Genomic DNA, 46,521 nt, shown 5'->3' on the forward strand with positions numbered 1-46,521 from the left:
GGCGGCCAAGGGCGCCGGCGCTAAGGGCACTGAGGCGGCCAAGGACGCCGAGGGTGGCGAACGCGCTGGTGGTGAGTCCGGCAAGGAGACGCCCGCCAAGGAGCGGGCCGCCACCGTGAAGGTGATCTCCGGAACCCGCCGCTACCACGGCACCGACTGCCCGCTGATCAGGGGCGCCGGTGACAGCGGCGTGGAGACCATGACCCTCGCCCAGGCGGAGACGGCGGGCCTGACCAGTTGCTCGGTCTGCCAGAGCGACCGCGAAACGGCTGGCTGAGCCTTAACCTTCGACAGTCCCGAGCACCCGCCGCAGGAACGTCAGGACGTGTCTTAAGTCTCGCAGGACGTGCCGCAGGAGTCCTGGCGAGTGGTGATCAGATGGCAGGGGCGTGCTCCCCATGGGAGAGCACGCCCGTGCGAAAGGCCGTCAGGAGCGGCGGAGCTGGAAGGTCAGGCCGAGGTCCGGGTCGGTGTGGGAGGGCAGACCGGGCTCGGATCCCTCCGTGACCGACGTGGCCAGCACCTCCTCCGCCACCGGGCCCGTGCCGGAGCGCAGGGCTTCGGCGAGGTCGGGGCCGGCGGCGGTCCACCACAGGTCGATGCGGTCGGTGATGGACAGGCCCGTGGACTTACGGGCCTCCTGCACCAGGCGGATGACCTCGCGCAGCAGGCCGGCGCGGCGCAGTTCGTCGGTCAACTCCAGGTCGAGCGCGACCGTCTCGCCGGTGCCCGTGTCGACCGCGCCGGTCTCCACCGCCCAGCCCGAACGGGGCTGCTCGGTGACGATCACCTCGTCGGGGCCCAGCGAGACCGGCCCCAGCTCGCCCGCCTCCACGGTCACCGTGGCACCGGACCGCAGGGCGCGGGCCAGGGTGGTGGCGTCGGCGGCGGTCACCGCGGCGGCCACCAGCTTGGTCTGGGAGCCGAAGCGCTTGCCGAGGGCACGGAAGTTGGGCTTGACCGTGTAGGACACGAGATCGGCGCTGAAGCCGGACATGTCCTCCAGCGCCTGGACGTTGAGCTCGTCGGCGATGAGATCGCGCAGTTCGGCCGGGAGGGACGGCCAGCCGTGCGCTCCGACGAGCGCGCGGCCGAGCGGCTGGCGGGTCTTGACGCCGGAGGAGGCGCGAGCCGAGCGGCCCAGCTCCACCAGGCGGCGGACGAGCGCCATCTGCTCCGACAGCGCCGGATTGAGCAGGTCCTCCCGCACGGCCGGCCAGGAGGCCAGATGCACCGAGGACGGGGCGTCATCGGCACGCAGCACGTCCCACAGGTAGTCGGTGACGAACGGCGCGATGGGCGCCATCAGCCGGGTGACCGTCTCCAGGCACTCGTACAGGGTCGCGAACGCCTCCCGCGAGCCCTGCCAGAAGCGGCGGCGCGAGCGGCGGACGTACCAGTTGGACAGGTCGTCGAGGAACTCGGCGAGCCTGCGGCCGGCGCGCTGGGTGTCGTACTCGTCGAGCGAGGCCGTGACGTCGGCCACCGTGCGGTGCAGCTCGGCCAGCGCCCACCGGTCGAGCAACGGGCGCTCGGACGCGGGCGGCGCGTCCGCGAGCATCGCGGGCGACCACGACTCGGCGCCCGCGTAGAGGGTGAAGAAGGAGGCGGTGTTCCAGTAGGTCAGCAGGACCTTGCGGACGATCTCCTCAAGGGTGTTGTGGCCCACGCGCCGGGCCGCCCAAGGAGAGCCGGAGCAGGCCATGAACCAGCGCAGCGCGTCGGCGCCGTGCTCGTCCATCAGCGAGATGGGCTCCAGCACGTTGCCGAGGTGCTTGCTCATCTTGCGGCCGTCCTCGGCCAGGATGAGCCCGAGGCAGAGCACGTTCTCGTAGGAGGACTGGCCGAAGACCAGGGTGCCGACGGCCATCAGAGAGTAGAACCAGCCACGGGTCTGGTCGGTCGCCTCGCAGATGAACTGCGCCGGGTAGACGCCCTCGGGCTTGCCCCGGGCGCCCCACTGGGCGAAGGGCATGGAGCCGGAGTCGTACCAGGCGTCGATGACGTCGGGCACCCGGCGCGCCTCGGCGCCGCAGGTGGGGCAGGGGAGGGTCACGTCGTCGACGTAGGGGCGGTGCGGGTCGAGCGCCGACACGTCGCGGCCGGCCAGGGCGCCGAGCTCGTCCATCGAGCCCACGCACGTCACGTGGGACTCGTCGGCCGAGCACACCCACAACGGCAGCGGGGTGCCCCAGTAGCGCGAGCGCGACAGCGACCAGTCGACGTTGTTGCGCAGCCATTCGCCGAACCGGCCCCACTTGATCGTCTCGGGGTACCAGTTGGTCGTGGAGTTTTCGGCCAGCAGCTGGTCCTTGACCGCTGTGGTGCGGATGTACCAGGAGGGGAGCGCGTAGTAGAGCAGCGGGGTGTGGCAGCGCCAGCAGTGGGGGTAGCTGTGCTCGAAGTGGCCGCCGCGGAACAGCAGGCCCCGGTCCCGCAGGTCGTCGGTGAGCGCCTCGTCGGCGTCCTTGAAAAACTGCCCGCCGACCATCGGCACGTCGTCGAGGAAGCGTCCGTCGGGGCCGATCGGATTGACCACCGGCATGTCGTAGCGCTTGGTCACGGCCAGGTCGTCGGCGCCGAACGCCGGCGCCTGGTGGACCAGGCCGGTGCCGTCCTCGACGGTGACGTAGTCGCCGAGCACCACATAGTGGGAGCCCGGGATGTCGACCAGGTCGAAGGGCCGGGAGTAGGTGGTGCGCTCCAGCTCGCGGCCGGTGAGGCGGGCGACCTCGGTGACGCCCTCGCCGAGCACGCCCAGCAGCGGCTCGGCCACCACCAGCACCTCACCGCCGGGGGTGCGCGCGGCGACGTAGGTCACGTCGGGGTGCACGGCCACCGCCGTGTTGGACACCAGAGTCCACGGCGTGGTCGTCCAGACCAGCAGCGAGGCGTCCAGGTCGGCCAGCGGCCCGGAGGTCACCGGCATGCGGACGTAGACGGACGGGCTGGACACGGTCTCGTAGCCGCCCGGCTGGCCCAGCTCGTGGTCGGACAGGCCGGTGCCGCAGCGCGGGCAGTAGGGGGTGATGCGGAAGTCGCGGAACAGCAGGCCCTTGTCGAAGACGACCTTGAGCGACCACCACACCGACTCGATGTAGGACGGGTCCATGGTCCGGTAGGCCGTGGACAGGTCGATCCAGTAGCCCATCCGCTCGGTCATCTGCTCGAACGCGTCGACGTGGCGCAGCACCGACTCGCGGCACTTGGCGTTGAACTCGGCGATGCCGTAGTCCTCGATGTCCTTCTTGCCGGCGAGGCCGAGCTCCTTCTCCACGCCGACCTCGACCGGCAGGCCGTGGCAGTCCCAGCCGGCCTTGCGCGGCACGCTGAAGCCCCGCATCGACTTGTAACGGGGGAAGAGGTCCTTGAAGACGCGGGCCTCGACGTGGTGGACGCCGGGCAGGCCGTTGGCGGTGGGCGGGCCCTCGTAGAAGACCCAGGCCGGGTTGCCGTCGTTCTGCTCGACGGAACGCTCGAAGATCTTGCCGTCCCGCCACCGGTCGAGGACCTCACGCTCGAGCGCGGGCAGGTCGACCTGCGCGGGAAGAGAGCGGAACGTAGGGGAAGACATCTCGGGCGGGCCTCCACGCGATCACTGGTGACAGGGTTGCGTGAAGGGACGAAGCCGGCGTGCGGCCCCGCGGTACCACCCTTCTTGGCCTCGGAGAGACCCTCTTCGTTCGGGCTGCGGCCGGGTCTAGTGAGCTTCGGGGAAGCCGTTCTTCCGGCGGCTCCGGGGTGATGTCCCTCACATTCGGGGCCCCATCGACGCCTTGCAGCCTTCACACCATAACGCAGGTCGGAAGCAAAGGCTTCCTGGTTTGGCCGGTGACGATCCACTCTCCGGTACGGAAGTCGTAAACGCCGTCAAAGGTGAGGGAATGGACGCGGCGGAGGAGGAGTTGACAGCGCGGGGCGGGATAGTACGGGAGAGGTAAACGGCCCGGCGGGTCGTTTGTCCTTCCGTTATGGGGGCACCTAAGCTGCCCGCACCATTCACGGCCTTGATCAGCAATGGAGGCAGCCATGGCGGCAGTCACGCAGACCGCTACACCGTCGATGTGGTCCGAAGAGGAGCTGGCCGAGGTACGCGGCGCGCTGAAGACGGAGATCGACGAACTCAACGCCGACATCCTCCGGCACGAGTCGGAGATCGCCTCCGGCGATGTGACCCAGGGGGCCGGTGACGACCAGGCGGACGCCGGAGCCAAGACGTACGAGCGCGAACGCGAGATCGCCCTTACCCTGAATGCACGCGACCTGGTCGCGCAGAACGAACGTGCGATCGCCAGGATCGACGCAGGGACCTATGGAGTGTGCGAATCGTGCCACAAGCCGATCGGCAAGGAACGTCTGCAGGCGTTCCCGAGGGCGACGCTGTGCGTGGCCTGCAAGCAGAGGGAGGAACGCCGGTAGGCGGGCGGCGCGGCCGCCTCACCGCCGTCCTCGTCGGGCTGGCCGTCGTCATCTACGCGGCCGATCTGATCACCAAGACCCTCGTGCTGCGAGCCCTGGAGGGCAAGCCGCCGCTGGTCGTGATCGAGGACGTGCTGCAGTTCAGAGTGATCTTCAATTCCGGTGCCGCCTTCAGCATCGGCACCGGAATGACGATCGTCTTCACCTTCATCGCCGTGGGCGTGGTGGTCGCGATCATCCGCACCGCCCGTAAACTGGGCAGCGTCCCATGGGCGCTCACGCTGGGCCTGCTGCTCGGCGGGGCGCTCGGCAACCTGACCGACCGGCTCCTGCGCTACCCGTCGGGGATCGGCAGGGACACGCAGTTCCAGGGGCACGTGGTCGACTTCGTCGAGGTGCTGCCCGGCAGGTTCCCGGTCATCGACTACTTCCCGGTGTTCAACATCGCCGACTCGGCGATCGTCTGCGGGGGGATCCTGGCCGTGGTCCTGGCCTGGCGGGGCTACCAGATCGACGGCACGAGGGAGGGCAAGAGTGGCCGAGCAGCGTAGTCTGCCCGTGCCCGACGGGCTGGAGGGCGAGCGGCTCGACGCCGCGCTGTCCCGTCTGTTCGGGTTCTCCCGCACCCGCGCGGCCGAGCTGATCGTCGCCGGCGAGGTGCTGGTCGACGGGCGGCAGCCGGCCAAGTCCGACCGGGTGCACGCGGGCGCCTGGCTCGACGTGACGCTTCCGCCGCCGGTGGTGGCGCCGATGCCGGTCGCCGAGCCGGTGCCCGGCATGCGCGTCGTCCACGAGGACGACGACATCGTCGTGGTCAACAAGCCCATCGGGGTGGCCGCCCACCCGACCGTCGGCTGGACCGGCCCGACCGTGCTCGGCGGGCTGCTCGGCGCCGGTCACACGATCACCACCAGCGGCGCGGCCGAACGCCAGGGCATCGTGCACCGGCTCGACGCCAACACCACGGGCGCGATGGTGGTGGCCAAGAGTGAGCGCGCCTACTCCCACCTGAAGCGCGCCTTCAAGGAGCGTACGGTCGACAAGCGCTACCACGCGCTGGTCCAGGGGCATCCCGACCCGTTCCGGGGCACCGTGGACGCGCCCATCGACCGGCACCCGTCCGGCGACGGCAGGTTCGCGGTCGTCGCGGGCGGCAAGCCGTCGATCACCCACTACGACACGATCGAGGCGTTCCGGGCGGCGTCGCTGCTCGACATCAAGCTGGAGACCGGCCGCACCCACCAGATCCGGGTGCACATGTCGGCGCTGCGCCACCCGTGCGTGGGTGACCTGATGTACGGCGCCGACCCGACGATCGCGGCCCGGCTGGGCATCACCCGCCAGTGGCTGCACGCGGTGGCGCTCGGCTTCGAGCATCCCGGCAGCGGTGAGTGGATCTCCTTCGGCACCGACTACCCCGACGACCTGCAGAAGGCGCTCGACATCGTCCGCGCCGAGTCCTGAGCCCGCGGCTCAGTCGTCCTTCTTGGGTTTCTTCCCCTTTTTGGGCTTCTTGCCGGTGCGGCCGTTGCCGGAGGGGTCGACCTGTCCGGGTGTCGTCGAGGCGGGCTTGTCGTCGTCGGACGCCGACTTGGTGGGGTCCGGTTTCCTGGTGGGTTCGCGGTCGGGCTTGCGGGAGGTCTCCTGGCGGGGCCCGGACGACTCCGGCCGGCCCTCCGGCGAGCCGGACGGCGGCCCGCTGTTCCGCACCCGCCGATCTCCCGGAGTGGTGACCGTCCGCTCCGGCGGCGCGTCCGTGGGTGCCGGAGTCGGTCCCGAGCTGGAGGGCGTCGCGATAGGGCCGCTGACCGGCGGCGACGCGGGCGGGCGGGCACCGGAGTCGCGGTGCGACAACCACGCCATGCCGCCGGTCGTGAGCGCGACGACGAGCGCGCCGGCCGCGAGCACGGCCAGCGGCATCCGGCGGTTCGGGCCGGCCGGGCGCGTGGGGGCAGGCGGCGGCGCGTCCTGGGGCGCGGTCGGCTCGGGCGCGGCCCCGGTCATGATCGCGTGCAGCCGCCGCTCGGCCTCGTCCAGTGACAGCCGCTCGGCCGGGTTCTTGCGCAGCAGCCCCAGCACGACCGGTGCGAGGGCGCCCGCGCGGGCCATCGGATCGGGTTCGGAGTGCATGACCGCGCCCAGCGTGGCCAGGGCGTGCGGGCGCTGGAACGGGGAGCGGCCCTCGATCGCGACGTAGAGCGTCACGCCGACCGACCACAGGTCGGAGGCAGCGTGCGCCCGCCCGCCCGCCGCCCGCTCCGGCGCCATGAACGCGGGCGTGCCGACGAGGATGCCGGTCCTGGTGACGGGAGCCTCGTCCTCGGTGGTGGCGATTCCGAAATCGGTCAGCACCGCCCGGCCGGAGTCGGTCAGCAGCACGTTGTCCGGCTTGACGTCCCGGTGCAGGACACCCGCCGCGTGCGCCGCGCGCAGCGCCTCCAGCAGCTGGATGCCGACGGCCGCGGTCTCGGTGGGGGACAGGGGACCCTCGTCGCGTACCAGCTCGCCCAGGGTGCGGGAGGGGACCAGCTGCATGACGATCCAGGGGTGGCCGTGCTCCTCCAGCACGTCGTAGACGGCGGCGACGCCGGGATGCGCGACGCGTCCCGCCGCCCGGGCCTCGCGGAAGGTCCGGACGTTGAACTCGTCGCGTTCGGGACCGCTCAGCTCGTGGGGCGGGTGGATCTCCTTCAGGGCCACGTCTCTGCCGAGCACCTCGTCATGTGCCTGCCACACCGTGCCCATGCCGCCCGAGCCGATGGTCTTGACGAGTCGGTAGCGCCCACCGACAAGTCCCGCAGATTCGGACATGCGGGCCTGACTACCCGAGAAAGCTCCGGGCAAGCGCGGTAATCACGGCCGCCGTGGCCAGAACGACGAGAAAGGGCGCGCGAAGCAGCAGGGCGATCATGGCCGCGCCCAGCCCGGCCGTGCGGGCCAGGTCGAAACGCAGCTCGCCGTTCTCGCTGAACATCTGCACGGCGATCAGCGCGGCCAGCAGCGCCACCGGCACCAGCTCGGCGAAGCGGCTCACCACCGGATGGTCGAGGATCCGCCGGGGCGCCGCCAGCCCGGCCAGTTTGAGCGCGTAGCAGCCCAGGCAGACGGTGGCGATGGCCCACCACAGCGTCATCGCGCCATCACCACGAGCACGGCCGCGGCCGACAGCAGCACCGGGACGCCCGGCGGGAGGAACGGGGTGGCGGCGAGCGCGATCGCCGCTCCCCCGAGCGCCAGCCACCGCAGCTCGGCGCTCACGGCCAGCCGAGGCCACAGGATCGCCAGGAAGGTCGCGGGGCCGACCACGTCCAGACCCAGCACGGCCGGGTCGCCGAGGAACGAGGTGCCGAGCGCCCCGCCGAGGGTGGACAGGTTCCAGGTGATGTACAGGCTGGCGAACGTCGCGGTGAATCCGGCCCGCGCGGCGGCCGGGTTCGGCTGGGCGAGGGTGACGGCGGCGGTCTCGTCGATCACGCCGTGCGCGGCCAGCAGCCTGCGTGGGCCGCGTACCCGCAGCAGGTCGGCCATGCGCAGGCCGTACAGGGTGTTGCGGCCGCCGAGCAGCAGCGCGCCCGCGGACGCGGCGACCAGGTTGCCGCCTCCGCCGATCGCTCCGGCCAGCGCGAACTGGGAGGCGCCGGTGAACGTCAGCAGGCTCAGCACGCACGCCTGCGCCACGCTCAGGCCGGCGGTGATGGCCGCCGCGCCGAAGGCCAGTCCGGACAGCCCGACGGCCACGCCCACTCCCAGACCGTCCCGGATCGCGGCGGAACGATCGCCTATTGTGTCCATGTTAGACAGATTATGTGCTGTCCGAATTTGGAAGCGTTCGTCGGTCGACCGTCTGTGGGCGCCTCTTACGACGGCCTGAACGTCTGGACGAAGGTGTCGAAGTAGCCGCGGTCCCGCTCCCAGCGGGACTCGGTGGTCTCGAAGTAGATGGCGAACGGCCGGCCGCCGGCGGTGCGGAAACCGCGGTTGATCACATGGATCACGGTGCCGTCGCGCTGCCGGGTGAACTCCCAGTCGGCGGCCGGGCGGCCGAGGTAGGTCGTGGGATCGATGGCGATGCGCCGGTAGGCGGTGAACTCGCCCCGGTCGCGGATCACCTTCTCCAGGCTCTTCCAGTGGCGTGCGGGGTCGGTCCAGGGACGCTCGGGAACGGTCCACTCGACGATCAGGGTCGCCGGCGAGCCGGGCCGCGTCACGCTGACGCTGTCTCTCACGGGATGCTTCCTGGCCTGCCAGTCGCGGGGGACGGCGATCGAGAACCGGCCGTCGGTGTCGCGGTGGGCGCGCCAGCCGGCGGGCACCTCCTGGCCGGTCGCGGACGGGGTGGGCGCCGCGGAGGTCGCCGGCCCAGTGGGAGTCGGGCCGGTGGGTGTCAGGTCGGTGGGAGTCGGGCCGGTGGTGGGAGTCGGCCCGCTGGAAGCCGGAACGGGGTCGCCGGTGGAGGGACCGCTGGTCTGAGGGGTGGCGCTCGCCAGGGCGGTGGGGCCGGGGTCCGGCGCGCCCGCCCCGCGGATCGCCAGCACGGCGCCCGTGGCCAGCGCGGCCGTCGCGGCCAGGACGGAGACCACGACGACCGGGCGCGCGCCGCCCCGCCGGGGGCGCGGCCGGACCGGGACCGTGGAGCCGGCCTCGCCGAACGCCCTGCGCAGCAACACGGCGGCCTCGTCGGCGCTCATCCGGGCGCGGGGGTCGCGGGTGAGCAGCCCCATGATCACGGGGCGGAGCGCTCCCGCCCGCGTGGGCGGCCTGGGCTCGTCACGCAGCACCGCCGCGACCGTCGCCGCCCACGAGTCGCGTTCGTACGGCGGCACGCCCTCCACCGCCGTGTAGAGCGTCGCGCCGAGCGACCACAGGTCGGACTCGGGCCTCGCGGGCTCACCGTGGAGGCGTTCGGGCGGCATGTAGGCGGGCGTGCCGACCAGGCCGCCGGTGGCGGTCAGGCCCGCCTCGGCCTCCAGCGAGGCGATGCCGAAGTCGGTGAGCACCACCCGGCCGTCGTCGGCCAGCAGGACGTTGGCCGGCTTGACATCGCGGTGCAGCACGCCCGTCGCGTGGGCGGCCCGCAGCGCGTCGAGCACCCGGCCGCCGATCACCGCGGCCTGACCGACCGTCAGCGGCCCGCTCTCGCGGATCACCTCGGCCAGCGAACGCGACCTGACCAGCTGCATCACGATCCACGGCAGGCCGTCCTCCTCCACGACGTCGTGGATGACGACCACCGACGGGTGGTCGAGCCGGCCCGCCGCCCTGGCCTCCCTGATCGTCCTGCGGTTGAGGTCGGCCAGCTGGGCGTCGCCTACACCGGTGTAGCGGACCTCCTTGATCGCCACCGTACGGTCGAGCAGCTCGTCGTAGGCACGCCACACGACGCCCATCCCGCCCTCGCCGAGCGGCGCGATGAGCCGGTATCGGCCGCTGATCCGCCTTTCCACGCGGCGCAGCCTACTTGGCGGGTTTGAACGTCGCGGTGAACGTGTCGAAGAAGTGTTTGTCCTTCTTCCAGCGGCTGTTCAGGTTGTGCCAGTAGATGGCGTAGCCGCGGCCGTTCTCGGTGAGGAAGCCGCGATTGCGGACCCGGGTCTTGCCGGTGTTGGTGTTCCAGGTGAAGTCCCAGTCGGCGGCGGCCTTCATGTAGTCGACCTTGTGAATGTCGATCAGCTTGTAGCCGCCGAAGCGGCCCCTGGCGCCCGGCTCCTGCTGCTTCCAGTCCTTGTACGGGTCGGAGCCCGGATCGCTGGCCTCCTCGACCATCAGGAAGGCGTTGGACCCCGCCCCCGGGCCGCGGAAGAACACCTGGGAGCCGTTGCGGGTGTATTCCTTCCAGCCCTTCGGCAGGCCGATGGAGAAGCCCATCTTGTCCTTGTACATCTTCCAGCCGCTGGGCAGCGCGGCGGTCGTCGCGGTCGCCGTCGGGCTGGAGGAGGGCGTCGAGCTGGGCGTGGGCTCCGTGCTCGCCGACTCGCCGGGCGTGGGCTCCGGCGACGCGGGCCCGCTCGCCGGGGGAGAGCCCTCCGGCGACGCCGAGGACGCGGAGGTGTGGTTCCGGTCGGCGCCGGAGTCGGGGGCGGAGCTCAGGCCGAGGTAGCCGCCCACGCCGGCGACCAGGACGACCACGCAGGCCGCCGCGATGATCGGGCCGAGCCGCCGCCCGTCCGAGCCGCCGGACTCGACGGTGGCCCCGGTGGGCGGCCCGGACGCCGGGGGGAGCCGCGTGCCGGTCTCCGGCGGCGTGGACGGGGTCTGCCGGCCGGCCGGCGCGGCCGGGGGAACCAGGTCGGGGTCGGTAGGGGTGTCGTCCTCGGCCGGGCCCCGTTGCGCGGGGACCTGGTGGCCACGCGGGCCGGCCGCCGGCTGCGCGGGCATCCGCATGGTCGGTGGCGGGCTCGCCTGGGCGATGACCTCGCGCAGCAGCCGGCTCGTCTCCTCGTAGGAGGGACGCTGGACCGGCTCCTTGGCCAGCAGGCCGCTGATCACCTCGGCGAGCGGCCCCGCGTGCGGCGCGGGATCGGGCTCGTCGGTCAGCACCGCGTGCATGGTGGCCAGCGCCATCCCCCGCTCGTGCGGCGAGCGGCCCTCCACCGAGGTGTAGAGCGTCGCGCCGAGCGACCACAGGTCGGACTCGCGCCGCGCGGGCAGGCCCTTGAGGCGTTCGGGCGCGATGAACGCCGGAGTGCCCGCCAGCCCCGTCACCGTGAGCTGCGTCTCGGTCTCCAGGGTGGCGATGCCGAAGTCGGTGAGGACCACCCGGCCGTCGTCGGCCAGCAGGACGTTCTCCGGCTTGACGTCACGGTGCAGCACGCCCGACTCGTGCGCTCGGTGCAGCGCGTCGAGCACCGCGAGGCCGATCTCGGCCACCTTCTTGGGAGGCAGCGGCCCGTCCTGCTTGATCACCGCGCCCAGGGAGCGCGACGGGACCAGTTGCATGACGATCCACGGCCGGTCGTCCTCCTCGATCACGTCGTGCACGACGATCACGTTGGGGTGCTCGAACCTGGCCGCGGCCCTCGCCTCGCGCATCGTACGGCGGTTGAGCAGCTGCACCTCGTCGCCCAGGGCGGCGGCGTAACGGACCTCCTTGACCGCGACCACACGGTCGAGCAACTCGTCATGGGCTCGCCAGACGATGCCCATGCCACCCTTGCCAATGGGCTCCTGCAGCTGGTAACGGCCGGCGATGCGGCGTCCGTCACGCTTGCGATCCGACATCAACGGCCTCAAACCCTCCCTCTTGGCCAAGAAATACTCCCATAGCGAGGGATCAACGGCGACTCACCGCAGGGACAGTCCGCCATTTGAGAAGGAGAGTCCAGCAGGTGGATGACCGGTGTAAGGTTCTGACATGACTTGTCGCCACGCGTTTACCGAGCCGGCTCCGGGAGGGCCGGTCGTCCGCTAGCGACCACCTGGAGTCGGCAACAGGCAGAGACGCCTCGTCTCTGCCTTTTTGGTTTTCGGCCGGCTCCAGCGGGCCGGCCCGAGTGGGGAGCCGAGATGTCATCGACCTTGGAACGGCACGTCGTCACCGTGGGCGGGCTGCGCGTGGGCGCGGGACCGGCCGTCGTGATCGGCGGCCGGATGAGCCTGCGCGATCACCGCGGCCCGGCCGCGGAGACGCTGCGCGAGCGGGCCACGCTCGTGGAGCCGTCCGCCGCGGCCGACCTGCCGGTGATCGCGGCGCGGGCCGAGGCCGTGGTGGTGGGGGCTGCGTGGACGCGCGACGTCCCGCTGGTGCGCGCCGTGGCCGGGCTGGGACTGCCGGTGGTGGTGGAGCGCCGCCCCTCGGCGTCTCTGGAGGAGTGGCTCGCGCTGGCCGACTACTGCGCGGCCGAATGCGGCGACCAGGTGATCCTGTGCGAGAGGGGCCGGCTGGACCTCGGGCTGCTCCGGGCCGCCCGGGCGGCGTCCGGCCGCCCGGTGCTCGCCGACGTGTCGGCCGACGTGGGCCTGTCCGCGGCGGCGGTCGCGGCGGGCGCCGACGGGCTGGTCCTGGACCGCTCCCTGGCGACCGGCCCGCCGGTCTCCGGTACGGGCACGGGCCGGGACGCGGCGGCCTCCCGCGCCGGCGAGGAGGAGACGGCGGCCCGTACGGACGAGGAGACGGCACTGCGTGTGGCGGAGGAGGCCGCGACGCTGGTCGGGGCGCTGCTGCGGCCCGAGACGCCCGCCACGCTGCCGGAGTGCAGGGAGGCGATCGACCGGGTGGACGCGGCGCTGGCCACGCTGCTGGAGCGGCGGGCCGCGCTGGCCGGGATCGTGCAGACGCTCAAGCCCGTCGGCGGCTTCGCGGGCCGCGATCCGGGACGCGAGCGCGACCTCGTGGTCCGGATGGCGGCCCGCGCGCCCGAGCTGGGAGCGGAACGGCTGACGCCGGTCATGAACGCGGTCATCGAGGCGGGCCTGCACCTGGCCGAGGACCGCGCCCGCCGGTGAGGCGGACCGCGGGGGCCCCGGAACGTCGCGAGGCACCGCCGGTGAGCCCGGCGATCAGCCCGTGAGGCTCACTCGGCGGGATTCACCGCAGGGTCGGCGACGGGGTCGATCGCCGTGGCCGCGCGCCGCCTCCTGAGCGTCAGCCAGCCGAACGCGATCCCCGCGGCCAGCACCGGCAGCAGGTAGAAGGCCAGGCGCTGGTCCTCGTCCGCGAACGGCATCAGCAGCACCACCAGCGCCAGGAAGGCGAGCGTCAGCCAGTTCGTGTAGGGGGCGCCGGGCATGGGGAACGCCGAGCGGTGACCCGACCGGCGCAGCCGCAGCTGGCAGTAGACCAGGGTGCCCCAGGTGGTGATCACGCCCAGCGAGGCGACGGCGGTGGCGATGTTGAACGCTCGTTCGGGCAGGAAGTAGAACAGGACCAGACCGCCGAGGAACATCGCGGCCGTGAAGACGATGCCGCCGATCGGCACGTGCCGGGTGCTGAGGGTGCCGGTGAAGCGCGGGGCCTCCCCCTTGCGGGCCATCGAGCGCAGGATGCGTCCCGTGGCGTACAGGCCGGAGTTGCAGGAGGAGAGGGCGGCGGTGATCACGATGAGGTTCATCGCGTCGGCGGCCCACGGCACGCCCAGACCGTCGAAGACCGTCACGAACGGTGAGGTGCCGGCCCGGTAGGCGGTCCACGGCAGCACCATGGCCAGCAGCACGACCGAGCCCACGTAGAAGACCGCGATGCGCCACACCACGCCGTTGATCGCCTTCGGCATGACCTCGTGCGGTTTGGCCGTCTCGCCGGCGGTGATGCCGACCAGCTCGATCGAGGCGTACGCGAAGACCACGGACTGCAGGCTCATCAGCACCAGCGGGGCTCCGGTGGGGAAGAAGCCGCCGTGTGAGACGAGATTGCCGGGCGTCGCCTGGCCGACCGAGAACAGCACCAGCGCCAGGCCGACCACCAGGAAGGTGACGATGGCCAGCACCTTGAGCAGCGCGAACCAGAATTCCAGCTCGCCGAAGAGCCTGACCGACAGCAGGTTGACCACCAGCACGAACGTCAGCGCGATCAGCGCGGTGAGCCACCGCGGGAAACCCGGGGCCCAGTAGGAGATGTAGGCGGCGATGGCGACCAGCTCGGCGATGCCGGTGAAGGCCCAGTTGATCCAGTACATCCAGCCGCTGGCGAACGCCGCCCACGGGCCGATGAACTCGCCGGCGTACTCGACGAACGAGCCCGACACCGGCCGGTAGAGCACCAGCTCGCCGAGCGCCCGCATGACGAAGAAGGCGGCCAGCCCGGCGGCGGCGTAGGAGATCATCAGGGCGGGCCCGGTCGCGGCCAGCCGCCCGCCCGCGCCGAGGAACAGGCCGACGCCGATGGCACCGCCGATGGCGATCATCTGGACCTGACGGTTGCCCAGCGAATGCCGGTATCCCTCGTCACTTGCCGTATGCACAGGGTGTCCCTTTCATCACTCTCCGTAAAGATGACGATATCCGGGACACGAGCTCCGGCGGGTCCGGCACGCCGTCCCGTACGGCGGGCGAGATGTCGGTGGCGACCACTAGAGTCGGAGCGCACACCACAACAGACCGGGAGGCGCCGCTCCATGTCGTCCAGCGACTCGTTCGTCCATCTGCACGTGCACACCGAATACTCCATGCTCGACGGGGCCGCACGCCTCAAGCAGATGTTCAAGCAGGTCGGCGACCTGGGCATGCCCGCGATCGCGATCACCGACCACGGCAACATGCACGGCGCCTACGACTTCTACCGGCAGGCGACCGGGGCGGGCATCAAGCCGGTCATCGGCATCGAGGCCTACGTGGCGCCCGAGCTGCGCCACAACAAGAAGCCGGTGCTGTGGGGCGAGCCCCACCAGAAGCGCGACGACGTGTCAGCGGGCGGTTACTACACCCACATGACGATCTGGGCGCGTGACAAGGCCGGCCTGCACAACCTGATGAAGCTCAGCTCGCGGGCCTACACCGAGGGGTTCGTCCGCAAGTGGGCGCGGATGGACGCCGAGATCCTGGCCGAGCACGCCGAGGGCCTGATGGCGACCACCGGCTGCCCGTCGGGTGAGGTGCAGACCAGGCTCCGGCTCGGCCAGTACGACGAGGCGCTCAAGGCCGCGGCGAAGTTCCAGGACATCTTCGGCAAGGACGACTTCTTCCTGGAGATCATGGACCACGGGCTCGACATCGAGCGCCGGGTCCGCGACGGGCTGACCCGCATCAGCAAGGAGCTGTCCATCCCGCCGCTGGTCACCAACGACTCCCACTACACCTACGAGTCCGACGCGGCCTCCCACGACGCCCTGCTGTGCATCCAGACCGGCAAGCAGCTGTCCGACCCCGACCGGTTCCGCTTCGACGGCAGCGGCTACTACATCAAGACCGCCGAGGAGATGCGCGCGGTCGACGGCTCCGACCTGTGGGCCGAGGGCTGCCGCAACACCCTGCTGGTGGCGGAGAAGGTCGATCCGACCGGGTTCTTCGAGTTCAAGAACCTGATGCCGACCTACCCGGTCCCCGACGGCATGACCGAGCAGGAGTTCTTCCGCAAGACGGTCTGGGAGGGCATGGACCGCCGCTGGCCGGAGGGCTACGACGACGAGCACCGCCGGCAGGTCGACTACGAGGTCGGCATCATCGAGCAGATGGGCTTCCCGAGCTACTTCCTCGTGGTCGCCGACTTCATCATGTGGGCCAAGGAGAACGGCATCCGCGTCGGGCCGGGCCGAGGGTCGGCCGCGGGCTCGCTGGTGGCCTACGCGATGGGCATCACCGACCTCGACCCGCTGCCGCACGGCCTGATCTTCGAGCGGTTCCTCAACCCCGACCGCGTCTCCATGCCCGACGTCGACATCGACTTCGACGAGCGCAGGCGGGCCGACGTGATCCGCTACGTGACCGAGAAGTGGGGCGCCGACAAGGTCGCCATGATCGCCACGTTCGGCACCATCAAGGCGAAGGCCGCCATCAAGGACGCCGGTCGCGTCCTCGGCTATCCCTACGCGCTCGGCGACAAGGTGTCCAAGGCGTTCCCGCCCGCGGTGATGGGCAAGGACATCCCGCTGGCGGGCATCTTCGACAAGGACCATCCCCGCTACGACGAGGCGGGCGAGCTGCGCAGGCTCTACGAGGAGGACGTCGACGTCAAGGCGACGATGGACCTCGGCAAAGGGCTGGAGGGCCTGATCCGGCAGACCGGGGTGCACGCCGCCGGCGTGATCATGTCGGCCGAGGTGATCACCGACTACATCCCGATCATGCGCCGAGACTCCGACGGCGCCATCATCACGCAGTTCGACTACCCGACCTGCGAGACGCTCGGCCTGCTGAAGATGGACTTCCTGGGCCTGCGCAACCTCACGATCATCGACGACTGCCTCAAGATGATCGAGTCGACCACCGGCGAGTCGATCGACCTGCTCAAGCTGCCGCTCGACGACCGCAAGACCTACGAGCTGCTCGGCCGGGGCGACACGCTGGGCGTGTTCCAGCTCGACGGTGGCGGCATGCGCTCGCTGCTGCGGCTGATGAAGCCCGACAACTTCGAGGACATCTCCGCCGTCGGCGCCCTCTACCGGCCCGGCCCGATGGGCGCCAACTCCCACACCAACTACGCGCTGCGCAAGAACGGCCAGCAGGAGATCACCCCGATCCATCCGGAGTTCAAGGAGTCGCTGAGCGAGATCCTCGACACGACCTACGGCCTGATCGTCTACCAGGAGCAGGTCATGGCCATCGCGCAGAAGGTCGCCGGGTTCTCGCTCGGCAAGGCCGACCTGCTGCGCCGCGCGATGGGCAAGAAGAAGAAGGCCGAGCTGGACAAACAGTTCGAGTCCTTCGAGAGCGGGATGAAGGACAACGGCTACTCCGCCCAGGCGGTCAAGACGCTGTGGGACATCCTGCTGCCGTTCTCCGACTACGCCTTCAACAAGGCCCACTCGGCCGCCTACGGCCTGGTCTCCTACTGGACCGCCTATCTCAAGGCCAACCACCCGGCCGCCTACATGGCCGCGCTGCTGTCGAGTGTCAAGGACGACAAGGACAAGTCGGCCCTCTACCTCAACGAGTGCCGCCGCATGGGCATCAAGGTCTTCCCGCCCGACGTCAACGACTCCGACTTCGACTTCACGCCGCGCGGCACCGACATCCGCTTCGGCCTGTCGGCGGTGCGCAACGTGGGGGGCAACGTCGTCGACGGCATCATCTCCGCTCGCAGGGAGAAGGGCCGCTTCGCCGACTTCAAGGACTTCCTGCGCAAGGTCCCGGCGATCGTCTGCAACAAGCGGGTGATCGAGTCGCTGATCAAGGCCGGCGCGTTCGACGCGCTGGGCCACGTCCGCAAGGGCCTGGTCATGGTGCACGAGCAGGCCGTCGACGCGATCATCGACATCAAGAAGAACGAGGCCATCGGCCAGGACTCCCTGTTCGGCGCGATCGAGGACGGCGAGGACCAGACGTTCGACGTGCAGATCCCGGTGGGGGAGTGGGACAAGAACACCCTGCTGCAGTTCGAGCGGGAGATGCTCGGCCTGTACGTCTCCGACCACCCGCTGTTCGGGGTCGAGCACATCCTGGCCTCGGGAGCCGACTGCTCGATCGCCGCGGTCCAGGACGACAGCCGTCCCGACGGCCACATCGTCACCGTCGGCGGCATCCTGAGCGGGGTGCAGCGCAAGGTCACCAAGAAGGGCGACACCTGGGTGCTCACCCAGTTGGAGGACCTGGAGGGCGCCATCGAGGTGATGATCTTCCCCTCGTCCTACCAGCTGTGCTCGACGATCCTGGCCGAGGACGCGATCGTCTTCGTCAAGGGCCGCGTCGACAAGCGCGAGGACGTCGCCAAGATCATCGCGATGGAGGTGACCGCGCCCGACCTCACCCAGGAGGCGGGCGGACCACTGCTGGTGAGCCTGCCCCTCAACCGGTGCACGGCGCCGGTCGTCGGCCGCCTCAAGGAGATCCTCAGCACTCATCCGGGCACCTCTGAGGTCCACCTGCAGGTGCACAACGGCCCCAAGACGACCGTCATGCGGGTCGAGGACCGGCTCCGCGTGACGCCGTCGCCGGCGCTCATGGGCGACCTGAAGCAACTCCTCGGCCCTGCCTGCCTGGGCGCCTGACGCCGGCCCGTCCAGCGGCGCGTCAGCGGCCCATCAAGCGGCCCATCAAGCGGCCCATCAAGCGGCCCGTCAACCGGCTCGTCAGCGGCCTGACGGTGGCGGGGAGCGGGTCTCCTCACGACGATCCACCCCTTGGGTGGGCAAACCTCGCCATCGTCCGCCCCGGAGCGGGTGAGAGAGGATGGTCAGGTGAGCGAGCTTTGCTACCTGACCGCCGCCGAGATGGCCCGCCTCGTCAGGACCCGGCAGATCAGCGCCGTCGAGTTGCTGGAGGCCCATCTCGACCGGATCGAGCGGGTCAACCCCCGGGTCAACGCCATCGTGACGCTGGTCGCCGAGCAGGCGCTCGACGCGGCCAAGGCGGCCGACGCGCGCGAGCCCGAGGGGCCGCTGCACGGGGTGCCGGTGGCGCACAAGGACCTGGCCAGTACGGCCGGCATCCGCACCACGTACGGGTCGCCGCTCTACTCCGGCAACGTGCCCGACAAGGACGACCTGATCGTCGAGCGGCTCAGGCGCGCCGGGGCCATCACGGTGGGCAAGACCAACACGCCCGAGTTCGGCACCGGGTCGCACACGGTCAACGAGGTGTTCGGGGCCACGCGCAACCCCTACGACCTGTCCAGGTCCGCCGGAGGCAGCAGCGGCGGGGCGGCGGCGGCCCTGGCGGCCGGCATGGTGCCGCTGGCCGACGGCTCCGACATGGGCGGGTCGCTGCGCAATCCGGCGTCGTTCTGCAACGTGGCCGGGCTCCGGCCGACCCCCGGGCGGGTGCCCGCGCCGTCCGAGATCGCCGCCTGGTACACCCTGTCCGTGCCGGGGCCGATGGCGAGGACGGTCGAGGACCTCACCCTGATGCTGGAGGCCGTGGCCGGGTTCGACCCGCGGTCCCCCTACTCGATCACCGAGGGCTTCCGCCGCGACCCCGAGCAGGGCGTGGCGGGGCTGCGGGTGGCCTGGAGCCCCGATCTCGGCGGGTTGCCGGTGGATCCCGAGACGGCGGCCGTCACGGCGACCGCGCCGGGCGTGTTCGAGCGGCTGGGCGCGCGGGTCGAGCAGGTAGACCTCGACCTGTCCGACGCCGACGACGCCTTCCGCGTCTACCGCGCCTGGTTCTACGCCCTGTCCTTCGGCGAGCTGGACGGCCTCGGTCCCAACACCGCCTGGAACGTCGAGCAGGGCCGCCAGGTCACCGGCGCCGACCTGGCCCGCGCCGAGCGGCTGCGCAGCGGCCTCTACCAGCGGATGGCCGGCTTCTTCGACACCTACGACGTGCTGATCGCGCCGGTCAGCCAGGTGCCGCCGTTCCCGGTCGAGCAGCCGCACGTCAGCGAGATCAACGGGGTCCGGCTGCCCGACTACCTGTCGTGGATGCGCTCCGCCTACTGGATCAGCGTCCTGCACGCGCCCGCCGCCTCGGTGCCGGCCGGGTTCACGCCGTCGGGGCTGCCGGTCGGGGTGCAGATCGTCGGCCGGCCGTTCGCCGACGCCACGGTGCTGCGCGTGGCCCACGCCTTCGAGCAGGCCACCCGCCACGGCGAGCGCCGCCCGCCCCTCTAGACGATCAGACGATCCCGTATCGTCGCAAGCTCCTCAACTACGTATACGGCTTGCGCAGCGGCGACTCGCGGTAGCCGTGCATGCCCTCCAGCAGCCCGAAGACGCCGACGGCGCACAGCGGCCAGGCCACCCGCACGCCCAAGGCGGTCAGCCGCAGCGAGCCGGGGACGATCGTGGTCCCGGGCTGCGCGGCCGCCTCCACGGTGACCACGCCCAGCGTGAACGCCGAGCCCACCCAGAGCGTGATGTAGGCGGCGAGCAGCCCGCCCGCGCAGAGCCCCACCAGCACGGCCAGCTCGTGACCGCGCCGAAGACGCCAGCCCACCGCCCCGCAGACCAGCCCGAGCACTCCGGTGACCACCGCGAACCAGCCGTCGGCGGCGATCAGGGCCTGCGTGGAGGGGTCGGCCAGCACCTGCCCCTGGTCGGTGATCTGGTAGGGCGCGCGGGGCGACAGCCACGACCAGAGCAGCCCGGCGAGGACGGCCGTCGAGGCGAGGATGAGGACGGTCACCGCGAACGGCCGCACATGCCTCGCCACGCCACTTCCCTTCACCGCCCGCGTCAGGATCAGCTTGATGGTATCTCCCGGTTAGGCTCACTTCGTGATTCACGAAGAGGTCTGGCTGATCGAACCCTCCGGCCCGCTCAGGGGCGACGTCGAAGTACGCGGCTCCAAGAACGCCGTCTCCAAGCACATGGTGGCCGCGATGCTGGGCAGCGGTGAGAGCTGCATCCACAACGTCCCCGAGGTCGGCGAGGTCGGCATCACCGCGGCCATGCTGGAGGCCCTGGGCATCGACGTCGAGATCAGCAAGAACGAGATCCGCATCGCGCAGGGCCCGGAGATCCGGCCGCGCGTGCCCGACGCGTTCACCGGCCTGAACCGCATCCCCATCCTGATGCTCGGCCCGCTGCTGCACCTGGCGGGTGAGGCGTTCGTGCCGCTGGTCGGCGGCGACCCCATCGGGCGGCGGCCGGTGAACTTCCACGTCGAGGCGCTGCGCGCGATGGGCGCCGAGGTGGAGGTCGGCGACACCGGCATCTACGCCAAGGCCAAGCGGCTGAACGGTGTCCGGCTGGAGCTGCCCTACCCGAGCGTCGGCGCCACCGAGACGATCCTGATGTCGGCGGTGCTGGCCGAGGGCAAGACCGTGGTGAAGAACGCCGCGATGGAGCCCGAGGTGGTGGAGCTGGCGCTGTTCCTGCAGCGGATGGGCGCCCGGATCGAGCTGTCGCCCGACCGCCGGATCGTGATCGAGGGCGTCGAACGGCTGCACGGCGCCTCCATCTGGCTGGCGGGCGACCGCATCGAGGCGTTCTCGTACCTGGCCGCGGGCCTGGTCACCGGCGGCGAAGTGCGCGTGCACGGCTGCCCGCAGGACCGGCTGGTCACCGCGATCACCACGCTGGCCAGGATGGGCGCCGAGTTCGCCATCAACGACGAGTACCTGTGCGCCACGGCCCCGCCCGAGGGGTTGCGCGCGGCGGCGGTGCAGACCGACACCCACCCCGGCTTCATGACCGACTGGCAGACGCCGCTCATGGTGCTGTTCACGCAGAGCCAGGGCATGTCGGTGCTGCACGAGACGGTCTTCGAGAACCGCCTGGTGTACGTGCCCGCGCTGCAGAAGATGGGCTGCGAGATCGAGGTGTTCGACCAGTGCCTGGGCGGCCCGGCCTGCCGCTACCACGACACCAACGCCAAGCACTCGGCGGTGGTGCGCGGGGTCTCGCGGCTGAAGGGCGCCGACGTCACGCTGCCCGACATCAGGGCGGGGTTCTCGGCGGTGCTGGCCGCGGCGGTGGCCGACGACGTGTCCACGCTGCGCGGTGTGCACCACATCGAACGCGGCTATCACCGGCCGTTCGAGCAGTTCGCGTCGCTTGGTCTGAACATCCGTCGAGAACAGTAAAGGAGTCGGAAGTGGGCGTTTGCCGGTGATCTGTCGGTCGCAGATCACCTGAGTGAGTGTGCTCAGATCCATCGGCGGGCTCGGCGTGACGGGGGCCCTCTGCGGAGTGCTCGCGGCGGCGCTGGTGACACCGGCCGTGAGCGGGGCGGGCCTGGCCGCCAAGAGCGCCGCGAACGTCTTCGTGGACCTGCCGCCGCCGCCGCGTGAGGAACCGCTGGCCCAGGTCACGCGGCTGCTGGACCGCACCGGCAAGACGTTCGCCCAGTTCTACGAGGCCAACCGGACGACGGTACGGCTGTCGCGGGTGGCCCCCGTGATGCGCCAGGCGATCGTGGCCATCGAGGACGCCCGCTTCTACGAGCACGGCGGCCTCGACGTCCGGGGCACCTTCCGGGCGCTGCTCACCAACACCCAGGCCGGTGGCATCAAGCAGGGCGGCTCCTCGCTCACCCAGCAGCTGGTGAAGAACATCCTGGTCGAGAGCGCCCACACGGAGCAGGAACGGGACCGGGCGCGGGCGCCCAGCGTGGGCCGTAAGATCACCGAGCTGCGGCTGGCCCTGGCGCTGGAGAAGAAGTACACCAAGGACGAGCTCCTGGAGAAATACCTCAACATCGCCTACTTCGGCGCGGGCGCGTACGGCGTCGAGGCCGCCGCCCGGCGTTTCTTCTCCACCACGGCCGCCGAGCTGACCCTGACGCAGGCGGCCACGCTCGCCGGCGCCGTCCGCATGCCGTACTCCACCGATCCCTCGCTCGGCCGGGCCAGGCAGGCACGGTTGAAGGAGCGCCGGGACATCGTGCTCGACCGGATGGCCGGCCTGGGACAGATCACTCCCCGGCAGGCCGAGATCGCCAAGCGGAGCCGGCTCGCCATCCACCTCCGCCCGGAGCCCGGCGGGTGCGGGCAGAGCCGCTACCCCTACTTCTGCCTGTACGTGCAGCGGGAACTGCTCACCAACCAGGTCTTCGGCAACACGGCGGCCGAGCGGCGGACCAGGATGGCCAGGGGCGGGCTGGTGATCAGGACCAGTCTCGACCCGGTGGCGCAGCGGGCCGCCGAGGAGGCGATCCGCCGCCGGGTCAACCCCGAGGACACGGAGGTGGCCGCCGAGGCCATGATCACCCCGGACAGCGGGCGGATCAGGGCGATGGCGGCCAGCAAGGAGTTCGGCCGCAACCCGGGTGACCGCAAGAACGGGCGCAAGACGACGTTCAACCTGGCGGCGGACGTGGCGCACGGCGGCGGCATGGGCTTCCAGGCCGGGTCCACGTTCAAGGTGTTCACCCTGGCCACCGCGTTGCGGCAGGGCTGGAGGTTCGGCCAGGGGTTCCAGACGCCCGGCTCGCTGGTGCCGTCGCCGGGGTATCGCGACTGCGCCGGGCGGCCCGTCAACGACCCGCGGGCGACCATCTACAACGCCGGCGGCGAGGGCAGCGGCGGCGGCCCGCACAGCCTGTCGACCGGCACCTGGAAGTCGGTGAACATCTTCTACATGATGCTGGAGCGCAAGGTCGGCCTCTGCAACGTGGTCAAGACCGCCAGGGCGCTCGGCATCACCCGGGCCGACGGCAAACCGCTGCGTGAGGTGCCGACGTTCACGCTGGGGATCAACGAGATGGACCCGGTGACGGTGGCGGCGGCGTTCGCCACGTTCGCGGCCCGGGGCAGGTACTGCCGCCCGCTGGCCATCGTGGAGATCGTCGGCCGCGACGGCGTGCCCACCCGGGTGCCGCCCGCCTGCGAGCAGGTCATGGACCGGCAGGTCGCCGACGCCGTCAACTACATCCTGTCCGGGGTGTTCACCCAGGGCACCATGCGCGGCCAGAGCATCGGCCGCCCGGTGGCGGGCAAGACCGGCACCAACAACGGCTACACCTCGGCCTGGTTCGCCGGGTACACGCCGGACCTGGCGGCGGCCGTGAGCATGGGCGACATCCGGGGCTCCTACCGGTTCCCGTTGCAGAACGTGGAGATCGGCGGCCAGTACTACGGCTCGGTGCAGGGGGCGTCGCTGCCGGGCCCGATCTGGGTGGACTCCATGCAGGGGGCGTTGCGCGACACTCCGGCGCACGGGTTCCCCGGCCCCGACATGGGCCGCTTCGGCGGCGGGTTCACGCCGGGGCTGAAGGAGGCCGAGGAGGAGGAGAAGCGCAGGGAGGCACTCGGGCGCGCGGGCGAGCGCCCTCGCGACTGGTTCGGGCCGTGGCTGCGGGAACGCCAAGGCCACCACGCCCGCTGGCGCCCGTCGCGCCGCTTCCCTCGCTTCCCGGACGGCCGGCCGCCCTGGCGCGGCCGGCGCCACCACTGACGGCCGTGTCGCCGGCGGAGGCCGGCGGGTGCGAGGCGGGGCTAGCGTTTGCCGATGGGGGCGGTGACGGCCCGGGTGAGGGCGACGAGGTTGGCCGGGGCGGTCTCGATCTGCAGCCCGCGCTTGCCTGCCGAGAAGTAGATCGTGTCGAACTCCAGCGCCGACGAGTCGACCACGGTCGGCAGCGCCTTGCGCTGGCCGAGCGGGCTGATGCCGCCGACCACGTAGCCGGTCACCCGCTCCACCTTGGCCGCGTCGGCCATCGCGGCCCGCTTGCCGCCCAGCGCCGCGGCCAGCGCCTTGAGGTCGAGCTTGCCCGCCACCGGCACGACGGCCACCGCGAGCCCGCTCTCCACCTCGGCGACCAGCGTCTTGAAGATCCGCTCGTACGGCACGCCGAGCGCGTCGGCCGCCTCCTCGCCGTAGGCCTGGGCGGCGGCGTCGTGCTCGTAGGGGTGGAGCGTGAACGCCGCCTTGGCCCTGGTCAACGCCACCGTGGCCGGAGTGCCCCCCTGGGCCTTCGCCTTGCTCACGTCGTCGATCCCTTCCGGTGTCCGAGAACGGACAGTCTAGCGAATCTACAATGTAAAGGCCCTGCCCGGGGTGTACCCGAGAGCCCGCCGGAACACGTCGATGAACGCGCTGGCCGAGGCCCAGCCGCAGCGGTGCGCCACGGTCGTCACGGCGACGCCGTCGGCGAGCAGCAGCAGCGCGTGGTGCAGCCGCAGCTGCGTGCGCCACTGCGGGAAGCTCATGCCGAGCTCGGCGCGGCAGAGCCTGGCCAGTGTCCTGGCGCTGGCGCCCGCCGCCGTGCCCAGCTGGGCGAGTGTACGGCCGTCGGCCGGGTCGTCGTGCAGCATCGCGCAGACGGCCGCCAGCCGCGGATCGCGCGCCGTGGGCAGATGGAACGGCTGCTCGGGGGAGCGGCGGAGCTGGTCGAGCAGCACCGCCCGCAGCCGCCGCTCCTCGCCGGAGTCGAGGCGGTCGCCCGTGCAGGCGATGATCAGCTCCCGCAGCAGCGGGCCCACGGCCAGCACGGCGGGCCGGGCCAGGCCGAGGGGGTCGTCGGTGTCGGAGACCCCGACCAGGCGCAGGTCGGTGCGGCCGTGGGCGCGGTGCTCATGCACGGTCCCCGCCGGGATCCAGATCGCCCGGCTGGCCGGGGCGACCCAGGTGCCGGCGCCGGTGGTGACCGACAGCACCCCCCGGCAGGCGTAGATGATCTGGTGGGTGTCGTGCCGGTGGGCGTCGATGCCCGTGCCCGGCGCCAGGGGCCGCCTGCCCGTGGGAGCCTCCGGCAGATGGCGGATTTCCATCATGGATTGGCATTTTATCGGAAGCAGGCCAGCCGCTCGGCGGTGATGATCGAACCGTGAAGGTGAACAGGGTCGCCATGCTCGCCATCGGCCACGGGAGCGTGGACGTCTACCAGGGCGCGGTGCCCGCTCTCGTCCCGTTCCTGGTGATGGAGCGCGGTTACGGCTACGTGGCGGCGTCGGGCGTCGTGCTGGCGGCCACGCTGCTGTCGTCGGTCGTCCAGCCGGTGTTCGGCGCGCTGACCGACAGGTGGCGGATGCCGTGGCTGATCCCGGTCAGCATGACCACCGCCGGGCTGGGGATCGCGCTCAGCGGCGTCTCCGGCTCGTACACGCTGACCTGGCTGGCCGTGGCCCTGTCGGGGCTGGGGGTGGCGGCGTACCATCCGGAGGCGGCGCGCCTGGCGCGGATCGCCAGCGAGGGCAGCCACGTGCGGATGAGCTGGTTCGCCCTGGGCGGCACGCTCGGTTTCGCGAGCGCGCCCATCATCGTCACGCCGCTGCTGTCGCTGGGCGGGCTGGGCGCGTCGCCGCTCCTGGTGGTGCCGGCGCTGGCGGGCGCGCTGCTCACGCTGACCGTGATCCGCGCCGTGGCCGGGCGCGAGGCGGCGGGAGGCGTCGCCTCGCCCGTCTCGGGGCGGGATGACTGGGCGTCGTTCGCCCGCCTCACGCTGGTGGTCGTCTTCCGGTCCGTCGTGTACGTCGGGCTGAGCGCGTTCATCGCCCTCTACCTGAGGGGCGGCGCGGCGGGCGCGGTGGCGCTGTTCGTGCTGTTCGCGGGCGGCGCGCTGGGCACCGTGCTCGGCGGCCGGCTCGCGGCCCGCTGGGGCCGGGTGCGCACGATGCGGCTGGCATACGCGGCCAGTGTCCCGGCTCTCGCCGGGATCGTGCTCGTGCCCGGTCACGCGGCCTACGTCTTCGTCGCGGCCACCTCGATCTTCCTGTACGCGCCGTTCTCCCTGCACGTGACGCTGGGCCAGGACTACCTGCCGCGCCGGGTGGGCACGGCCGGCGGGGTGACGCTCGGCCTGGCGGTCAGCGCGGGCGGGCTGACCAGCCCGCTGCTCGGGGCGCTGGCGGAGGGCACCTCCCTGCGCCTCGCCCTGTCGGTGCTGGTGGTCTTTCCGGCCCTGGCCTGGCTGCTGTCGGGGACCCTGCGTGAGCCGGCCCCCTCGCTCGTCGCGGAAACGCCCTGACGGGCGAGGCCCGACGGGCGGCCTGGGTCAGGTCGCGGCGTGGAACCGGCGCTGCAGCTCCCGCACCTCGTCCGCGAGCCCGGGGACGGGCCCGGCCACCTCGACACCCGGCGCGATCTCGTTGATCGGCAGGGTCCGGACAGGCGGCGCCGGGACGCCCAGCTCGGCCAGCCAGCCGGCCAGCTGCTCGGAGGAGCTCACGTAGACGATGCGGCCGAGCCCGACCCAGCCGTGCGCGGCGGCGCACATCGGGCAGTGCTCGCCCGAGGTGTAGACGGTCGCGCCCGCCCGCTCCTCCGGGGTGAGGTTGGCCGCGGCCCAGCGGGCCAGCGCGAACTCCGGATGCCGGGTCCGGTCGCCGCCGGCCACGTGGTTGTGGTCCTCGGCGAGCACGGCGCCGTCGGCGGCCACCAGCACCGACCCGAACGGCTCGTCACCCGCGTGCAGCGCCTCGGCGGCCAGCTCCACGCAGCGGCGCAGATGCAGCAGGTCGTCGTCGGTCAGCATGGCGGCCTCCAGGATGCGATCTTCATCGCCATGCTAGCCCGGGGCCCCGGAGCTGCTGCGACTCGCGCGTCCGGATGGTGGACGGAACGGGATACACCCAGTGGACTCCGTAGACTGGTGGGGTGATTTCCCGTATCGACATGCGCGGTTCTCTGCCCGAGGACCTGCGCGACGTGCTGCCCCGCGCCGAGCTCGACGTCGAGGCCGCCCTGGAGAAGGTGCGGCCCATCTGCGAGGACGTGCGCCATCGTGGGGCGGCAGCCGTACGGGAGCTGACCGCCAGGTTCGACGGGGTCGAGATCGAGCGGGCCCGGGTGCCCGAGCAGGCCATCCGCGGGGCGCTCGACGAGCTGGCGCCCGAGGTCAGGGCGGCCCTTGAGGAGGCGATCCGGCGGGTCCGCCTGGTCCACCGCGACCAGCGCCGCGCCGACCACACGACCCAGGTCGTCCCGGGCGGCACCGTCACCGAGCGGTGGGTGCCGGTCGAGCGGGTCGGGCTCTACGTGCCGGGCGGCCGCGCCGTCTACCCCTCCAGCGTGGTCATGAACGTCGTGCCCGCCCAGGAGGCCGGGGTCGAGTCGCTGGCCGTGACGAGCCCGGCGCAGAAGGAGCACGGCGGGCTGCCGCACCCCACGATCCTGGCCGCGTGCGCGCTGCTGGGCGTCGACGAGGTCTACTCCGTCGGCGGCGCCCAGGCGGTGGCCATGTTCGCCTACGGCACCGAGGAGTGTCCGGCGGCCACCATGGTCACGGGGCCCGGCAACATCTGGGTGGCCGCGGCCAAGCGGCTGCTCAAGGGCCGCATCGGCATCGACTCCGAGGCGGGGCCGACGGAGATCGCGATCCTGGCCGACGAGACGGCCGATCCGGTGCACGTGGCGGCCGACCTGATCAGCCAGGCCGAGCACGACGTGATCGCCGCCGCCGTGCTGGTGACCGACAGCGTGGAGCTGGCCGAGGCGGTGGAGAAGGAGCTGCCCGGCCAGGTCGGCGCGACCCGGCACGCCGCCCGCGTCACCGAGGCGCTGAGCGGCCGCCAGTCCGGCATCGTGCTGGTCGACAGCATCGACGACGGGGTCAAGGTGGTCAACGCCTACGCGGCCGAGCACCTGGAGATCCACACCGCCGACGCGGCGGGGGTCGCCGCCCGGATTCGCAACGCCGGCGCGATCTTCGTGGGCCCCTACGCCCCGGTCTCGCTCGGCGACTACCTGGCGGGCTCCAACCACGTGCTGCCCACGGGCGGCTGTGCCTGCCACTCCAGTGGCCTGTCGGTGCAGTCGTTCCTGCGCGGCATCCACGTCGTCGACTACACCCGTGAGGCGCTGGCCGGCGCGGCGGCGCACGTGTCGGTGCTGGCCGACGCCGAGGACCTGCCCGCGCACGGCGCCGCGGTCAGGGCGCGCTTCGACTGGCAGGTGCCCTCGTGACCGTGCCGGGAGCGCCCGAACCCGCCGACGCGACGAAGTGGGAGCACATGGAGTTGCACGACCTGCCGATTCGTGACGACCTCAGGGGCCGGACACCGTACGGCGCGCCCCAGATCGACGTCCCGGTCCGGCTCAACACCAACGAGAATCCCTACCCGCCGTCCAAGGCGCTGGTCGACGACCTGGCCGAGGAGGTGCGGCGCGACGCGGCCGGGCTCAACCGCTATCCCGACAGGGAGGCCGAGGCGCTCCGCGCCGAGCTGGCCGATCACCTCGGCCACGGGCTGGGCGCCGGTCAGGTGTGGGCGGCCAACGGCTCCAATGAGGTGTTGCAGCAGATCCTGCAGGCCTTCGGCGGCTACGGCCGCACCGCGCTGGGGTTCGAGCCGTCCTACTCGATGCACCCGATCATCACCACCGGCACCAGCACCGAGTGGATCAGCGGCGTCCGCGAGGACGACTTCTCGCTCGACCCGGCCAAGGCGGCCGCGGCCGTCGAGGAGCACCGGCCCGACATCGTCTTCCTGACCTCTCCCAACAATCCGACCGGCACGGCCCTGCCGCTCGGCACCATCACCAGGGTGCTGGAGGCGGCCAGGGGCATGGTGGTGGTCGACGAGGCCTACTTCGAGTTCGCCCGGGGCGGCACACCGTCCGCGCTCTCGCTGCTGCCGGAGCATCCGAGGCTGATCGTCACCCGGACGATGTCCAAGGCGTTCGCGATGGCGGGCACCAGGGTGGGCTATCTGGCCGCGCATCCGGCCGTGATCGAGGCGCTGCTGCTGGTGCGGCTGCCCTACCACCTGTCGACGCTGACGCAGGCGGCGGCGCGGGTGGCGTTGCGGCATCGCGCGGAGCTGCTCGGTACGGTCGACGAGCTGCGGCGCGAGCGCGACGACACGGTGGCGTGGCTGCGTGCCAAGGGTTTGACGGTGGCCGACTCCGACGCCAACTTCGTGCTGTTCGGGCGCTTCCCCGAGCGGCGCGCGGTCTGGGAGGGTCTGCTGGCGAGGGGCGTGCTCATCCGTGAGGTCGGGCCGCCCGAATGGCTGCGAGTGTCGATCGGCACCGGCGAGGAGATGGCGGCGTTCCGCGCCGCGATGGAGGGAGTTCTGTGAGTCGCGTAGGCCGCGTCGAGCGCGCAACGAAGGAGACGTCGGTCCTGGTCGAGGTGGGTCTCGACGGCACCGGCCGGGTCGACGTGTCGACGGGGGTCGGTTTCTTCGACCACATGCTGGCGCAGCTGGGCAAGCACGGGCTGTTCGACCTGACCGTCAAGACCGAGGGCGACCTGCACATCGACTCCCACCACACGATCGAGGACACCGCGCTCGCGCTGGGGGCGGCGTTCCGCGAGGCGTTGGGCGACAAGTCGGGCATCAGGAGGTTCGGCAATGCGTCGTGCCCGCTCGACGAGTCGCTCGCCCAGGTGACCGTCGACCTGTCCGGCCGGCCCTACCTCGTGCACACCGAGCCCGAGGGCATGGCGCCGATGATCGGCCCCGAATACGACACGACCATGACGCGCCACATCCTCGAGTCGTTCGTCGCGCAGGCGGCGATCTGCCTGCACGTCAGCGTCCCCTACGGGCGCAACGCGCACCACATCGTCGAGGCCCAGTTCAAGGCACTGGCCAGGGCGCTGCGCGAGGCGTCCGAGCCCGACCCGCGCGCCACGGGCGTGCCGAGCACGAAGGGAGTCCTATGAGCGAGAACGCGATCGCCATCGCGATGGTCTTCATCGGTCTCTTCCTGATCGGCGGCATCTTCTCCCTGGCCAAGCAGGGGCTCAAGATCGGCGCTGTCATCTGCGCCATCGGCGCGGCGATGGCGATCATGGCGGGGGTGATGTGGTGGTGAAGCGGATCGTCGTCCTCGACTACGGATCCGGCAACCTGCGCTCGGCCGAGCGGGCCCTGGCCAGGGCGGGCGGCGACGTGACCGTGACCGCCGACGCCGACGCCGCGATGGAGGCCGACGGGCTGGTCGTGCCGGGCGTCGGCGCCTTCGAGGCGTGCATGTCGGGCCTGCGGGCGGTTCGCGGCGAGCGGATCATCGGCAGGCGGCTGGCCGGGGGCCGGCCGGTGCTGGGCATCTGCGTCGGCATGCAGATCCTGTTCGCCCGGGGCGTCGAGCACGGCGTCGAGACCGAGGGTTGCGGCGAGTGGCCGGGCACGGTCGAGCGGCTCGACGCTCCCGTGCTGCCGCACATGGGGTGGAACACCGTCAAGGCGCCCGCGGACAGCGTGCTGTTCGCCGGGCTCGACGCCGCGACGCGGTTCTACTTCGTCCACTCCTACGGCGTGCGCGACTGGGAGCTGCGGCCGGGCGACGGTTTCGCCGAGCCGCTGGTCACCTGGGCCGAGCACGGTGTGCCGTTCGTGGCCGCCGTCGAGAACGGCCCGCTCATGGCCACCCAGTTCCACCCCGAGAAGTCAGGCGACGCCGGCGCGGCGTTGCTGCGCAACTGGCTCGGCACCCTGTGAGCCGTTCCCGGTGTGAGCTTCGGTGAGCAAGGAGCGGGCGCGCCGCCGGGCCGAACGTGAGGCCGAGCGGGCGCGCGCGATGCGCCTCAACGAGCAGCGGCAAGCGCGCGCGGCCCGCCGGCGCGCCCGCCTCGCCCGGTTGGTCCCGCGCCCGGCGCGGGTGGCCCGCCAGGGGGGCCTGCTCGCCCGCCGCCGCCGGGCTCGCAACGTCGTGGTGCTGCTCGGATTCCTGCTCGTCCAGACGCTGGTGTGGCTGATCTGGGGATCGGCCTTCCTGAGCTTCGGCGTTTTCGTCTTCTCCCTGCTTCTGGCACCTGTCCTGGTGACTCTCGCTTTCGACCGGAGGATCTGATGTCGCTCGTATTGCTGCCCGCCATCGACGTGGTGGACGGCCAGGCCGTACGCCTCGTCCAGGGAGAGGCCGGCACCGAGACCGGCTACGGCGCGCCGCTGGCGGCCGCGCTGGCCTGGCAGGAGGCGGGGGCGGAGTGGATCCATCTGGTCGACCTCGACGCGGCCTTCGGCCGTGGCTCCAACCGGGAGCTGATCAGCGAGCTGATCGGCCGGGTCGACGTCAAGGTGGAGCTGTCGGGCGGCATCCGCGACGACGAGTCCCTGGCCGCCGCGCTCGGCACCGGCTGCCGCAGGGTGAACATCGGCACGGCGGCGCTGGAGAACCCCGAGTGGTGCCGGAAGATCATCGCCGAGCACGGTGACAAGATCGCGGTCGGCCTCGACGTGCGCGGCACCACGCTGGCCGCCCGGGGCTGGACCGAGGAGCGCGGCGACCTGTGGGAGGTGCTGGAGCGCCTGGAGGCCGACGGCTGCCCCCGCTACGTGGTCACCGACGTCACCAAGGACGGCACACTGCGCGGCCCCAACCTCGACCTGCTGCGGCAGGTCTGCGCCCGCACCGGCAAGCCCGTCGTCGCCAGCGGCGGCGTGTCCTCTCTCGACGACCTGCGCGCACTGGCTTCTCTCGTTCCGGACGGAGTGGAGGGAGCCATCGTGGGGAAGGCCCTCTACGCTCAAGCCTTCACGTTGCAGAGCGCGCTGGTCGCGGTGAGTTAAGGGAGGGGGACGTGATGGGCAACATGAGTATGGAAAGCGCCGGTTCCAGGGTCTTCTCGGGTGGCATCTGGGAGGAGAAGTACGGCTACGCCCGCGCCGTGGTCGTGGGCAACCGGGTCATCGTGTCGGGCTGCACCGCCACGGTCGACGGCGAGGTCAGGTTCGTCGGAGACCCCTACGGGCAGAGCGTTACCGCGATGGGCATCGCGCTGGAAGCCGTCGAGCGGGGCGGCCTCACCCGCGAGGACGTGGTCATGATCCGCTACTACGTGGTCGAGCACTGTCACTTCGACCTGGTCGGTAAGGCCATCGGCGAGGTGTTCGGGCACGTCCGGCCGGCGTGCACCGGCGTACAGGTGGCCGGGCTGGTGGATCCGAGAATGCTGGTCGAGATCGAGATCGAGGCACTACGCGCATGACGGTGGCGGTAAGGGTGATCCCGTGTCTTGACGTGGACGCGGGACGGGTGGTCAAGGGCGTCAACTTCGCCAACCTGCGCGACGCGGGCGATCCCGTCGAGCTGGCCAGGCGCTACGACGCCGAAGGGGCCGACGAGCTCACCTTCCTCGACATCACCGCGTCGTCGGGTGAGCGAGAGACCATGCTCGACGTGGTGCGCAGGACGGCCGAGCAGGTGTTCATCCCGCTCACGGTGGGCGGCGGCATCCGCTCGGTCGACGACGTCAACCGGCTGCTGCGGGCGGGCGCCGACAAGGTGTCGCTCAACACGGCCGCCATCGCGCGGCCCGAGCTGCTCACCGAGGCGTCACGGCGCTTCGGCGCGCAGTGCGTGGTGCTGTCGGTCGACGCGCGCCGGGCGCCGGGCACCGAGAGCGGCTTCGAGGTGACCACCCACGGCGGCCGGCGCGGCACCGGCATCGACGCGGTCGAGTGGGCGGCGCGCGGCGAGGAGCTGGGCGTCGGCGAGATCCTGCTCAACTCGATGGACGGTGACGGCACGCTCGACGGCTACGACCTGGAGATGATCCGCGCGGTGCGGGCCGCGGTGCGGGTGCCGGTGATCGCCAGCGGCGGGGCCGGACGGCTGGAGGACTTCCCGCCCGCGGTCGAGGCGGGCGCCGACGCCGTGCTGGCGGCGTCGGTGTTCCACTTCGGCACTCTGAAGATCGCCGAGGTCAAGGAGACACTGCGTCACGCGGGTCATCCGGTCCGCTAGGAGCCGGGACCGCCGTCGTTCCCCGTGGGCGGCGGCGGGTCACCCGCCGCGTCAGAAGACGCGCATGTGCTGGAAGCACTCGTAGGCGGCGTCCCGGGCCGAGAACGCGACGGCCTCCGACCGCTTGACGGCCAGGTAGGCGGAGCGCCGCAGCGGGCCGAGCGCCTCCATGAGCAGCTCGTCGGCCTCCAGCGCGTCGAGCGCCTCGTCCAGCGACGTGGGCAGCCGCGGGTAGCGGCCGGGCCGGGTGTCGGGGTCGATGCCGACCGCCTCGCCCGGGTCGAGCTTGCGGCGCAGGCCGTCGAGGCCGGCGTGGATGACCGCGCCCAACGACAGGTAGGGGTTGGCCGAGGAGTCAGACGGTTTCAGCTCCAGGTTGGGCTCGCCGCTCTCGCCCAGCGGGGAGCAGATCCGGATCGCCGCCTCCCGGTTGTCGGGGCCGTGCACGGCGTAGGCGCCGGCCCAGGAACGGGGCGACAACCGGCGGAAGCCGTTGACGCTGCCGCAGGTGAGCGCGGTGAGGGCGGGCAGGTGGGCGATCAGGCCGCCGATGAAGCACTCGAGCTCCCCGTCGCCGCCGGCGAACACGTTGCGTGTGTCCCGCCACAGCGACAGGTGCAGGTGGGCGCCGTTGCCGGCCTGGTCGGGCAGCGGCTTGGGAGCCAGCGTGGCCCACATCGACATGCGCATCGCCACGCCCCGCACGGTCTCGCGGTAGAGGACGTGGTTGTCGGCGGCCCGCAGCGCCGGCGCGTGCCGTACGGACAGCTCCTGCTGGCCGGCCCCGAGCTCGGGATGGTAGTGCTCGACCCGCAGCCCCTGGGTCTCCAGCGCGTGGATGAGCTTGATCGTGTAGTCGTGGGCCGTGTCGAAACCGGAGTTGGCGTAGCAGAGGCTGTCGTCGATCGGCAGCAGCCGGTCGGGGCCGCCGGAGGGGTCCGGCAGACGGCGGCCGAGCGTGAACTCCGGCTCGAACGCGGCCATCAGGGTGTAGCCGTCGCCCGCCAGAGCGCCGATCGCGTCCTTGAGGAAGGTGCGGGGGCACGCGTCCCAGGGGGAGCCGTCGATGGCGCGCAGGTCGGACAGCATCGCTGCCGCGCCGGGCGCGTGGGGGAGGGGGACGTAGGTGGAGGGGTCCGGGACGATGCGTACCTCGCCCACCGGACCCAGATGCTCGACCTCCTGCAACTGGTCGAGCATGTTCATCGCCATCATGGCCACCGTGTGCCCGATGCCCGTGTCGAGGCGCTCGGCCAGCCGTGACCGGGATGCCGCCTTGCCACGAATGACACCGCCGTGGTCGGCGTAGAGGAAGCGGATGAGCTCGATGCCTTCGAGCTCCGCCCGCTCCAGAATCCGCCGGACGTTGGGATCAGGCTGGTTGATCTTGGTGGCACTCGGACGATCTCTCATCCTGCCTGCGTAACACGATCCAGCAGCGCGGGGAAGCGTCTAACGCAGACAGAACCGCACCTCAGGTCAGAACATTGGTAAAGAAGACGGCCAACTGATTGGCTCCTTGGACGATCCCGTTGAACACGCCATTGACCGCGCTCGCGGCCTCTGCCGGCCGGGTGAACAGGTAGAAGACCACGAACGCCACGAGAACGTAGGTGATCACCTTCTTGACCTGCATGGGGGCCTCCTGCAGTCCATTCCCAGCCGTATATACCCGGATCTGGGCGATCACTGGCATCTTCTATGAAGATGTTCTTGATCCTAACCGGGGGGCATCTCCCTTACGCCATGGTAAGGCCAAGTGGCGAAGCCGGAGAGAGATTCGCCCGGACGGCTAGATGCCGAGTTTGGCGCTCTTCAGCCGGGCGATCGCGCCGGGGTCGCCGCTGAGCTCGACCCGGGTGTGCTCCTGCCGGCCGAAGCAGAACAGCAGCAGCTCCGACGCGGTGCCGGTGACCTCCACCTTGGGGCCGATCCGCGGCCCGCCGAGCGCCACGCCGCCGCCGACCCGGTGCAGCACCACGCCCACGGGCGACCTGCGCAGCATCAGTTTGCCGACGGCCGAGACCCGCTTCCACAGCATCCGGTCCAGGTCGGGGGACACCTCGCGGGGCTCCCAGCCGGGCTGGGCGCGGCGGACGTCCTCGTGGTGGACGAACAACTCCAGTGTGTTGACGGCCTCGTCCAGGAACGGCAGCAGGCCGTAGACGCCGCCGGGCCTGCGGACGAGGCCGACCAGCTCGGGGTAGGGATGCCTGGCCTTGAGCGCGTCCTGCACCGAGGCGGTGTGACCGGCCAGCGGCTTGAGCGCGATGCCCGCGGCCGCGTCGGGCCTGCGCTCGCGCAGCACGAGATGGGCGGCCAGATCGTAGGTGCTCCACCCGTCGCAGAGGGTCGGGGCGTCGGGGCCGAGCTGATCGAACAGATCGCAGAGGGCGGCACGTTCGCCAGGAGCGTGAGTCACGACGCCAACCCTACCTTCGGGAATAACAGCACGATCAGCCGTGATAGGCAGTGATGTAGAAATCTGCACCTTTAGGGAAGGAAAAACAGCGAGTGGCGAGCAAGGTCACCTCGGCCGTCATGCGTAAGGGGCTCCGCGTCCTCGGCGTGGCCGTCCGCACCGAGAAGGGGGTCTTCACGGCCGCGGTCCTGGCCAGCGCGCTCTACGGCGGCATGACGGTGGCGTCCGCCTGGGCACTGGGCTGGGCCACCGAGAACGTCGTGCTGCCCGCCTTCGACCGGGGTGACGTCCCCTCGGGCGCGCTCTGGACGGCCACGCTGCTCATCATGGGCGCCGCGCTGCTCAAGGCGATCGGCGTGGCCGGGCGGCGCATCCTGGCCGGTCTCCTGCAGTACCGCATGCAGGCCCGGTCCCGTCGCGAGGTCACCAAGCAGTACCTGCGGCTGCCGCTCGCCTGGCACCACCGGCACCCCACCGGCCAGCTGCTGTCGAACGCCAGCGCCGACGCCGAGGCCGCCTGGGCGCCGCTCGCGCCGCTGCCGATGGCCGTCGGCGTGATCGTCATGCTGTTCACCGCGGCCATCGCGATGCTGGTCATCGACCCCGTGCTGGCTCTGGTCGGTTTCCTGATCTTTCCGGCCATCGCCGTGCTGAACCTGGTCTACCAGCGCAAGCTCAGCCCCCTCGCGACCCGCGCGCAGCAGTTGCGGGCCGAGGTCAGCGAGATCGCGCACGAGAGCTTCGACGGCGCGCTCGTGGTCAAGACCCTCGGCAGGGAGGCGCTGGAGACCGAGCGCTTCCAGCGCCGCGCGCACGAGCTGCGCGACGCCAACATCGCCGTCGGGCGGGTCCGCGGCCTGTTCGACCCGATGCTGGAGGCGCTGCCCACGCTCGGCGTGCTCGCGGTGCTCGCCGTCGGAGCGCTGCGGCTGTCGGGCGGCGCCATCGACTCGGGTGACCTGGTGCAGGTCGCCTACCTGTTCACGCTGCTCGCCTTCCCCATCAGGGCGCTCGGCTGGGTGCTCGCCGAGCTGCCGCGCAGCGTCGTCGGCTGGGAGCGGGTGCAGGCCGTACTGGAGGCGAAGGGCTCGATGGAGTACGGCCAGGCGTCCCTGCCCGAGGCCGGGCCCGCCGAGCTCGAGGTGTCGGGGGTGTCCTACTCCTACGGCACGGGCGACGTGCTGCACGACGTCACCTTCGAGGTGCGGTCCGGCCGTACGGTGGCGCTGGTCGGCCCGACCGGATCGGGCAAGTCGACGCTGGTCCAGCTGCTCGCCCGGCTGGTCGACCCGCCGTCGGGCCGGGTGCTGCTCGACGGCGTGGACGTGCGCGAACTGGCCTACGGCGGCATCGCCGAGACGGTGGCGCTGGTGCCGCAGCAGACGTTCCTGTTCGACGACACCGTGCGCGGCAACGTCGCGCTCGGACTGCCCGTCGACGACGAGGAGGTGTGGGCGGCGCTGCGGCTGGCCCAGGCCGACGGGTTCGTCGGCAAGCTCGCCGACGGACTCGCCACACGCGTGGGGGAGCGCGGCGCGACGCTGTCCGGCGGCCAGCGCCAGCGGCTCGCCCTGGCCCGCGCCGTCGTCCGCCGGCCCCGCCTGCTCATCCTCGACGACGCCACCTCCAGCGTGGACCCCCAGGTCGAGGCCAAGATCCTGTACGGCCTGCGCGACGCGGCGGAGGCGTCGAGCGTGGTGGTCGTGGCCTACCGGATGGCCACGATCGCGCTGGCCGACGAGGTCGTCTACCTCGACCGGGGCCGGGTCGTCGACCGCGGCTCCCACGACGAGCTGCTGGGGCGCTGCCTCGGCTACCGCAATCTGGTCACCGCCTACGAACGCGAGGAGGCCGAACGGGCCGCGGTCGAGGCCGAAGAGGAAGAAGGGGTCAGCGCGTGAGCGACGTCCGGAGCATCGGGGGCAGCGCCGAACGGTCGGCCCTGGCCACCGTCCGCCATGGGCTGTCGCTCACGCCGGAGTTCCGCAAGGGACTCGTGGTCACCCTGGCGCTGGCCGTGGTCGCCACCGTCGGCAAGATCATCGTGCCGATCGCCGTCCAGCAGACGATCGACACCGGGTTCAAGGGGTCGTCGGCCGACATCTCGTACATCACGCGAGCGGTACTGCTGTGCGCGGCGGCGGTGGTCCTGACGGCGTTCGCCGGCTACCTGATGAACGTCCGTCTCTACAAGGCCACCGAGTCGTCCCTGGCCACCCTGCGGGTGCGCGGCTTCCGCCACGTCCATGACCTGTCGGTGCTCACCCAGAACACCGAGCGCCGGGGCGCGCTGGTCTCCCGGGTCACCAACGACATCGACCAGATCAGCACGTTCATGCAGTGGGGCGGGCTGATGATCATCGTGGCGTTCGGCCAGCTGCTCGTGGCCAGCGCGCTGATGTTCGTCTACTCCTGGCAGCTCACCCTGCTGGTGTGGGTGTGCTTCCTGCCGCTCATGGTCGCGCTGCCGAGGTTCCAGCGCTGGCTGTCCAGCGCCTACACGACCGTCCGCGAGCGCACCGGCGACATGCTCGCCGCGGTCAGCGAGTCCGTCGTGGGCGCGGCCGTCATCCGGGCCTACGCCTCCGAGCGGCGCACCGCCGACCGCGTCGACGCGGCCGTGGACGCCAACAAGGCCGCCCAGGTCAAGGCGCAGACCATCGTCGGGTTCGTCTTCCCGCTGACCGAGATCGTGGCCGCCATCGCCCTGGCCGGCATCGTGCTGCTCGGCGTACAACTGGGGATGTCCGGCGACATCACGGCGGGAGAGCTCGTCGCGTTCCTCTTCCTCATCACGCTGTTCGTCTCGCCGATGCAGACCGCCACCGAGGTGCTCAACGAGGCCCAGAACGCGGTCGCGGGCTGGCGGCGCGTCCTCGGCGTGCTCGACACGCCGCCCGACGTCGCCGACCCCGGCGCCGACGGGGTCGAACTGCCGCGCGGCCCCATCTCGGTCGCCTTCGAGGACGTGCACTTCGCCTACCCGGGCGGCGTGCCCGTGCTGCACGAGGTGTCGCTGGAGATCCCGCCGCGCTCGCGCGTCGCGATCGTCGGCGAGACCGGGTCGGGCAAGACCACCTTCGCCAAGCTGCTCACCCGGCTGATGGACCCGGTCTCGGGCCGCGTCACGGTCGACGGCCACGACCTGCGCGCCGTCCGCTTCTCCTCGCTGCGCGAGCGCATCGTGATGGTGCCGCAGGACGGCTTCCTGTTCGACGGCACGCTGGAGGAGAACATCAGGTACGGCAAGCCCGCCGCCGACCGCGAGGAGATCCTGCTCGCGCTCACCGAGCTCGGCCTGGCCGACTGGCTCGACGGCCTGCCCTCGGGCCTCGACACCCCGGTGGGCCAGCGTGGTGAGTCGCTGTCGGCGGGCGAGCGGCAACTGGTGGCGCTGGCCCGCGCCTACCTCGCCGACCCCGACCTGCTCCTGCTCGACGAGGCCACCTCGGCCGTCGACCCGGCCACGGAGGTGCGGCTCGCCAGGGCGCTGGAGGGCGTCACCCGTGGCCGCACCGCGGTCTCGATCGCGCACCGGCTCTCCACGGCGGAGAACGCCGACGAGGTCCTGGTGTTCGACGACGGCCGCCTCGTCCAGCGCGGAGCGCACGAGGAGCTGGTGGCACGGCCCGGCGTCTACGCCGACCTGCACGCCTCCTGGATGTCGGCCGCCCGCTCCTGACGCCTGGTGGCCGGTCCCGGCCGGGGCTCAGCCCGTGGCCTGCTCGATCAGGGCAGAGAAGGTCACGCTGGTCCCGCCGGGCGACGACATGATCGTGACGTGATCGCAGAGCATGCGCGTCAGCCACAACCCCCTGCCGCCGGTGTCGTGGCTGGAGGGGGTGCGCGCCGACCCGATCCAGCCCGGTGGCAGCCCCGGGCCGTGGTCGGTGACCTCGCACCAGAGCCGGCCCCGCCGCGTCCACAGCCGCACCCGGCCGCTGCCCCCGCCGTGCAGCAGCGCGTTGGTGATGATCTCGTTGACGGCGAGTACGAAGTCCTCCAGCCGCTTGCCCCGCAGCCCCTCCCCGGCGGCGCACGCGCTGACCGCGCGGCGCAGCACGGTGACACGGCCGCGCGCGAAGGTCGCCGTGAGCAACTGCCTACACATCGGCCCGGCGGACGGTGAGCAGCTCGCCGGCCCTGGTCAGGTGGAGCATCCGGGCCAAGGTACTGCGCGCGGCCCGGTGACGTACCGCGTTCTCGGCGGAACGCACCGTAATGCGGCCTCGTCCGGTGTACCTTTTCGGACGAGGCCCAGGCAGGTCGTCGAGGGAGCAGGACGTGAACGTGCTGGAGATGACCCGGCACCGGCACGGCGAGTCGATAGTCGTCAGTCTCGCGGGCGAGGTCGACGTCGACAACGCCTCCAAGGTGCGCAAGTGTCTCGACGAAGCGGCGGAGTCGCCCGGCTCCCGGCTGGTCGTCGACCTGAGCAATCTGACGTTCATCGACACGACGGGGCTCGGCGTGCTGGTGCGGCTGCTCGCCAGCCTGCGTGAACGCGACGGCACCATGTCCCTCGTCGCGCCCGACGGGCAGGTGCTCAGGCGGCTGCGCAGGACCAATCTGGCGCCGCTCTTCCCGATCTTCGACACGCTCTCCAAGGCGCTCGACTAGCGCCCCGCCTCCTGCCGTCACCGCCGGCGGCCGGTGCGCGAGGCGGTCGCCGCGGCTGGTTGAATGACGTCATGTCCCTGGATCCCAAGGTCGCCGCGTTGCTGAAGCGCAACGGCGACGGGCTGGTGCCCGCGATCGTCCAGCAGTACGACACGGGCGAGGTGCTCATGCTCGCCTGGATGGACGATCAGGCGCTGCATCGCACGCTCACCACGGGCAGGGCGACCTACTGGTCGCGCAGCCGGAGCGAATACTGGGTGAAGGGCGACACGTCCGGGCACGTGCAACACGTCAAGGCGGTCGCCCTCGACTGCGACGGCGACACCGTGCTCCTCAAGGTCGACCAGGTGGGCGCCGCCTGCCACACGGGCGACCGCACCTGCTTCGACGCGACCCCGCTGGAGGTGTCGGCAGCGCCATGAGCCGCCCCGTCCCTCCGGCAGCCGACGGCGCCGCCGTCCCGTCGCGGCGGCGCGAGCTGTGGATGTGGGTCCTTCTGACGGCGCTGGGCTGCGTGCTGGTGCTGTTCGCGGCGAGCCGCGCCTGGGTGAGCGACGTGCGCGTCGTGGGGGCGCCGGCCGGCGGCGGCGACGTGGTCACGCCGACCGGGGGAGACCTCGGCCCCGCGCTGACCCCGGTGGCCCTGGCCGGGCTGGCGGGGGTGGTGGCCGCGCTGGCCGCCAAGGGCGCCGGCCGCGCCGTGATCGGCGCGCTGATCGCGGTGTGCGGACTCGGGGCCGGGCTCGGCACCTGGCTGGCGGCGGGCTCCGCCACGTCGCTGAGCTGGCTGCGTGAGCGCAACATCATGCACGGCACGGGCTCGCTGGAGTGGGACACCGTGGCGCTGTGGCCGGCGGTGTCCGGGGCGGGCGCGGCGCTGATGGTCGCGGGCGGGGTCGTGGCCATCGTGCGCGGCCGCCGCTGGGCGGGCATGTCCGACCGCTACGAGCGGGCCGGCGAACGGCCCCCGGCGGCCGACGACCGTGCCCTCTGGGACGCCCTCGACCGTGGCGACGACCCCACCTGAACCCCCGCTCCGCGCCTGCGTGGTCGCGCGCAGTCGCGCTCCGGTCACGAATTCTCGTCGGTCTGAACCTCCGCCTTTCCGGCTCCCGTTTAGTCAATAGGCTGCCGGTGTAAAGCGCCACGACCATTTGAGGAGTCACGGCATGAGTTACGGGGACCAGGGGGGAAGCGGGGGGTACGGCTCGCAGCCGCCCGGCGGGGGCTATGGCCAGGGCGGTGACGGCTACGGCCAGCAGCCCGGCTACGGGCAGCAGCCGTCAGGACCGTACGGAGAGCAGCCGGGCAGCGGCGGCTACGGTCAGCAACCCCCCGGCGGTGGTTACGGTCAGCAACCCCCCGGTGGTGGTTACGGTCAGCAGCCCGCGAGCGGTGGTGGTTACGGCCAGCAGCCCGCGAGCGGTGGTGGTTACGGCCAGCAGCCCGCGAGCGGCGGTGGCTATGGTCAGCAGCCCCCGGGCGGTGGCGGCTACGGTTATGGTCAGCAGCCGTCGGGGCCGTACGGGGAGCAGCCGGGGAGTGGCGGCTACGGCCAGCAGGCCTACGGGCAGGGATATGGGCCCCAGGGCTACAGCCAGCCAGGTTACGGGCAATACGGTCATCCGGCGCCTGTCAGGTCGACCAACGGCCTGGCGGTCACCTCACTGATCCTCGGCGTCGTCGGCCTGCTCTTCTGCGGCCTCACCAGCATCCCGGGCGCCATCGTCGGCCACATCGCGCTCAACCGCATCAAGCGGACCGGTGAGGAGGGTCAAGGGATGGCGATGGGCGGCCTGGTGACGTCCTACATTACGATCGTCCTCTGGCTGATCCTCTGGATCTTCTTCGGCGGCATGTGGCTCACCCTCATGGGGCTCAGCACGGCCGCCACGACGACCGGATACTGAGCGGAGAGCGATCAGCCGGAAGCCTGCGGGGGCGACGGGCCTGGCATGGCCGCAGTCGGGTCACAAATTGTCCGCAAATCGGACGTTAATCCATGTCGATGGTGGTTTGTCGCTAGGCTGCCGCGCGCAACTCGCCAAAGAATGACCAATGAGGAGTCATGAGCATGAGCTACGGAAACCAGGGCGACGGCGGCTACGGCGCCCAGCCGCCCGGCGGTGGCTATGGTCAGCAGCCGCCGAGTGGCGGCGGTTACGGTCAGCAGCCGCCCAGCGGCGGTGGCTACGGTCAGCAACCCCCCGGCGGTGGTTACGGCCAGCAGCCGCCGAGCGGTGGCGGTTATGGTCAGCAGCCTCCGGGCGGCGGCTACGGACAGCCGGGCGGCTACGGCGCCCCGCAGACCCCGCCGGACAACCACCTGGTGGCGGCGATCCTCACGACGCTCTTCTGCTGCCTTCCCTTCGGCATCGTGTCGATCGTCAAGTCGTCGCAGGTCAACTCCAAGTGGCAGGTAGGCGACTTCCAGGGCGCCGTGCAGGCCTCCGAGGAGGCCAAGACCTGGTGGAAGCGCGCGCTGATCACCGGCCTGATCGTCAACGTCCTCGTCCTCGTGGGCTACATCCTGATCATCGTGCTCGCGGCGACGAGCACCCCGAGTTACACGTACTGACGATGGGCATCATCCACTGATGGGCATCGCGAACCTCGAGCGGCGCGGCACGGACCGGCTTCGTTCCGTGCTCGCGCCGCTCGGCGTCGCGGCCGCGACGGGCGCGGTCTTCGCGGTCGTCGGCGCCATCGACCCCAACGAGCCGGGCAACTACCCGACCTGCCCGTTCCTGTGGGGCACCGGCCTCTACTGCCCCGGCTGCGGAACGCTACGCACCATCCACGCGCTGGCCCATCTCGATCCCGTGGCCGCCATGGGGCTCAACCCGCTCGCCATGGTCATGATCCCGTTCCTGCTGTTCTGGTGGGGCCGCTGGCTCGTGCGCGGGTGGCAGGGCAGACCGCGGCGAACGACCCTCGCCCATCCGGCCTGGCTCTGGGTGTTCCTCGGAGTCGTGCTCGTTTATTGGGTAGTCCGGAATCTCCCCTTTGGGGCGTTCCTGGCGCCATAGCAGGGGCCCTGTGGCTAGGTAACGGCGGTGAGGCCGATACCATCGCAAGACAGGCCGGGAGCGGACGCGACGCGAACTCTCTGCCGCCCCCTACTGTCAACCGGAGGGATCCCAAGCGCGTGAGTGAGCGGACCGAAGGACCCAGTGTCCTCGACGACATCCTCGACGGGGTGCGCGCCGACCTCGCCGCCCGACGGCAGGACGTGTCGCTTGACGAGCTCAAGCAGCGGGCCGAGCGGGCCCCCGCGCCCAGGGACGCGCTCGCCGCGCTCGGCGGTGACAGGATCTCGGTGATCGCCGAGGTGAAGCGCTCCAGCCCGTCCAAGGGCGCGCTCGCCGCCATCGCCGACCCGGCGGCGCTGGCCGCCGACTACGAGGCCGGCGGCGCCCACGTGATCAGCGTGCTGACCGAGCAGCGCAAGTTCGGTGGCAGCCTCGACGACCTGGCCTCGGTGCGTGCCCGCGTCGACATCCCGATCCTGCGCAAGGACTTCATCCTCACCTCCTACCAGCTGTGGGAGGCCAGGGCCTACGGCGCCGACCTGGCGCTGCTGATGGTCGTCTGCCTGGAGCAGGAGGCGCTGGTCTCGCTGATCGAGCGCGCCGAGTCCATCGGCCTCACGCCGCTGGTCGAGGTGCACACCGACGAGGAGCTGGAGCGGGCCGTGGCGGCGGGCGCCAAGGTCGTCGGCATCAACGCGCGCAACCTGAAGACGCTCGAGGTCGACCGCGACGTCTTCGCCAAGCTCGCGCCGAAGATCCCGGATAATGTGATCAAGATCGCGGAGTCGGGCGTGCGGGGGCCGCATGACCTGCTCGCCTACGCCAGGGCTGGCGCGGACGCCGTCCTGGTGGGGGAGAGCCTGGTCACCGGCAAGGACCCACGCAAGGCGGTGGAGGCGCTGGTGACCGCCGGCGCGCACCCGGCGACGCGCCCCGACCACGGAGCAGAGGGATAGCAGTGGCGAAAGACGGCTCGATTCTCACGGCTGCCGACCTGGCAGGCAACGGCGTCCACGGTGACGACCCCGACGCGCGGGGCAAGTTCGGCGTCTTCGGCGGCCGCTACGTGCCGGAGGCGCTCATCCCGGCGCTCGACGAGGTCGCCGCGGTCTACGCCAAGGCCAAGACCGACGCCGACTTCCTGCGCGAGTACGACCACCTGCTGCGCACGTACGCGGGCAGGCCGACCACGCTGACCGACGTGCCGCGCTTCAGCGAGCAGGCCGGCGGCGCGCGCGTCGTCCTCAAGCGCGAGGACCTCACGCACACCGGCGCCCACAAGATCAACAACGTGATCGGGCAGGCGCTGCTGACCAAGCGCCTCGGCAAGAAGCGGGTGATCGCCGAGACCGGCGCCGGCCAGCACGGCGTGGCCACGGCCACCGCGGCCGCCCTGCTCGGCCTCGAGTGCGTCATCTACATGGGCGCCGTCGACTGCGAGCGTCAGGCCCTCAACGTGGCCAGGATGAAGCTGCTCGGCGCCACCGTGGTGCCCGTCCACAACGGCTCCCAGACGCTCAAGGACGCCATCAACGAGGCGTTCCGCGACTGGGTGACCAACGTCGACACCACCCACTACCTGTTCGGCACCGTCGCCGGGCCGCACCCGTTCCCCGAGATCGTCCGCGACTTCGCGCGCATCATCGGCGTCGAGGCCCGCCGCCAGATGCTGGAGCTGACCGGCAGGCTGCCCGACGCGGTCTGCGCCGCCGTCGGCGGTGGCAGCAACGCGATCGGCATCTTCCACGCCTTCCTCGGCGACGAGGGCGTCCGGCTGCACGGCTACGAGGCGGCCGGCCACGGGCTGGCCAGCGGCGAGCACGCGCTCACGCTCACCGCCGGCTCGATCGGCGTGCTGCACGGCTCGCGCACGTACGTGCTGCAGGACGACGAGGGCCAGACGATCGAGTCCCACTCGATCTCCGCCGGGCTCGACTACCCGGGCGTCGGCCCCGAGCACGCCTGGCTCAAGGACAGCGGCCGCGCCACCTATCACGGGGTCACCGACGACCAGGCCATGGCCGCGTTCTCGCTGCTGGCCAGGACCGAGGGCATCATCCCGGCGATCGAGTCGGCGCACGCCCTGGCCGGGGCGCTGGAGCTGGGCCGCGAGCTGGGTCCCGAGGCGACCATCCTGGTCAACCTGTCCGGGCGGGGCGACAAGGACATGGGCACGGCGATGAAGTACTTCAACCTCTGACGGCTCGCCGGCGCGAGCCCGCCCCGACCCGGGCGCTCGCGTCAAGCGCTTTCCCGCCGCACCGGAGCCGAGGCATCCTGGGAGAGGTACGACGGGCTACGGCACCATGGCAAGAACGGCGGCGAAGCGGCCTCGACCACTGAGAACGGACGATCATGACTACTCTTCAGACGGTGTTCGCCAAGGCGAAGGCGGACAACCGGGCCGCGCTCGTCGGCTACCTGCCCGCCGGCTTCCCGTCCAAGGACGGCGCGATCGCGGCCGCAACCGCCCTGGTCGAGGCCGGCTGCGACGTCATCGAGATCGGTCTGCCCTACTCCGACCCGCTGATGGACGGGCCCACCATCCAGGACGCGGTGCACCGCTCGCTGATCAACGGCACCCGCATCGCCGACGTCATGCGCACGGTCGAGGGCGTGGCGGCCACCGGCGCGGCCACGCTCGTCATGACCTACTGGAACCCGATCGACCGCTACGGCGCCGAGCGGTTCGCCCGCGACCTGGCCGCCGCGGGCGGAGTCGGCACGATCACGCCCGACCTCACGCCCGAAGAGTCCGCCGAGTGGCTGGAGGCGTCGGCAGGGGCCGGCATCGACACCGTCTTCCTCGTGGCCCCCAGTTCCACCGAGGCGCGCATCCAGGCGGTCGCCGACTGTTGCACCGGCTTCGTCTACGCCGCGTCCCTGATGGGCGTCACGGGCGCCAGGGAGACCGTCAACGTGGCGGCCGAAGACCTGGTCAAGCGCACCCGGGCCCACACCGACCTGCCGGTCTGCGTGGGTCTCGGCGTCGGCACCGGCGCGCAGGCCGCCGAGGTGGCCTCCTACGCCGACGGCGTGATCGTCGGGTCCGCGTTCATCCGGCGCATGCTCGACGCGTCCGACGAGGCGGCAGGGCGCGCCTCCATCGGGGAGCTGGCGCGCGAAATGGCCCAAGCGGTCCGCGCCCGCGCCTGACCCCTTCCGGACGCCGCTCTGCGGACTTCCATGATGTGTCCTGTCTTCAGGCCGTGGTGCGGGCTGAGCGGCTTGTCGGGTTCTGCCGAATTCATCCGTGAACTCATCGCCGAGGGGCTGAAAGCGGTCCGAGCCTTGGCTGACCTGGGTGGCCGCACGCCTTCGCTCACCCTAGGTGCCCGCAGGGCCGGGCTGGTCTGGATGGCCGTAGGCCCGGGCTGGTCTGGGTGGCCGCGGAGGCGGGTGGGCGTTCCGGCCGACCGCGATTGCCCGGGGTCTGGTGATGTTCGCCTTCGGCCTTGTTTCGGGCGCGGGGGTACCTGGC

At 71.5% G+C, this 46,521-nt stretch carries 45 protein-coding genes (1 of these 45 cut by a window edge); 30 read left to right on the forward strand and 15 right to left on the reverse strand.

The features are described 5' to 3' along the window. Nucleotides 1–277: the 3' portion of a hypothetical protein gene (locus AB0I38_RS34150; protein WP_358490259.1), read on the forward strand. Its footprint begins 212 nt before the window's first position; only the last 277 of its 489 coding nucleotides appear in the window; the start codon falls outside the window, past its left edge; it ends in the stop codon at nt 275–277. A gap of 150 nt (nt 278–427) precedes the next feature. Here the strand turns inward: AB0I38_RS34150 and ileS are convergent, their stop codons facing one another. After that, nucleotides 428–3,574 (reverse strand): isoleucine--tRNA ligase, encoded by a 3,147-nt coding sequence (gene ileS, locus AB0I38_RS34155; protein ID WP_358490262.1) that lies wholly within the window; start codon nt 3,572–3,574, stop codon nt 428–430. Nucleotides 3,575–4,029: 455 nt separating this feature from the next. Here ileS and AB0I38_RS34160 point away from each other — a divergent pair, with 455 nt between their 5' ends. The 3 genes from AB0I38_RS34160 to AB0I38_RS34170 are packed head-to-tail and all read left to right on the forward strand — an operon-like array spanning nt 4,030 to nt 5,883. Further along, complete coding sequence (locus AB0I38_RS34160) at nt 4,030–4,419, forward strand: TraR/DksA family transcriptional regulator (protein ID WP_358490265.1); 390 nt, start codon at nt 4,030–4,032, stop codon at nt 4,417–4,419. Continuing rightward, nucleotides 4,383–4,970 (forward strand): signal peptidase II, encoded by a 588-nt coding sequence (gene lspA / locus AB0I38_RS34165; protein ID WP_358490269.1) that lies wholly within the window; start codon nt 4,383–4,385, stop codon nt 4,968–4,970. The genes AB0I38_RS34160 and lspA overlap by 37 nt, the downstream gene beginning before the upstream one ends. Beyond that, the gene (locus tag AB0I38_RS34170; protein ID WP_358490273.1) at nt 4,954–5,883 is read left to right on the forward strand and encodes an RluA family pseudouridine synthase; all 930 of its coding nucleotides are present in this window, start codon (nt 4,954–4,956) and stop codon (nt 5,881–5,883) included. The genes lspA and AB0I38_RS34170 overlap by 17 nt, the downstream gene beginning before the upstream one ends. Before the next feature lie 9 nt (nt 5,884–5,892). On the opposite strand, the gene AB0I38_RS34175 is transcribed toward AB0I38_RS34170, so the two are convergent. The 5 genes from AB0I38_RS34175 to AB0I38_RS34195 all read right to left on the reverse strand — a co-directional run bounded on the left by AB0I38_RS34175 (nt 5,893) and on the right by AB0I38_RS34195 (nt 11,637). Further along, nucleotides 5,893–7,230, reverse strand: coding sequence for a serine/threonine-protein kinase (locus AB0I38_RS34175; RefSeq protein ID WP_358490276.1), 1,338 nt, complete (start codon nt 7,228–7,230; stop codon nt 5,893–5,895). A gap of 10 nt (nt 7,231–7,240) precedes the next feature. Next, nucleotides 7,241–7,552 carry an AzlD domain-containing protein gene (locus AB0I38_RS34180; RefSeq protein ID WP_358490278.1) on the reverse strand — a complete coding sequence of 104 codons (312 nt, stop codon included), beginning with the start codon at nt 7,550–7,552 and terminating at the stop codon, nt 7,241–7,243. Next, nucleotides 7,549–8,211 (reverse strand): AzlC family ABC transporter permease, encoded by a 663-nt coding sequence (locus tag AB0I38_RS34185; RefSeq protein ID WP_358490281.1) that lies wholly within the window; start codon nt 8,209–8,211, stop codon nt 7,549–7,551. The genes AB0I38_RS34180 and AB0I38_RS34185 overlap by 4 nt, the downstream gene beginning before the upstream one ends. A gap of 65 nt (nt 8,212–8,276) precedes the next feature. Continuing rightward, on the reverse strand, nt 8,277–9,863 hold the full coding sequence (locus AB0I38_RS34190) for a serine/threonine-protein kinase (protein WP_358490284.1): 1,587 nt from the start codon (nt 9,861–9,863) through the stop codon (nt 8,277–8,279). Between the two features lie 10 nt (nt 9,864–9,873). Beyond that, entirely contained in the window at nt 9,874–11,637 is a 1,764-nt protein-coding gene (locus tag AB0I38_RS34195) for a serine/threonine-protein kinase (protein ID WP_358490288.1), read from the reverse strand. A gap of 285 nt (nt 11,638–11,922) precedes the next feature. Between AB0I38_RS34195 and AB0I38_RS34200 the strand changes: the two genes are divergently transcribed. Further along, nucleotides 11,923–12,861 (forward strand): chorismate mutase, encoded by a 939-nt coding sequence (locus tag AB0I38_RS34200; protein WP_358490289.1) that lies wholly within the window; start codon nt 11,923–11,925, stop codon nt 12,859–12,861. A 68-nt stretch (nt 12,862–12,929) separates the two neighbouring features. On the opposite strand, the gene AB0I38_RS34205 is transcribed toward AB0I38_RS34200, so the two are convergent. Further along, the gene (locus AB0I38_RS34205) at nt 12,930–14,315 is read right to left on the reverse strand and encodes an amino acid permease (protein WP_358490290.1); all 1,386 of its coding nucleotides are present in this window, start codon (nt 14,313–14,315) and stop codon (nt 12,930–12,932) included. A gap of 153 nt (nt 14,316–14,468) precedes the next feature. On the opposite strand from AB0I38_RS34205, the gene dnaE reads away from it, so the two are divergent. Together dnaE and AB0I38_RS34215 are read left to right on the forward strand one after the other, a co-directional pair. Continuing rightward, on the forward strand, nt 14,469–17,996 hold the full coding sequence (gene dnaE, locus AB0I38_RS34210) for a DNA polymerase III subunit alpha (RefSeq protein ID WP_358490293.1): 3,528 nt from the start codon (nt 14,469–14,471) through the stop codon (nt 17,994–17,996). A 189-nt stretch (nt 17,997–18,185) separates the two neighbouring features. Further along, nucleotides 18,186–19,556: an amidase gene (locus tag AB0I38_RS34215; protein ID WP_358490296.1), complete on the forward strand. Its 1,371-nt coding sequence runs from the start codon at nt 18,186–18,188 to the stop codon at nt 19,554–19,556. A 37-nt stretch (nt 19,557–19,593) separates the two neighbouring features. Here the strand turns inward: AB0I38_RS34215 and AB0I38_RS34220 are convergent, their stop codons facing one another. Continuing rightward, nucleotides 19,594–20,097 (reverse strand): hypothetical protein, encoded by a 504-nt coding sequence (locus AB0I38_RS34220; protein WP_358490298.1) that lies wholly within the window; start codon nt 20,095–20,097, stop codon nt 19,594–19,596. Between the two features lie 64 nt (nt 20,098–20,161). On the opposite strand from AB0I38_RS34220, the gene murA reads away from it, so the two are divergent. After that, nucleotides 20,162–21,472, forward strand: coding sequence for a UDP-N-acetylglucosamine 1-carboxyvinyltransferase (murA, locus tag AB0I38_RS34225; RefSeq protein WP_358490301.1), 1,311 nt, complete (start codon nt 20,162–20,164; stop codon nt 21,470–21,472). Between the two features lie 52 nt (nt 21,473–21,524). Continuing rightward, nucleotides 21,525–23,783 (forward strand): transglycosylase domain-containing protein, encoded by a 2,259-nt coding sequence (locus AB0I38_RS34230; RefSeq protein WP_358490305.1) that lies wholly within the window; start codon nt 21,525–21,527, stop codon nt 23,781–23,783. A 41-nt stretch (nt 23,784–23,824) separates the two neighbouring features. Here AB0I38_RS34230 and ybaK read toward each other — a convergent pair whose 3' ends face one another. Both ybaK and AB0I38_RS34240 read right to left on the reverse strand, forming a co-directional pair. Then, entirely contained in the window at nt 23,825–24,316 is a 492-nt protein-coding gene (ybaK, locus tag AB0I38_RS34235) for a Cys-tRNA(Pro) deacylase (RefSeq protein ID WP_358490310.1), read from the reverse strand. 45 nt (nt 24,317–24,361) lie between these two features. Next, complete coding sequence (locus AB0I38_RS34240) at nt 24,362–25,102, reverse strand: AraC family transcriptional regulator (RefSeq protein WP_358490313.1); 741 nt, start codon at nt 25,100–25,102, stop codon at nt 24,362–24,364. 53 nt (nt 25,103–25,155) lie between these two features. On the opposite strand from AB0I38_RS34240, the gene AB0I38_RS34245 reads away from it, so the two are divergent. After that, nucleotides 25,156–26,295, forward strand: a complete 1,140-nt coding sequence (locus tag AB0I38_RS34245; RefSeq protein WP_358490317.1) for an MFS transporter — start codon at nt 25,156–25,158, stop codon at nt 26,293–26,295. 27 nt (nt 26,296–26,322) lie between these two features. Here AB0I38_RS34245 and AB0I38_RS34250 read toward each other — a convergent pair whose 3' ends face one another. Next, nucleotides 26,323–26,802, reverse strand: a complete 480-nt coding sequence (locus tag AB0I38_RS34250; RefSeq protein WP_358490321.1) for a nucleoside deaminase — start codon at nt 26,800–26,802, stop codon at nt 26,323–26,325. 122 nt (nt 26,803–26,924) lie between these two features. On the opposite strand from AB0I38_RS34250, the gene hisD reads away from it, so the two are divergent. The 9 genes from hisD to hisF are packed head-to-tail and all read left to right on the forward strand — an operon-like array spanning nt 26,925 to nt 32,966. Beyond that, nucleotides 26,925–28,232 carry a histidinol dehydrogenase gene (gene hisD, locus AB0I38_RS34255; RefSeq protein ID WP_358490325.1) on the forward strand — a complete coding sequence of 436 codons (1,308 nt, stop codon included), beginning with the start codon at nt 26,925–26,927 and terminating at the stop codon, nt 28,230–28,232. Between the two features lie 47 nt (nt 28,233–28,279). After that, complete coding sequence (locus tag AB0I38_RS34260) at nt 28,280–29,350, forward strand: histidinol-phosphate transaminase (RefSeq protein WP_358490390.1); 1,071 nt, start codon at nt 28,280–28,282, stop codon at nt 29,348–29,350. Further along, nucleotides 29,347–29,940: an imidazoleglycerol-phosphate dehydratase HisB gene (gene hisB, locus AB0I38_RS34265; RefSeq protein ID WP_189126620.1), complete on the forward strand. Its 594-nt coding sequence runs from the start codon at nt 29,347–29,349 to the stop codon at nt 29,938–29,940. Before AB0I38_RS34260 ends, hisB begins: the two co-directional genes overlap by 4 nt. Next, the gene (locus tag AB0I38_RS34270; protein WP_358490329.1) at nt 29,937–30,092 is read left to right on the forward strand and encodes a hypothetical protein; all 156 of its coding nucleotides are present in this window, start codon (nt 29,937–29,939) and stop codon (nt 30,090–30,092) included. Before hisB ends, AB0I38_RS34270 begins: the two co-directional genes overlap by 4 nt. Further along, nucleotides 30,086–30,718 carry an imidazole glycerol phosphate synthase subunit HisH gene (hisH, locus tag AB0I38_RS34275; protein ID WP_358490333.1) on the forward strand — a complete coding sequence of 211 codons (633 nt, stop codon included), beginning with the start codon at nt 30,086–30,088 and terminating at the stop codon, nt 30,716–30,718. The genes AB0I38_RS34270 and hisH overlap by 7 nt, the downstream gene beginning before the upstream one ends. A gap of 22 nt (nt 30,719–30,740) precedes the next feature. Then, on the forward strand, nt 30,741–31,070 hold the full coding sequence (locus tag AB0I38_RS34280) for a hypothetical protein (RefSeq protein WP_358490335.1): 330 nt from the start codon (nt 30,741–30,743) through the stop codon (nt 31,068–31,070). Beyond that, complete coding sequence (priA, locus tag AB0I38_RS34285) at nt 31,070–31,789, forward strand: bifunctional 1-(5-phosphoribosyl)-5-((5-phosphoribosylamino)methylideneamino)imidazole-4-carboxamide isomerase/phosphoribosylanthranilate isomerase PriA (protein ID WP_358490337.1); 720 nt, start codon at nt 31,070–31,072, stop codon at nt 31,787–31,789. The genes AB0I38_RS34280 and priA overlap by 1 nt, the downstream gene beginning before the upstream one ends. Nucleotides 31,790–31,812: 23 nt before the next feature. Continuing rightward, a complete protein-coding gene (locus AB0I38_RS34290; protein WP_358490342.1) occupies nt 31,813–32,208 on the forward strand; it encodes a Rid family hydrolase in 396 nt (131 codons plus the stop codon). Beyond that, nucleotides 32,205–32,966 carry an imidazole glycerol phosphate synthase subunit HisF gene (hisF, locus tag AB0I38_RS34295; RefSeq protein ID WP_189126614.1) on the forward strand — a complete coding sequence of 254 codons (762 nt, stop codon included), beginning with the start codon at nt 32,205–32,207 and terminating at the stop codon, nt 32,964–32,966. The genes AB0I38_RS34290 and hisF overlap by 4 nt, the downstream gene beginning before the upstream one ends. Nucleotides 32,967–33,017: 51 nt before the next feature. Here the strand turns inward: hisF and AB0I38_RS34300 are convergent, their stop codons facing one another. From AB0I38_RS34300 to AB0I38_RS34310, 3 genes are all read right to left on the reverse strand, one after another. Then, nucleotides 33,018–34,379 carry a glutamine synthetase family protein gene (locus AB0I38_RS34300; RefSeq protein ID WP_358490347.1) on the reverse strand — a complete coding sequence of 454 codons (1,362 nt, stop codon included), beginning with the start codon at nt 34,377–34,379 and terminating at the stop codon, nt 33,018–33,020. 61 nt (nt 34,380–34,440) lie between these two features. Then, a complete protein-coding gene (locus AB0I38_RS34305; RefSeq protein WP_189126612.1) occupies nt 34,441–34,602 on the reverse strand; it encodes a hypothetical protein in 162 nt (53 codons plus the stop codon). 156 nt (nt 34,603–34,758) lie between these two features. Beyond that, nucleotides 34,759–35,388: a TIGR03085 family metal-binding protein gene (locus tag AB0I38_RS34310; RefSeq protein WP_358490351.1), complete on the reverse strand. Its 630-nt coding sequence runs from the start codon at nt 35,386–35,388 to the stop codon at nt 34,759–34,761. A 119-nt stretch (nt 35,389–35,507) separates the two neighbouring features. On the opposite strand from AB0I38_RS34310, the gene AB0I38_RS34315 reads away from it, so the two are divergent. Beyond that, the gene (locus AB0I38_RS34315) at nt 35,508–37,289 is read left to right on the forward strand and encodes an ABC transporter ATP-binding protein (RefSeq protein WP_358490393.1); all 1,782 of its coding nucleotides are present in this window, start codon (nt 35,508–35,510) and stop codon (nt 37,287–37,289) included. Continuing rightward, a complete protein-coding gene (locus AB0I38_RS34320) occupies nt 37,286–39,070 on the forward strand; it encodes an ABC transporter ATP-binding protein (RefSeq protein ID WP_358490355.1) in 1,785 nt (594 codons plus the stop codon). The genes AB0I38_RS34315 and AB0I38_RS34320 overlap by 4 nt, the downstream gene beginning before the upstream one ends. A gap of 27 nt (nt 39,071–39,097) precedes the next feature. Here AB0I38_RS34320 and AB0I38_RS34325 read toward each other — a convergent pair whose 3' ends face one another. Further along, the gene (locus AB0I38_RS34325) at nt 39,098–39,487 is read right to left on the reverse strand and encodes an ATP-binding protein (protein ID WP_358490358.1); all 390 of its coding nucleotides are present in this window, start codon (nt 39,485–39,487) and stop codon (nt 39,098–39,100) included. 185 nt (nt 39,488–39,672) lie between these two features. Between AB0I38_RS34325 and AB0I38_RS34330 the strand changes: the two genes are divergently transcribed. The 9 genes from AB0I38_RS34330 (at nt 39,673) to trpA (ending at nt 46,196) form a co-directional block, all read left to right on the forward strand. Then, nucleotides 39,673–40,008, forward strand: a complete 336-nt coding sequence (locus tag AB0I38_RS34330; RefSeq protein WP_358490361.1) for an STAS domain-containing protein — start codon at nt 39,673–39,675, stop codon at nt 40,006–40,008. A gap of 71 nt (nt 40,009–40,079) precedes the next feature. After that, nucleotides 40,080–40,430, forward strand: coding sequence for a phosphoribosyl-AMP cyclohydrolase (hisI, locus tag AB0I38_RS34335; RefSeq protein WP_358490365.1), 351 nt, complete (start codon nt 40,080–40,082; stop codon nt 40,428–40,430). Continuing rightward, nucleotides 40,427–41,035, forward strand: a complete 609-nt coding sequence (locus AB0I38_RS34340) for a Trp biosynthesis-associated membrane protein (protein WP_358490367.1) — start codon at nt 40,427–40,429, stop codon at nt 41,033–41,035. Before hisI ends, AB0I38_RS34340 begins: the two co-directional genes overlap by 4 nt. A gap of 142 nt (nt 41,036–41,177) precedes the next feature. Then, a complete protein-coding gene (locus AB0I38_RS34345) occupies nt 41,178–41,918 on the forward strand; it encodes a DUF4190 domain-containing protein (protein ID WP_358490370.1) in 741 nt (246 codons plus the stop codon). 164 nt (nt 41,919–42,082) lie between these two features. Then, complete coding sequence (locus AB0I38_RS34350) at nt 42,083–42,586, forward strand: CD225/dispanin family protein (protein WP_358490371.1); 504 nt, start codon at nt 42,083–42,085, stop codon at nt 42,584–42,586. A gap of 19 nt (nt 42,587–42,605) precedes the next feature. Then, a complete protein-coding gene (locus AB0I38_RS34355) occupies nt 42,606–43,037 on the forward strand; it encodes a DUF2752 domain-containing protein (RefSeq protein ID WP_358490375.1) in 432 nt (143 codons plus the stop codon). 119 nt (nt 43,038–43,156) lie between these two features. Then, entirely contained in the window at nt 43,157–43,996 is an 840-nt protein-coding gene (trpC, locus tag AB0I38_RS34360) for an indole-3-glycerol phosphate synthase TrpC (protein ID WP_358490377.1), read from the forward strand. 38 nt (nt 43,997–44,034) lie between these two features. Beyond that, nucleotides 44,035–45,240, forward strand: a complete 1,206-nt coding sequence (gene trpB, locus AB0I38_RS34365) for a tryptophan synthase subunit beta (protein ID WP_358490396.1) — start codon at nt 44,035–44,037, stop codon at nt 45,238–45,240. A gap of 155 nt (nt 45,241–45,395) precedes the next feature. Then, a complete protein-coding gene (trpA, locus tag AB0I38_RS34370; protein WP_358490384.1) occupies nt 45,396–46,196 on the forward strand; it encodes a tryptophan synthase subunit alpha in 801 nt (266 codons plus the stop codon). Nucleotides 46,197–46,521 lie beyond the last annotated feature (325 nt).

The sequence above is a fragment of the Nonomuraea cavernae genome (assembly GCF_040655715.1).
In the GTDB taxonomy this organism is placed as follows: Bacteria; Actinomycetota; Actinomycetes; order Streptosporangiales; family Streptosporangiaceae; genus Nonomuraea; species Nonomuraea cavernae_A.

Bases quoted from the DNA above. Each gene is read 5' to 3' on its own strand.
- dnaE (WP_358490293.1), top strand. From the start codon at position 14,469: ATGTCGTCCAGCGACTCGTTCGTCCATCTGCACGTGCACACCGAATAC.
- AB0I38_RS34315 (WP_358490393.1), top strand. From the start codon at position 35,508: ATGCGTAAGGGGCTCCGCGTCCTCGGCGTGGCCGTCCGCACCGAGAAG.
- hisF (WP_189126614.1), top strand. From the start codon at position 32,205: ATGACGGTGGCGGTAAGGGTGATCCCGTGTCTTGACGTGGACGCGGGA.
- AB0I38_RS34350 (WP_358490371.1), top strand. From the start codon at position 42,083: ATGAGCTACGGAAACCAGGGCGACGGCGGCTACGGCGCCCAGCCGCCC.
- AB0I38_RS34300 (WP_358490347.1), bottom strand. From the start codon at position 34,379: ATGAGAGATCGTCCGAGTGCCACCAAGATCAACCAGCCTGATCCCAAC.
- AB0I38_RS34345 (WP_358490370.1), top strand. From the start codon at position 41,178: ATGAGTTACGGGGACCAGGGGGGAAGCGGGGGGTACGGCTCGCAGCCG.
- AB0I38_RS34175 (WP_358490276.1), bottom strand. From the start codon at position 7,230: ATGTCCGAATCTGCGGGACTTGTCGGTGGGCGCTACCGACTCGTCAAG.
- priA (WP_358490337.1), top strand. From the start codon at position 31,070: ATGTCGCTCGTATTGCTGCCCGCCATCGACGTGGTGGACGGCCAGGCC.
- AB0I38_RS34250 (WP_358490321.1), bottom strand. From the start codon at position 26,802: ATGCTGACCGACGACGACCTGCTGCATCTGCGCCGCTGCGTGGAGCTG.
- AB0I38_RS34200 (WP_358490289.1), top strand. From the start codon at position 11,923: ATGTCATCGACCTTGGAACGGCACGTCGTCACCGTGGGCGGGCTGCGC.
- AB0I38_RS34195 (WP_358490288.1), bottom strand. From the start codon at position 11,637: ATGTCGGATCGCAAGCGTGACGGACGCCGCATCGCCGGCCGTTACCAG.
- AB0I38_RS34270 (WP_358490329.1), top strand. From the start codon at position 29,937: ATGAGCGAGAACGCGATCGCCATCGCGATGGTCTTCATCGGTCTCTTC.
- AB0I38_RS34355 (WP_358490375.1), top strand. From the start codon at position 42,606: ATGGGCATCGCGAACCTCGAGCGGCGCGGCACGGACCGGCTTCGTTCC.
- ileS (WP_358490262.1), bottom strand. From the start codon at position 3,574: ATGTCTTCCCCTACGTTCCGCTCTCTTCCCGCGCAGGTCGACCTGCCC.
- AB0I38_RS34180 (WP_358490278.1), bottom strand. From the start codon at position 7,552: ATGACGCTGTGGTGGGCCATCGCCACCGTCTGCCTGGGCTGCTACGCG.
- AB0I38_RS34260 (WP_358490390.1), top strand. From the start codon at position 28,280: ATGGAGTTGCACGACCTGCCGATTCGTGACGACCTCAGGGGCCGGACA.
- AB0I38_RS34240 (WP_358490313.1), bottom strand. From the start codon at position 25,102: ATGATGGAAATCCGCCATCTGCCGGAGGCTCCCACGGGCAGGCGGCCC.
- AB0I38_RS34340 (WP_358490367.1), top strand. From the start codon at position 40,427: ATGAGCCGCCCCGTCCCTCCGGCAGCCGACGGCGCCGCCGTCCCGTCG.
- trpA (WP_358490384.1), top strand. From the start codon at position 45,396: ATGACTACTCTTCAGACGGTGTTCGCCAAGGCGAAGGCGGACAACCGG.
- hisI (WP_358490365.1), top strand. From the start codon at position 40,080: ATGTCCCTGGATCCCAAGGTCGCCGCGTTGCTGAAGCGCAACGGCGAC.
- AB0I38_RS34185 (WP_358490281.1), bottom strand. From the start codon at position 8,211: ATGGACACAATAGGCGATCGTTCCGCCGCGATCCGGGACGGTCTGGGA.
- AB0I38_RS34290 (WP_358490342.1), top strand. From the start codon at position 31,813: ATGAGTATGGAAAGCGCCGGTTCCAGGGTCTTCTCGGGTGGCATCTGG.
- AB0I38_RS34305 (WP_189126612.1), bottom strand. From the start codon at position 34,602: ATGCAGGTCAAGAAGGTGATCACCTACGTTCTCGTGGCGTTCGTGGTC.
- AB0I38_RS34160 (WP_358490265.1), top strand. From the start codon at position 4,030: ATGGCGGCAGTCACGCAGACCGCTACACCGTCGATGTGGTCCGAAGAG.